We start from the raw sequence: 54,239 nt of genomic DNA, 5'->3' as shown, positions 1-54,239 counted from the left end.
TCCGATCCACAAAGCGCGCCGCGTGCTCGATCTGTCCCGCCGCCGTGACTCGCTGTGCCGCAAGGCCGACCGCTGGGACGTTCTGGACCGCGGCTCGTTTCGCGCCGTGCGCGGCAGTTCGCTGATTGGACCGATGCCGCCGCAGTGGCCCATCGACCGGACGCTGACCGCCTTTTCGAGCCATCTGGGGAGCTATGGACAAGGCGGGGTCGGCCTCGCGGGCTGGCAATGCAACGGGGGATCATGGATGGTGCTGCCGCTGACCTACTCCGACGGATGGATCTGGCTCACGCGCGAGGAGATACGGCCAGCGCCGGACCATCGGTCACTTGCGATCGCTGTCGATCAGCGAATCCTCGGTGTGCATCCCGATCAGCTCGCGGACTTCCCGCCCTGGGAGCATCGCTATGCCGGTCAACATCAGATCCTCGACATGCCTGACTTCGGAGCCGAAAGGCCCACAATCCTGCGGTTCGACGCGAGCGAGACCGGCTTCATCCTCGAGGCCGCCAACGGTCCGACCCGCTGGCGCTTCGCCATGGGCGACGACCTACCGCGCCCTGTCTGGGGCGGTTCGCGGAAACCGCGGCTGCTGTGCGAGGGCGAATCCGTCGCCGAGGCCTTCTGCCTCGCCCATGATTGCTATCTTGAAGTCTGACCGGGGTCACGCACGTAGCACTCGCCCACGCGCTACCGCGATCGTTGCTGTGACCGCATGCCATCGGTCGCGGCCCGCTGACCTACCGCTTCCGACATGGAGGATCACATGATCGTAATTTCAGGCCTGCGATGGAAGGTCCTGGCAGCCAGCGCCCCAGCCTGCTGCGACCCGGCAGATGTATGCCGCGAGGCCGTCGAACACTGCAACGCCTTGAGGGTCGGCATCGACGTCAGCTTCCGCGACAACATCATCGAAGCCCGGCCCGGCAGCGATCCCGCGCAGCTCGCCGACATCTTCGAGCGCCGCGCGGCCGAGCTGGCCAAGCCGGTCGGCTCTCCCTCGTCCGACCACGTTCAGTCCCAAGGGGAACGACCATGACCACCATCGTCCTGAGCAACGGCCATTTGCGCACAGAGACCGCCGACGCGGCGATCGACGCGCTGATCGAGATCCTGCGCGATCATCCGCTCAACCGTCTGTTCGAAAAATATGGCGACTTTGTCGAACGCGACGCCCGCAATCTGCGCGGCGAATGGCTGGAAGGCGTCGAGAATGCCGTCAGCTTCTTCGGCAACTTCTTCGATCGCTCTCATATCTTCAGCATCGTCTCGAACGATCCGGATCATGTCGACCGGCTCTGCACGGCGATCGCGGCCAACAGGCAGCGCGCCGACTATCTGCGTCAGCCGCCGCCTTATGATTCCGACAAGCTGGTCATCGAGCGCAAGCGTTTCAGCGTCACCCAAGGCGAAGTGCTGCTGACCTATAACGGCCAGCGGATCGAGCAATATGGCGACACGATCCGGCTCAATGGTCGCGGCGACTATGACGGCCATGACGACCATTACTGGCACGGCATCGCAAAGCGCGACCTCGCCCGTCGCCATGTCGAGGCCTTCGACCGCAGCAGGACCGCGAGCGAGCGGCCTGCTTCCTTGTAGCTGTCATCGCCCAGCCAGTACCGGCGGCCCGGGGCGGCCTGACCGCTTTAAGGCGATCAGCGGCATCCCCTCACAGATCCATTTTCGCCCCGAGGCCGCGGAAGCGGGCCTCGGATGTGGCGCTTGCGCGCCTGCTCGGCCGAACGGCCGAGGAGGGGAGTGGGGAAGGAGGAAGTTGGCTCGGACACAGTGTTCGAGACCGGCTTTCAGGAGACTTTCCCATGAATATCGGTTCGATCAAGCAGAATGACGCCGGCATTTTCGTCGGCAAGATCGCGACGCTGACGATTGCCATGACGATCGCGCTGCGCGAGGTGCACTCGGCCAATCCGAAGGCGCCGAAGTACGAGGTGCTGGCGCTGTCGGCATCGCGGGCGTGGGTGCAGGTGGGTGCGCTGTTCGAGCTTTTCTCTAACGGCACGGGCGAGGCGTTCCTCAACGGCAAGATCGAGGATCCGAGCCTGGCCGCGCCGCTCTACGTGTCGGCGTTCCGTCAGGAGGACGGCAGCTACAACGTCGTGTGGTCGCGCCCGACGCGCCGCCGCGACCTCGCCTCGGAGATGGCGCCCAAGGCCGACGAGGGCCTGCCGCCGCTGCCCGGCGCCGACGAGACCGCCGGCCCCGCCACACAGGGCACCGAAGCCGGCCTCGGACAGTCCTCCGCAAGCCATGCCTTCGGCTGCGAGCCGCAGCAGGAACAGCAGCAGGAAGGCGGACGCCGGCAGCGTCGTCAGCGCGCGCCGGAGCAGGCGGAGGAGCCCGAAACCGTCTGAACCTCCCCGTGCCCGGTCCCACACCTCCAGGCCGGGCACACCCTCCCGCTGGGCTCGCTTCGCTTCTCGCGAAGCGGGCCCTGTTTTCATTTACCCGGCAGCCCGCACGTCTGCATTCCGGCTTCAGTCTCCCTCTTGCGGAACCCGTCGTCGTGCCATGGCCAGCAGCGCAGCGACGACGCATCCCGCGACGATCCCGAAGGTCAGGTCCTTGACCAGGGTCAGCCCAAAGGTCGCCAGGAGCACCAAGGCCGTGGGCCAGCTGCGGATCAGGCGCAGAAACTCCGCCTTCTCGGCCATGTTCCAGCACACCACCAGAAGGACGCCGGCGAGCGCGGAGAGCGGAACGTACCGTGCGAGCGGTGCCGCGACGAGCATGAAGAGCAGGACGAACAGCGCGTGCATCATGCCCGACAGCGGACTGATCGCGCCGGCCCGAATGTTGGTTGCTGTGCGTGCGATCGTGCCGGTGACGCTGATCCCTCCGAACAAGGCGGACACGATATTGGCAAGCCCCTGCGCAACAAGCTCCATGTTGGAGCGATGCTTGCGCCCGGACATGCTGTCGGCGACCTTCGCTGACAGCAGACTTTCGACGCCGCCGAGCAGCGTAAACGACAGGGCCGACGGCAGCAGCTGGAGAACCAGCGCCCACGACAGCTGCGGCGCCTGCGGCGTCGGAAGCCCACGCGGGATCTCTCCGAAACGGCTGCCGATCGTCTCTGCCGGAAGCTGCAGCCAGGCGGCAGCTATCGAGGCCAGGACGACCGCGATCAGCATACCGGGCCAGTTCGGCCGGAACCGGCGCACCACGAAAATCAGCGCGGCGCATCCCAGGCCGAGCACCGCGGCCGCGGGCGTCACCGTCGAAGCCGCGTTGCCCAGCCCCACCAGCTTGGGGATGAGGGGGCCAGGTTCCGCTCCGTCGAGATGAAGACCGAAGAGGTCCCGGATTTCTCCGGAGAAGATCGTCACCGCAATGCCGCAGGTGAAGCCCACCGTCACCGGATGGGGAATATGGCGGATCAATGAGCCCAGCCGCGAAAGTCCAATCAGCGTCAGCAGGGCCCCGGACAGCATCACGGTGACGAGGAGGCCGTTCAGACCGAATTTCGTCGTGGTCGCCGCGACCAGAACAATGAAAGCCCCGGCGGGACCCCCAATCTGATAGCGGCTACCGCCCAAGGCCGAAACGAGGAATCCGCCGATGATCGCGGTATAGAGCCCTCGCTCGGGCGACACCCCCGAAGCCACGGCGATCGCCATCGACAGCGGCAGAGCGACGATCGCGACCGTCACGGCGGCCAGCACGTCCTTGCGAAACGACGAGAAGGAGTAGCCCTCGCTCAGGACCGTGAGCAGCTTCGGCCGGAAGAGATGCGATGTCGCCGTTCCGTCAGGCATCGCTATGACGCCGACGCATTGTCCGGCGTGCGCCGCACGGGCTCGCGCAGGGTCGGGCTGGTGGGATCGCGCAGCCGGACGCCACGCCCGCCACTCGTGCTAACGCTGTTTTCCCGGATGAGTTCGATGCCCTCGCGTTCGAGCGCGTCGACCACCTTGGTCAAGGTGTCGACGACGCCCCGGACATAGCCATCGCTCGCCGCTTCCATCCGCTGGATCGTGGGAAGCGATACGCCGGCGCGCTCGGCGAGCGTGCGCTGGTCGATTCCGAGAAGCGCGCGCGCCGCGCGAAGCTGGGCCGGAGTGAGCATCGGCATGATGTAAAATACATCAGAAATGACGTCAAGGATCGCTTAAAAGCGTTGTAGAGTATCTATCATGCTATCCTAAACTTGCTTTCAGCGCCATCAAACTGCTAACGCTCAGGCACCCAAACCACCTTTTTAACCGCGCGCGCTCGACGCGACGCCCAGGTATTCGGAGAGTTTCGATGTCGGACGCCCTTATCGCTGAAACGCTGGCCGCCCCGACTCGCCATCGTCGCCTCGCCGCCTGGGTGGACGAGATCGCCGCCCTTACCAAACCGGACCGGGTCCACTGGTGCGATGGCTCCGAGGCCGAGTGGGACGCGCTTACCGCGCAGCTCGTCGCCGCCGGAACCCTGCGCCGCCTCGATCCCGCGAAGCGTCCCAACTCCTTCTGGGCCGCATCCGATCCACGCGACGTCGCGCGCGTCGAAAGCCGCACCTTCATCTGCGCCGAGGACGAGGCCGACGCCGGCCCTACCAACAATTGGCGCGCACCGCATGAGATGCGCGATACGCTCCACGGCCTATTCGACGGCTGCATGCGCGGACGCACCATGTATGTCGTGCCCTTCTCCATGGGGCCGATCGGCTCGCCCATCAGCGCGCTCGGCGTGGAGATCACCGACAGTACCTATGTGGTGCTCTCGATGCGCGTGATGACGAGGATGGGCGCACCGGCGCTGGCAGCCCTGGGCGATGACGGCGAATTCGTTCCCGCGGTCCACTCGGTCGGCGCTCCGCTGGCGCCCGGCCAGGCCGACGTCGCCTGGCCCTGCAACGAGACCAAATATATCGTCCATTTCCCTGAAACGCGCGAGATCTGGTCCTATGGATCGGGCTATGGCGGCAACGCCCTGCTAGGCAAGAAATGCTATGCGCTGCGCATCGCCTCGGTCATGGCCCGCGACGACGGCTGGCTTGCTGAGCATATGCTGATCCTCAAGCTGACCTCGCCCGAAGGCGGCGTGCATTATGTCGCCGCCGCTTTTCCCTCGGCCTGCGGCAAGACCAACCTCGCCATGCTGCAGCCAACCATTCCAGGCTGGAAGGCCGAAACGATCGGCGACGACATCGCCTGGATGCGCTTTGGCGACGATGGCCGGCTCTATGCCATCAATCCCGAGGCCGGATTCTTCGGCGTCGCACCCGGGACGAGCGCAACGACCAACGCCAATGCCCTGGCCAGCCTCAACGCCAACACGATCTTCACCAACACCGCGCTCACCGCCGACGGTGATGTCTGGTGGGAGGGCCTGACGAAGGAGCCGCCCGACGGGCTTACGGACTGGCGCGGCCAGGCCTGGTCTCCCGATCTCGGGACGCCGGCCGCCCATCCCAACGCGCGCTTCGCCTGTCCCGCCGGCCAGTGCCCGGCCATCGCACCCGAATGGGAGGATCCCAAGGGCGTCCCGATCTCGGCGATCCTGTTCGGCGGCCGGCGCGCGACGACCGCTCCGCTCGTCACCGAGGCCTTCGACTGGCAGCACGGTGTGTTCCTGGCCTCGAATGTCGCCTCCGAAGGTACGGCTGCGGCCGAGACCAAGATCGGGGATGTCCGCCGCGACCCCTTCGCGATGCTGCCCTTCTGCGGCTACAATATGGGCGACTACTTCGCGCATTGGCTCAAGCTGGGAGCAGAAGCAGCGGATCCAGCCAAGCTGCCACGCATCTTCTACGTCAACTGGTTCCGCAAGGATGCCCATGGCCGCTTTCTCTGGCCCGGCTTCGGCGACAACGCCCGCGTCCTCAAATGGATCGCGGACCGGCTCGACGGGTGCGTCGAGGCGGAAGACAAGGCCATCGGCCGCCTTCCCAATAGGCACGACCTCGATCTGCAGGGGCTCGATCTGTCGGATGACGCGGTCACCGCCTTGCTCGCCGTCGATGACGATGAATGGCGCGCCGAGGCCGAGCGCATCCGCCGTGACTATGCGCGCTTCGGCGACCGCCTGCCCGCCGCCTTGACCGCCGAACTCGGCGCGCTCGAAGCCCGTCTGGCGTGAAGGGCGCCATCGATCGTGACCGACGCAAACGACGACTATGTCTATGACGAAGCCTCTGGCGACTGGATCACCGCTGCCGAGGCAGCCGTGAATGCCCGGACCGCCGAGACGATCGAGGTCCGCGATGCCGTTGGCAACGTCCTCGCCGATGGCGACAGCATCATCACGATCAAGGACCTCAAAGTGAAGGGGGCGGGGCAGACCCTGCGCAAGGGTACCGTGATCAAGGCGATAAGGCTGACCGGCGACGCTCAGGAAATCGACTGCCGCTACGAAGGCATCAAGGGCTTGGTCCTGCGCGCGGAATTCGTCCGCAAGCACTGACATGGCTGGCGAGGCTTCGCCGACCGCTCCAAGGACGAAGCAGGCCGGTGCCCCGCGGCCCGATGGTCATGGAGCCTGACCGAGTTGCGTGGACGGCGTCAGAACCTGCGCCCATCGCCGTCCACGCGGCCGGTGATCATGCCCGACCACTTGGCGCCGCGCCCTTCTCGTGTCTGGCGCTAGCCGAGCGCCGCCCGGCATGACCTGACGGCGTAACGCCGCCGTGGAAGGCGCGCCGATGTCAAGCTGCGACGCAGGCCGTCCCCGACCATTTGGGCACCGATGAATGTCTGACGCGCGCTGCAGTCGTGCTGCCGGCGTGTCTCGCCGTGGCGGGTCCGTGTGAAGACCGTCCATGCCGCGCGCCTTGCCGATATCACCGCGGGGCCATCCGCTTGTCTGGATGAACGCTACGCCCGTGCGGGATCCCCGCAACCCGCCATTTTCCGACCGTGTTGAGGCCTGACGGCCTCTGCCCGCACCACTCGAAAAATGGGGGTTTCCCCGCGCTGAAGCGCAGGTGCGGTGCCCCCTCGATCACGGGCCTTCGCGATTGTTCATCCCAGCGGGATCGGCCCGCTGGCGTGAAACGCGAAAGGCATCAGGCCATGAACAAGGTTTTTCTCTCGGGCCGCATCACCTCGGACATCACCCGCTTCGGCACGGACAGCAAGGGCGGCGTCAGCTTCAGCCTCGTCACCTCGAAGCCGGTGATCAAGGACGGCCAGGTCCAGAAGGACGACAACGGCTACACCGAAACCTACGACGAGTTCCATCAGGTCAAGGCCTTCAACGGCCTCGGCAAGTCGGTCGCCAACAACAAGAAGAAGGGCGACAAGCTCCTGGTGGTCGGCGAGATCCGCTACAGCCGCAACGAGCGCGACGGGCGCACCTACTACAACACCGACATCGTCGCCGAGGAAATCGAGTTCCTCTGACCGTCTCCCGGGCGGTCGCTCGCGGCCGCCCTCCACCTTCCTTCAGATGGAGAGCAAGATGTTCACTCTCACCAGCTTCGACGACATCGCCGGAATCGCCCAGGGCGTCGAGATCACCAACCCCAACATGGTCGAGCGCATCCGCCGCGCGGCAGACAGCCTTAACCGCCACGAGATCGCCGCGCACCTCGGCCAGGCGATCACCGAGGCGACCGACGCCGCGCATGTCCGCGACTTCGAGGAAGTGCAGTTCGGCGAGGCGAGCGCCGATGCGATCGTCGATTGCGAATATTACGAAGATCTCGCCGCAGCCTGGTCGCTGATCGCCAGCGAGCATCAGCTGACCATTCCCCATTCCATCTTCGCGCACGACGGGTCGGTCCACTGACCCGTCACACGCCTTTCGAACGGAGTACCGTCATGATCAAACCTGCCCCTTCGAACACCGCCGCCGCCCATTGCTACGGCATCGTCCTTCACCATCGGCTCGCCTGGTGGCTGGTCGAATTTCCCGAACTCGACGCGGCGCCGACCGCCGCGCGCAAGCTTTCGGGCAAGCTCACGCCGGGCATGGCCGACTGGCTCCGCTCCGAGACCGGCGATGCCGGTCTCGCGGCCGACGTCGCTGCGCTCCATCCCCAGAGCCGGTGCTGGTCCGGCGAATTCTCCTACCTCCCCGCGGCCGGCGCCGCCGACCAGATCGACATCGATGCCCATCCCTGGGGCAGCGAAGCCGGTGAACTCGAGACCCGGCTCGCGCGCACGATGATCGATGCGACACTGCATCCGGTTCCCGCGGGCTTCATCTCAGTCTTCACGGGCCTACCGCCGGAGAACCAGCCCGTGCTCGCGATCAGGTTGAGCGGCTACACCTGTTCGACCTTCGAACTGCTCACCGCCCGGCATATGCCGACCTATCGGCCGCGGTCGCCCTGGCGCGACATCTCGGCCGATGCGGTCAGCGATAGCGGCAGCGACATCATCGGCTGGCAGCCGGCGGCCGACTGGATCAGGCCTATCTGATCCGTGCGGCGAAGCCGGCGAGTGTCGTTGGCTTCGCCCTGCCTTTCGCTCGAGCCTGACTATCATCTGCCCGCGCGAGCGCACAGCCGGGCGCCACCACCGCTGGTGGCGTTTTCCACTTGCCGTGCCCACCTCCCGGTGAAATCCGGACGCCGGCGGCTCCTGTCGTGACCCGGCTCTCATGCGTGCCGCAGGTTGTGCCGCGCCTTGTGCCGCGTGAGGTTCATCGCCCTGCCGCGAGCCGCGTTCACTGCGCCCGGGCCCTATCGCTCAGCCCCGTTCGGACATGCGGGCGCGAGCGTGTCAGCCGGCGATCGAACTGCCTCGCAGCCAGCTCCTCAATCCAGGTGATCGATACCGTGACGCCCCAGGACGTCAGGCACCGGGGAGGTTTGCGGTGACCATCCAGTGCCGGGCGGGCCGGCGAGGTTTTGCCCGGACAAGAAGAAGAGAAGAGGGTTTCGGCGCATCCCGCCCAACGCTTCGCGCCGGGCGGGACCGGGGCTCTATTCGCTAAGCCGCCGCCCGCGCGTACCGCACGTGCCCCGGCCAAGCTCACGGAGCCAGGCCTTCGGCCCGTCTCCGCCCATTCGGGTGACGAACCCGCTTGCGGGATTCCCCCGGTGAGGTTTGAAATCCCTATTCCTCTCTTGTGTCTGCCTAGTTTGGCATGCGGGGTTGGCAGTCCGTCGAGGATGAGCGGTCCCCCCAATTTTTTCGTGCGGCCGCTGCCGCGCCCACCCGAAAAAAATCGGTTCCCCCGCTCCCCGCTGGTGCGGCGTCAACCGGGGTCCGGCCGCGGCCGGCTTCCCGGTTAACGTCCCCGACCTCCCTGACCGCCGCATGTCCTGAACAAGGCCTCATCGCGTGGATGAGACATCCAAAAGCCACGGAGGCCAACATGTCCAAGTCCTTCTCGAACTTCGCCGATTTCGCCAGCTTCATCGCCAGCGAGACGGGAACCGACCAGCGTAGCCCGCTCTACGAAGCCGCCTTCATCGAGCATGACGAGCGCGCCAAGCTTTCGCCTGTCGACGAGAGCGAGCAACTGGAAATGCCCGATCCGGAACAGAGCCGAGCCGCCGTCGAAATGGTGATGGCGACGCTCTTCGATGTGTTCCGCGACACCCGCCTCGAACCCTTCGCGAGCGATCTCGCCTGGGGCTTCGTCAACAGCTTCCATGTGGTGGCGAAGCGCATCAGCGACCGCGAGGACGATGCGGCCAAGGAGCTTGGCGAACTCGCGCGCAGCTTCGATCCCAGCGAAATCTACGCATCGCAGATCGAGGAGGCGCAGCTGCTCTGCCAGACGCTGCAGGGGTGCCGGGATGCCATGGAATGCATGCGCGACCACGCCGCCGACGTCTACCGGGTCGAGACCGGACGGCCCTATTCGCCGACGCGCGGCAGCCGGGTCTCGAAGGGCGTCACCGCCTCGATGATCGACGCCCGAGACTATCTCGCCGCCCGGATGCGGGAACGCCGTGAGCAGTTCGCTCCGGAAGGTCCGGTCGTTGCCTTCTCGGGCGGTCAGGTCTGGGAGGATCATGACATGCTCTGGAAGGGTCTGGACTCGATCCTGGCCCGCATCCCGGAGATGATCCTCGCCACGACAGCACAGACCAAGGGCTGCGATGCCATCGCGCAGGCATGGGCAGCAGCACGCGGCGTGAAGGTCATCATGTTCCGCCTCGACCGCCGGCTGGGGGCCAAGGCCGCCTTCGTCCGCAACGATCGGCTGCTCGCCCTCAAGCCGGTCGAAGCTGTCGTCTGCGAAGGCTCCGGCATCCAGATGAACCTCGCCCAGAAGCTGCGGCAGGCAGGCGTTCCCCTCCACATCGTGAAGCTCGAACCGTCAGCCAAGCCGCAGCCCGCCCAGCCCACCGGCAGAACCGCAAAGTCGCGGGACGAATTCGATCCCTGGACCCAGGACGACTATTACGCCGCCATGGTGAACGGCGGTGGTCGCCGTCGTCGGTGACGCGTCCGGGAGAGGCTCCGGCAATCGCCGGGGCCTCTCCTGCTTTTTCGCTGCGAGGATGCGGTGCGCGGGGGCATCGAACCCCCGCGCACCGCCGGGCGCTGGCGCGCGCCGCACGGACAATACCCGAAAGGGCCAAGGAAAGAGGGGAGAGGCGAGGCGCTTTCAGCCGAGGAGACCAAGCCCGTGTCCATCCTGTTCCGCATCACCGAGCCGGCCGACGATACAGCCTCGCCCAGCGCCATCATCACAGCCCGCAAGCTTGCGGCTTTCCGCCGGTTCCTCCGTTCCGAAGGAGATCGTATCGGCATCGCGCTGCTCGAACCCGACGAATATCTTGGCGACAGCTTCGAGGCGCGCGTCTGTCCACTCGCGCTCGCCGCGATCACGGGCATTTTCGACCACGAGGCCACTGTCATCGCAGTCGTCGAGGAGGCCCAGTTCAGAGGCAAGCGCATCGCGATCCATCACTGCCCGAGCAGCGCCGAGATCATCCTGCGCGTCGCCCTCACGTCCGATCAGGGCGTCGAACTCGATCTCGCCTACGGCAATGCCTACGCGCTGCTCGAAGCGCTCGCGATCGAGCCTGACAGCGTCGGTGACATCCCCATCGATCTCCTACGCGCCCGGCTGTCCGATCCGGCCACGCCGAGCCGCGCGGCGCTGCGCGGTGTCGGTCATTACCTGCCCCGACTAGAGCGTCTCGTCGCGAGCGCGCAGGAGCGCGAGGCTGCCCGCTTCGCATGGGCCTGACATGCGTTAGTCCCGGCAATTCTTCTCCGGCGGGATCCTGTCGGTCCTTCGACGCATGAGGCTGTCGATCGCCGCCTGTAAATGACAGGTCGCCATCTGCTCGCCAGCTTGCTCGAGCGCCGCCATCGCCTCACGCATCAGCACGACTGCGAGGGCCCGGCGGACGTTTGAATCGATTCCCTGCGGATCATATATGTCGATTGATTCCGGCGTGCGCGGTGCGGCTTTCGCGCGGCGGGGAACAATCTCTCGTCCCGAATTGGTCATCCCCAGGCTCCCCGCAATGCGCAAAGGTCGAACCCTTGCTCAAAACTCCCGCGCACGAGGCGCGGGAGCCGGGGCTGGTAACACGTCGAGACATGCGCCTACGCTTTTAGCACCAAGGCACCTGGACATATGCGCAGGCACCCCGGCGTGAGATCACACCGAGCTGCCTTTCTCGACGGGATTACCAGTCCCGGCGCCACGGCCTTCGCGGCGCAAACAGCCACCTATCACAGACATGGGAAGACACCAAGGTGGGTCGTCTGAACAGCGAGCCACAGTGCCTTGCCGGCAGGCACGGACACGTGCCTAAGATGGGAGACGGGACCCAAGCTCTCTCACATCTCGGCATCAGACGAGGCTTCATCGCCAAAGCATGACGCTGGGTGTCGATCGGCCGTCAAGGATCAGCGGTCCCCCCAATTTTGCCGGCCGGCGCGCTGCGCTTCCCGGCGACAAAATCGGCTCCCCCCGCTGCCCGCTCACGCGGCGGCCATGCCGTCCCTGACCGCCTCAACACCGCGTCCAGATGAGCCCATCCTCATCGATGCGAGATGGGGAGCGCACCATCATCAACGGAGGCTTCGATGGACAATCTTCACCACTCCCTGCGCACGCTGTTCAGCACCCCATTCTGTCCAAACTGCACGACCCTCTTCGACGCCGAGCAATATGATCATGTCGACGAACGCGCGCGCTGCTCGCACTGCGGAACCGTCTATCGGATCCCCGACGACCATGTGCCGGACAATCCGGATGACGACATCGACGACGTCCGGCCGGATACCGCCCATATTGTCCAACCGCACGAGCCGGGCTACTGGCCAGCGCAAGCGACTGGCTTCCGGCTCATTCGCCTGCTCGAAAGATATCTCGCACTTACCCAGACCTGCGGGCGCTTAGTCAGCGTTGCCCAAACCTCCACCGAACGGGATTTCTTCAGGGCCGAGCATGACCGGCTCTACCGCCTAACTTGCCGCATCGCACGCCAGGTCGCCCGATCGAACGGCTACGCGATCCTTCGAGCACTCTCGGACGATAGCCCGGCCTATCGCGTGGTGATCCAGAACCAGCCTATCGCTCTATCCGGGGGTTCGTGCATCAAGGAGACGCCGCAGTTTCTGACCCTCGAACAGTTGCGTGCCGACGCGGAACGGCTCGCCGAAGCGGAGATGCGGGCCACCGCCGGCGCGACGTACGAACTCTACGCCCGCCAGTTCTCCACGGCCTGTGCACGCGCCATCAACAAGCTTGATCCGGACCTGCGCCGCTACGCCGTCAAGATCGCCAATGACCACGGCTACATCGCGGGCGAGGACGAGCGATATGCCGACTTCGGACCCGGCCTATGCTCCCTGACCGGCATCGACGAACACTATTGCCATTGCGGCCGTCACCCCTGACGGCAGCCGGGACCGGGCCACGCGCTCGGTCCCGTTCTTTCGACGAGATGGCTCGATGCCCCGGCTCGCTCGCGTGCCATGCGGACCCTTCGGTCCGCACGTCGCTACGCCTCGGCCGAGGTCTCCCGACGAGAGGGAACATCTCTCACAGTCTTCCCATTCTGTCAGACGTCCGAGGCCGCCTCAAGGACGGCGGGGCCCCACGATTTTCTTCGGCGGATCGAGGGGAGGCGCTCGTCCTTCGGCGTGGTGGCCGCCGAAGAAAATCGTGACCCCCACCGCCGCTTCGCGGCCCGCTTCGCGGGTCCTTGACCCGGCCTCGGCCGCCTGACGCGCCGCTCCTGTCATTCAAGACAGACAGGAGCGAATCCATGCAGATGATCTCGACCAGCGCCGCCGCCGACAACGCCGCCTTCTTCGCAGCCATCGCGAACGCCGAACGCCGCGCGCTTCACAGCTACTTCGACCAGCACGTCGTGGCGGACGACGAGGCGGGCTACATCACCATCGACGAGGGCGATTACGGCGCGCTGCCGATGACGATCATCGACCGGATCGTCCACAGCGTGCCGGGCGGACTGCTCGACGAATATTGAGGCAAGACGGGGAGGGGCGCGCACGCGCCTCTCCCTTTTTTTGTGTGGCGATGTTACGGGCATGGGGGGCATCGAACCCCCCATGCCCGTGCCGCGACAAGGGTCGCGGCGGGGGCTGTTCAGGCCGTGAGGCGCTTTTCCACTTCGTCGATGCCGAGCGACCGGATACGGGCAACGAGCCCACCCAATCGCTTGCCGTCGAGCTTCAGCAGGCCGGTCTTCTCAAGAGCCTGGATCGCGGCCTCGCGTTCCTTCTCTTCCAGCCGTTGCCGTCGCTCCTCGAGCTTGCGGCCTTCCTCTTCTATCGCTGCTCTTTCCTGTTCCAATGTGCGTGCCATGAAGGGCCTCTCGGTTCACGCTGATCGGGCTATGAACAGGCCCACTATAAGCGCTCACCGGCCATGCCGGAAGCACGGAATGCGCGCCCGCCAAGCGGTTGGTCAACTGCCGCAACCATGGCTTTCCTTCCGTCCACCGGACGGCCTGGCGTCCCGCCGGAGGCGCTTCCCCATGCCATTTGATCGCGTCACAAGACGCCCCGGGGAGTGGATCAGCCCTGGTGCAGAGAAGCACACCGAACGCACCTCGGTGCATTGGGTTCTGGAACAATTCCAGCGACTTATGGCGGTCTTGGTGCGTGTGCGGCTGTGGGACAGGATTTCGCTGCCCACAAAACACACGAAAATCGGCCATTTCAGCGTGTTACACGAGAACACGCTCCGCGCCGCGCATGCGATTTTCTTGCTCCACCGACACGATTGCGCTATAAGTCGGATCGGTTTCTGAGACCCCACCAGCCTCCCTGCTAGGAGGCTCGGTTTGACCATTCCCTACAAGCATTGCTCGGTCCGGCTCGACCGGAGCAAATATGATCGCCTCGTAGCGCTCGCCGCGGAGCGCGGATGCACGCCGTCCGACCTGCTGCGCGCGGCCGTCGATGCCTTCCTGGGATCCGGCCAGCTCTTGACCTCAAGCCACCGTCGGATCGCCCGCATCAGCGAGTTCCAGCATCTCGCGCTCGACATCATCATCCGCGAACAATTCCCCGAATATCGCGACCGCATCATCGCGGAAACCGACAAACGTCTGGAGCAATATCATGGCGCGTGAGGACATCCGCACGGACGGGCGTCCCGTCCCGCTCACCCATCATTCGGCGCGCGGCCGCGTGCAGCGCAATGCCGGCAATTTCACCCGCGGCAGCCAGCTACTCACCCATGAGATGCTGATGTGGTTCTCGGGCGCCAAGCTGCCCTTCATCCTCTGGTTCTTCGCCTTTCTCGCCGCCTGGTTCATCATCATGTCGCTCAAGCTCGACGAGCATGGTTTCCAGCTCGTCTGCATGAAGGTCTATGCGACCCTCTGGAACTGGATCGACCTCAATCCGAACAAGCGCGTCAACGTCACGCTGCCGAACGGCGACCTCATGCGCACCGTGATGAAAGCGGTGCCCTATATTCCCGAGGTCATCACAGCCTGGGCCGTCGCGATGCGGGGCCTCATCGGCGCTTTCCTGATCTCGGTCTTCATCACCATTCCGGCCGCCATCTGGTTCGTCGACATCTCGCATCGGCGCGGCCGTTCGATCCTTCAGGAACGGCATGAACGCGGCGCCATGCTGGTTGATCGCAGCGTGCTTCTGGTGGAGATCAACGAGCATAACCGGGTGAAGTTCGAAGAGGAGGCGGCCGACCTCTTCCCCGGCCTGTCCTCGCGGCAGGTTCTCGCGCTCCCGTTCCGAGCGCGCAAGGAAGCCGGCATCCATCATCCCTACACGCTCGCGGGCATCCCCTTTCCGCACCGCACCGAACAATCCCATGCGATGCTCATCGGCACCACCGGATCAGGCAAGACGACCGAGCTCAGAAGCCTCGTCACCCAGATGCGCGAGCGCCAGGACACGGCCGTCATCTTCGATCTCACCGGCGCCTATGTCGAAGCCTTCTACGATCCCACACGCGACACGATCCTCAATCCCATGGACGCGCGCTGCCCGGCCTGGTCGATCTTCAACGATTGCCGCACCCACAGCGAATTCACGGCCGCCGCGGCGGCGCTAATCCCTTCGGATGGCGGTTCGTCCGAACCCTTCTGGGCGCTCGCAGCGCGCACCCTCTTCATCGAGATGTGCATTCGCCTGATGGAGCGGGGGCAGACCAGCAATCTGGCGCTGTCCGAGAACCTGATGACGGCCGACCTGAAGCGCGTCCACCGCTTCCTCGCCAACACCATCGCCGACCCGCTCACTGCCCCCGAAGCGGCCCGCATGGCGGAATCGATCCGCGCCGTCTTCAACACCAATGCGCAGGTCCTTCGCTTCCTTCCCGACGAGGGCGAATCCTTCTCGATCCGCGACTGGATCACGCGGGACAAGAAGCCCGGATCGATCCTGTTCGTGACGTCGAACTATGTCGATCTGCCGATGAACCGGGCGCTGCTCACGCTGTGGATGGATCTCGCGATCAACCGGCTGATGACGCTGCCGCGCACCCGCAGCTTGCGCACCTGGTTCATGTTCGACGAGCTTGGCGCACTGCATCGCCTTCCGGCGATCGAGAATGGTCTCCAGACGGCGCGCGCGTTTGGCGGCGCGATGATCCTGGGCATCCACAGCTTCGAGAAGCTGGTCGAAGTCTATGGCGAGCAAGGGGCACGCAATCTCGCCTCGCTCGCCCGCTCCAAGCTCATCCTCGCGACGGCCGATCTCGACACGGCCGAGCAGTGCGCGCGCTACATCGGCAACCGCGAGGTTCGCCAGATGGATGAGGCCTATAGCTACGGCTACAATAACACCCGCGACGCTTCGACCCTGACCCCGCGCAAGCAGGTCGAACCACTCGTCATCGCCGATGACATCACCAACCTGCCCTCGATGCACGGCTTCGTGAAATTCCCCGACGGCTTCCCCGCCGCGCGCATCCTGCTCGAGTGGAAGGACTATCCCCAGGTCGCCCAGGGCTTCGTCCAACGGCCCGATGTCGGGCCGGTACGCTCAAGGCGCGGAGAGGAGGTGTTCGAGGAAGACGGGGCAGGGGAGGCGGGCGGGCGCGACGGCTCGTTGCAGGTCGTGGAGGAAGTGGCCGAGATCACCAATCTCGCCCGCGATCTCGCCGCACGGATCCTGTCGGCCGAGGTCGAGGAGGAGGACGATGCCGCCCGCCGCGCGGCGCAGCGGGCGGACGACCGGGACGAACAGGCGACGCCTGGCACGCATAGCGCGGACAGGGCGCAGGCGGCGCGCGCCAGCGGCGAGGAACAGCCGGTTTCCGCGCGCGACCGGGACGATCGTCGTGATGGCCACCGGCACGGGGAGACGAGCCCACAGGTCGAGGACCAGACCCTGATCGAGCTGCGCCACGACTTCTCCACCGGCCGCGAGGATGACGGCATGGACATGGGCATCTGATGCTCTCGGTCGCCGGCGTCCGCTCCGCTTCCGGTGCCGCGAACTATTTCGCGAAGGACGACTATTACACGGTCGAGGGCTCGTCCGAGATCAGCGCCTGGGGAGGGGAGGGCGCCGAGGCGATCGGCCTGTCCGGAGAAGTCTCGAAGGACGCCTTCGAGGGCGTGCTGAACGGTATCCTCCCAAGCGGCGAAGCGGTCGCCCAGGTCGAGAACCGGCGCGCCGGCTACGACCTCACCTTCTCCATGCCGAAGTCGGCTTCGGTCATGGCCTATGTCGCCGGCGACAAGCGCGTGCTTGACGCCAATATGGCCGCGGTCAAGGCGACCATGGCCTGGGTCGAGAAGAACCTCGCGGAAGGGCGTCGCGACATCGAGGGGCGCAAGGTCCCGGTCCAGACGGGCAATCTCGTCTACGCGCTCTTCCAGCACGACACGAGCCGGGCGCTCGATCCGCAGGCCCACATCCACGCCGTCATCGCCAACCTCACCCGCATGCCCGATGGCAAATGGCAGGCACTCCACGCCGACAAACTCTGGAGCCACAACAGCATCATCGGCTCGATCTACCATGCTTTCCTGCGCGCCGGGCTCGAGCGGATCGGCTATCAGGTGGACCTCAAGGGCAAGCATGGCACCTTTGAGATTGCCGGCGTTCCCAAGGCGGTCATCGGCGAATTCAGCCAGCGCCGCGAGGAGATCCTCGATCACGCAACGCGGCTCGGCATCAAGTCGCCGGAGGGCCTGCGCGAAATCACCAAACGCTCGCGCGATCCCAAGCTCGACGTCGAGGACCGCGCCGCGCTGAAGCAGGGCTGGATCGACCAGGCCGCTGCCCACGGCTTCGACGGCAAGGACCTGCGGGCAGCAGCCGAGGCGCGCGCCGGGATGGCGTCTTCGGAAAATGCTCTCGAGCGCGGCTACCGCGCCATTGTCGATGCCGTAACTGGTGCCCGCCAGACGCTGGGTGCGCTGCTCCGCCCCCAGGACCCTTTAGTGGACAATGCGCTCGCCCGCGCGGTCAAGTCGCCAGCGGAAGCGCGCGCGCAGCTCGCGGTCGCGTCCGCCGTCCGGATCCTCTCCGAACGTGAGGCCGCATGGCCCGTCAATCTGCTCGGCAAGACCGCGCTCGATCTCGGTCTCAAGGGCGTCACCGTCGACCTGATCGAGAGGCGGATCGACCGGCTCGTGCAGAACCGTCAGCTCATCCCGGGCGTCGCGACAGCCGCGGACCGGACTGGCCGCATGGTGACCACGCAGGAGGCGCTGCGGACCGAAGAGAAGATTCTTGCCGCCGTCGAGGAGGGGAAAGGGAAGTCCGAGCCAATTGTGGCGGCCGCCGATGCGCCGCAGCGATTGCAGGATGCCGCCGAACGGCCGCTCAATCCTGGGCAGCTCGCCGCCGCGACGATGATCCTGTCATCCGCCGATCGTACCGTCTCGGTGCAGGGCGCCGCCGGCACGGGCAAGTCCACCATGCTCCAGGCGGTCGCGCGGGTCGCCGAGGAGGAGGGCGCCCGGATCACCGGACTTGCCTTCCAGAACAAGATGGTCGCGGACCTCGCCGAAGGGGCGGGCATCAAGGCCCAGACGATCGCTTCCTTCGTGCTCGCCAACGAGCGGTTCGTGACCGAGCGTGACACGCTGGGATATGAGGCTGCGCGCGAGAAGCTCGCCGGTACCATGCTTCTCGTCGACGAAACCTCGATGGTGTCGTCGAACGAAATGCTCAAGCTCCACCAGATCACAGCAGCCTTGGGCGTCGACAAGCTCGTTCTGGTCGGTGACCGGCAGCAGCTCTCTTCGATCGACGCGGGCAAGGCCTTCGCCATGATCCAGGCGGGCGGCGGCACGATGGCGCGGATGGATCAGAATATCCGCCAACGCACCGACCAACTGCGCACCGTCGCGGCGCTCGCCAATATCGGCAAGGCCGGCGCGGCGCTGAAAGTGCTGGGGGACCGTGTCGTCGAGGCGGGGGAGCCGGCCGCCGCTGCGGCCGACATGTGGCTCGAGCTCTCCCCTGGCGAACGGGAGGCGACCGCTGTCTTCGCTTCGGGCCGCGACGCGCGCGCCGTCATCAACCAGCGCATCCAAGATGGCCTGATCGCGGAAGGGAGCGTCAAGGGCCAGGCGATCCATCTCACTGTCTTTGAGCGGGTCAACACCACGCGCGAGGAGCTGCGCTATGCCTCGACCTACCGTCAGGGCCAGACGCTCGAGGTCGGCCGCGGCGGCGCGCAGGACGTCGGGATCAAGGCGGGACGCTACGACGTCCTCAAGGTCCACGCCAACGGGAAGGTCGAACTGTCGGACGGTCGGCGCAGGATACGCTTCGATCCCCAGAAGCTGTCGCCGACCGAGCAGCGCGATCGCCTGCAGCTTTCTGAAAAGAAGGACCTTCAGCTGCGCGAAGGGGACCGCATCCGCTGGACGGCCAACGACAAGCAGCGCGGCCTGCACAATGCCGCGCTTGCGCGCGTTGTGGGCGTCGATGCCGATGGCGTGAAGGTTGAGACTGCGGACAAGGTGCTCCTCACGCTCAGCCTCGGTGACCCGATGCTATCTCGGCTCGACCTTGCTTATAGCCTTAATATGCACATGGCCCAGGGGATCACCACCGACAAGGCGATCACCGTCATGTCGTCGCATGAGCGCAACCTCTCGAACCAGCGCCTCTTCAACGTCGGGGTCACGCGCGTGCGCGACGAGCTGACAATGGTCGTGGACGACAAGGAGAAGCTCGCGCGGCAGCTCGACATGAATCCCGGCAACAAGACCTCCTCGCTCGAGACGCTCGGCCGCCTCGATATCGACGGCAGGAAGGGGCCGGGCGCGCAACCCCGCGAGAAGTTCGATCCCGGTCCGATCGACGGCGTCAACCTGTCCGATCTTGCTCCCGTTCCAAGCGATCTGCCGCCTCTGCCCGATGGCGCGGCATCTGCGCCGGCCGCGAAGGCCCCACAAGCGCCGCCCGATCTGAAACCCGATCGCGGCGATCCGCTGCCACCGCTGCCCGAGCGCAGCCTCGGGCTCGACTTGTGAATGGAGAAGTCGCCGGCGTGGTGCCTGCGGCGAAGAGAAGGAGACGAACGATGGGTTGGGAATTCGATGAGGCTGGCAAGTTCGGGAGCGAACGGGCAGCCGAAGACTATGCGAAGCGCAACAACATCGATCCGCGTGATGTCCAGCTGACCCGCAAGGGTGAGGAGGTCGAACTCAACATCCGCCGGTCGGCCCTCGATGGCCGTAAGCTGCGCGACAATGGCGAAGGTCGCCGGGACGGCTGGGGCTGAACGGAGGGCTACAATGAGCACATTTGAATTTCTCGCCTCGCTTCTGCTGGTGGGCGTCATCGTCGCGCTTGGCTGGTCGAAAATGTCCCGAGGCTTCACTCCACAGAAACCGCTCGACCCAGTGGCGCGGCCATTCATGACGCAGCGCGAGCAAGCCATGCTGGCCGCGCTCGAGCACATCCTGCCCATGTACCGCCTCCATGCCCAGGTCTCGATGGGAGCCCTCCTCAAGGTTCCATCGGTGCCGGGCCGGCGGCCGACCCCAGCGGACTGGAATCGCTTCCAGCGAAAGATCATCGACTTTGTGGTCGAGGATCCCACGACGGGAAGGGTGGTCGCCTTGATCGAGATCGACGATCGTTCGCACGATCCCGGCAAGGATCGGGAGCGTGACGCGATGACCGCCCGGGCCGGCTATCACACATTGCGGATCCCCGCTGGTGCAAGCCCCACGGTACAGACGGTGCTCGGTTTCGTGGGTGACCTTCGCGACGGTGCGGCGAGCGCCGCATATCAGGGATAACCGGCATGGGGCTCAAAGATCGCGACTATATGCGCGAGCGCTATCGCGCGCGCGCGAAGGGAACCCGATGGAACGATCGGGCCGGGCGCGTCGAGGGCGCCTGGTTCGATCCCGTCAACCGCGGTTTCGATTATCAGCGCGGCCGGTTGAGGGGATCGCGCGGTAATGCCGGCGGGATGCTGCGCTGGATGTCGCTCGCGTTGAGCCTGTTTCTCATCGCTATCCCGGTGTGGCATTCGCTGAAGCGGGAAGGCTGGCTGGCGGATAGTGAACCCGGATTACCCTTCCCCGAAACGGGCAGCGTGACGGTCAACCCCGCATTGGATCCGGCCGGGGCGACATCGCGGATGGCAGTCACGACCTCCGATGCGAACGCCGTCGTTCAGCTCTTCGACCCTCAAAGCGGGCGGCATGTGATCTCGGTCTATGTCCGCAAGAACGATCGGGCGATAATCGCGGTTCCACCTGGAACCTATCGGATGAAAGTGGCGGAAGGGCAGCGTTGGCACGGCCCGGTGGACTTTTTCGGTTCGTCAACGACCTATGACGCCGTCGTGCCGCTGATGGTGTTCACCAGACAACGGGGCAATGGCATCGACCTGCACAGGCGTCCGAACGGCACATTGCCGACACGGCCCAACTGGCGCGGTCCAGCGCCCCTGTAACGAACGATCATGCGGAAGCGCGGCCGAAGACCCGGTCCTATCGAGCGGCGGGCGCCGATACCTCTTCGGTTTTCAGCGCATGGGCAATTTCGAAGATATGAAGAATGATCGGGTCCTTCTCAGCAGATCGGATCGCTGCCTGCAACAGAATAGGAGGCGGTGACTGATCGAAAACGCGAACGATCTCGCCACTAGATATCTTCTCTCCCACCATGTTGAGAGGAAACAAGCTTACGCCGCCGCTGGACACGATGATATCGATCAGAGAATGCAGGTCGTTGCAGGTGTTTATCTTCCCGTCATGATATCCCAGTCCACCCAAGGCATCATGCATGATCGCATGCATGGGGGAGCTTCGTGCCAATGACCAGAACAGCAGGTCTTTTGGGGGCACGAGTCGCTGCTCCAGCATGTTCGCGAGGCTGGGAGACGCGAGCCATATCAACTCGACCTCGCCGATCCGCCGCGTCTTGATGCCGGGCATTTCAACGGGACCGATCGCGAAAACCAGATCGGCCGCGCCACTTAGAAGTCCATCGATCAGTTTCGATGTCAGGTCGATTTCGATCTCCAGTGAAAGCCCTGGCATCTCCTGACGGATCGCATTCACGAAAGCGGACAGGCAACTGGCGGCCGCAATTTCACCCGATCCGATACGGACGATGCCGGCCACGCTGCTGAGGTCCACCGGATTGAGCAGGGCCTGTTGAAGCGACGGCCACACCTGCTCGCATCGGCGCACCAGTTCACGGCCCTGGACAGACAGGATCATGTTACGCCCTTGTCGCGCGAACAACGGAATTCCCAGGTGATTCTCAAGTTCGCGTATTCGCGCGGAAATGCCCGGTTGCGTGGTGTTGAGGCGATTCGCTGCCGCGCTGAACGAGCCAAGGCGGTTGATCCAAAGCAGGGTTTCCAGATGGTAGAGCGCGATCCGATTCATCACCATTGGTTATACATACATCGAATGAACTATGATTTGAACTGATGTGACATTTATCTCATGGCCAGACCCCGAAAGCGCAGCAGGCAGGGGAAGGGAAGGGTTCGTGGCCAAAGAGCAGCATGTGAAGGCAGAGAGCCGAGCCGGGCCGGCAAGGCGGGCTTCGGTTTCATCTGGATCCGCCTCCAATCGCGAACGTCCGGCCGAGCCCGTCCGCTATCAGGCGACCAATGCGGAGATGCTGGAACTCTACCGCCAGATGCTGCTGATCCGCCGTTTCGAGGAAAAGGCCGGCCAGCTTTACGGCTTCGGCATGATCGGCGGCTTCTGCCATCTTTATATCGGGCAGGAGGCCGTCGCCGTCGGCCTGCAATCGGCTATGAGGGTGGGCAAGGACAGCGTCATCACCGGCTATCGCGACCACGGCCACATGCTGGCCTACGGGATCGATCCCAAGGTCATCATGGCAGAGCTGACCGGCCGCGCTGCGGGCATTTCACGCGGCAAGGGCGGGTCGATGCACATGTTCTCGGTCGATCATGGCTTCTATGGCGGCCACGGCATCGTCGGCGCGCAGGTGGGGCTGGGCACGGGCCTAGCCTTCAAGCATAAATATGCGGATGATGGCGGCGTCTGCCTCACCTATTTCGGCGACGGCGCGGCCAATCAGGGACAGGTCTACGAAAGCTTCAACATGGCGGAGCTGTGGAAGCTGCCGGTGATTTTCGTGATCGAGAACAACCAGTACGCCATGGGAACCAGCGTCAACCGCGCGTCGGCCGAGGACCAACTCTATCGGCGCGGCGAGAGCTTCCGCATCCCCGGCATCCAGGTGGACGGCATGGACGTGCTCGCTGTCCGTGGCGCTGCTGAGGAAGCCCGGCAGTGGGTGCTGTCCGGCAAGGGGCCGATCCTCCTGGAATTGAAGACCTACCGCTATCGGGGCCATTCCATGTCCGATCCGGCCAAGTACCGCTCGCGCGAGGAAGTGCAGGCGGTCCGCGACAAGTCCGATGCCATCGAGCATCTCAAGCAGGAGTTGGAGGCGGCCGGCGTCACCGAGGATGAGTTGAAGGCGCTGGAGAAGGAGATCCGCCAGATCGTTCAGGAAGCCGCCGACTTCGCCGAGCAGGCCCCGGAGCCCGAGCTTGCCGAACTCTATACCGATGTGCTGGTGGGGCAATATTGATGGCGATTGAACTGAAGATGCCGGCGCTTTCTCCCACCATGGAGGAGGGTACGCTCGCAAAGTGGCTCGTCAAGGAAGGCGATGCGGTGAAATCCGGCGACATCCTCGCGGAGATCGAGACCGACAAGGCGACGATGGAATTCGAGGCAGTGGACGAGGGCATCATCGCCAAGATCGTCATTCCTGAAGGCACCGACGGCGTGAAAGTGGGCGCGGTGATCGCGCTGATCGCTGGCGAGGGTGAAAGCGCCGTGACGGTCCAAGCCGCCGCCCCCGCTCCCAAGGTCGAGGCACCCGCGCCCAAGGCGGCGGAGCCGGCCCCGCAGCCGGTTGCGGCGCCTGCGCCCCGCGCGGCGGTTGCCGATCCCGATATTCCCGCCGGCACCGAGATCGTGAAGACCACGGTGCGCGAGGCGTTGCGCGACGCCATGGCCGAGGAGATGCGCGCCGACGACCGCGTCTTCGTGATGGGCGAGGAAGTGGCGCAATATCAGGGCGCCTACAAGGTGACGCAGGGCCTGCTGGAAGAGTTCGGCGATCGCCGCGTCATCGACACCCCGATCACCGAGTATGGTTTTGCCGGCATAGGCACAGGCGCGGCGATGGGCGGCTTGAAGCCGATCGTCGAGTTTATGACCTTCAACTTCGCCATGCAGGCGATCGACCACATCATCAACTCGGCGGCCAAGACCAACTATATGTCCGGCGGCCAGATGCGCTGCCCGGTGGTGTTCCGCGGCCCCAACGGCGCCGCCAGCCGCGTCGGCGCCCAGCACAGCCAGAATTACGGGCCCTGGTATGCTGCCGTTCCTGGCCTGATCGTGATCGCGCCTTACTCGGCCGCCGACGCCAAGGGGCTGCTGAAGGCCGCGATCCGCTCGCCCGATCCGGTCGTGTTCCTGGAAAACGAGTTGCTCTACGGCCAGAGCTTCGACGTGCCGAAGCTGGACGATCATGTCCTGCCGATTGGCAAGGCCCGCATCGCCCGCGCGGGGCGTGACGTGACCCTGGTGAGCTACTCCATTGGTGTCGGTGTCGCGCTGGAAGCCGCCGACAAGCTGGCAGATGAAGGTGTTGACGCGGAGGTGATCGACCTGCGCACGCTCCGCCCGCTCGATAAGGAAACCGTGCTGAAGTCGCTCGCCAAGACCAACAGGATGGTGGTGGTGGAGGAAGGCTGGCCGGTCTGCTCCATCTCCTCGGAGATCATCGCCATCGCCATGCAGGAAGGCTTCGACGACCTCGACGCCCCGGTGCTCCGCGTCACCAACAAGGACGTGCCGCTGCCGTATGCCGCGAATCTGGAAAAGGCCGCGCTCATCAAGGCGGATGACGTGGTCGCGGCGGTCAAGCGCGTCCGTTATCGCTGACGCCTGCGGAGTTTCGAAAATGCCGATTGAACTCAAGATGCCCGCGTTGTCTCCCACGATGGAGGAGGGTTCGCTCGCCAAATGGCTGGTGAAGGAGGGCGATGTGGTGAAGTCTGGCGACCTGCTGGCCGAAATCGAAACCGACAAGGCGACGATGGAATTCGAGGCGGTGGACGAAGGCATTATCGCGAAAATCCTCATCCCCGAAGGTACAGAAGGCGTGAAGGTCGGGACCGTCGTCGCCATGCTTGCCGCCGAAGGCGAGGATATCACCGCTATCGGGGAAGGGGCTGTTCCCGCGCTTCTGCCGGCCCCCGAGATTGCCGACAAGGTCGCTACATCCATTCCCGCCGCTGTTCCTGTCGCGTCGTCAGCCGCACCCGCAATTGGTGCCAGCCGTATCAAGGCCAGCCCGCTTGCCCGTCGTCTGGCGGAGGCAAGCGCCATCGATCTTTCTACGATAAGAGGCTCCGGGCCTAATGGCCGCATCGTCAAGGTTGACATTGATGGCGCGACGCCTGCCTCGATGCCGGCCGTCGCTCCGGGGGTCCCCGCGGCGTTTGCCGCCGCAGTACCGTCGATCGAACCGGATGCGGTGGATGGCTCCCGCTCACGGCATCTAAGTGCCAAGATGGGTTTGCTGTCATGCAACCCGAGAAGGAGCCACCCGCCATGGAGATTAGCACGATCGGCCTCGATTTGGCCAAGAACGTTTTTCAGGTTCACGGTATCAGCGCGACCGGTGAGGTCGTCATTCGCAAGGCGCTGCGACGATCGCAGATGCTACCGTTCTTCGAGAAGCTGCCGCCGTGCCTGGTAGGCGCCGAGGCCTGCGGGACATCGCATCACTGGGCGCGCGAACTGACCAAGCTGGGTCATGAGGTTCGGCTGATGCCGGCGGCTTACGTGAAGCCTTACGTAAAGCGCGGAAAGAACGACGCCGCCGATGCTGAGGCAATCTGCGAAGCGGTTACACGTCAGACGATGCGGTTCGTGCCCATCAAGTCGCGCGAGCAGCAGGCGGCGTTGTCGCTGCACCGCGTGCGCCAGCTGTTGATCAAACAGCGCACGCAGCTGGTGAACATGATGCGCAGCGTGCTCGCAGAACTGGGCGTCGCCATCCCGGTCGGGATCGTGAAGGCAATGCAGATGGCGCGGGAAATCGTCGACGGCGAGTCAAAGATCGATCTGCCGACCGAGGCGACCAACGTCGTTGCCATGCTGGCAGGGCAACTGCTCCAGCTTCACGCCCAGTTACGCAAGCTCGACCTGCGTCTCGCCGCTCTGCAGCGGAGCGACGAGCGGGCCCGGCGTCTGGCGACGATCCCTGGTATCGGGCCGATCGGCGCGACCGCACTCGCCGCGTCGGTGACCGATCCAAGCCAGTTCTCGTCAGGGCGCCAATTCGCCGCCTGGCTAGGGCTGACCCCGCGACAGAGTTCGAGTGGCGGCAAGGAACGCTTGGGGCGCATTACCAAGATGGGCGACCGATATCTGCGGCAGCTCCTGGTTGTCGGCGCAACCGCGCTCGTCCGATACGCCAAGCAGAAACCCAGCACGGTCGATCCGCGCTTCGTCGCATTGCTCGCCAGAAAGCCCGCGCGTGTCGCCTCGGTCGCCATCGCCAACAAGATGGCGCGGATCGCATGGGCGGTCATGGCGCGCGGCGGCGTCTTCGAACGCGGGCATGCGCCGATGCTGGCGGCAGCATAGATCAAGAGTTTAGCTGAGGAGATCAGCTTCACGAGGTTGTGAGAGCGAAGGATGTGATGGCAAAACCGGTCGGACCGGGAACAAGGACAACCCAAGGAATGTCATAGGCGTAATAGCCTGCAAACCCGATCGGACCTTGTTCGCGGACCCCATCAGGGCCAGCAGTCTGCACCGACTGCATCAACAGGCCGGACAGACGACTGCACCCGACGGAACGTCAGATCATCACTTTATGCTTGCAACGCGGGAGCCATCCACAGACGACATTCCACACGAAGTCGTCAAGCTGTCAAACATGCGGAAAGTCATTGCCCGACGGCTCACCGAATCGAAGCAGCAGGTTCCGCACATCTACCTCACGGCCGATATCCACCTCGATCCATTGCTGAAGCTTCGGGCCGATCTCAACGACGGGCTTGCCGAACGCGGTGTCAAGCTCTCGGTCAACGATCTGCTGGTCAAGGCCTTGGCGGCCGCCCTTATCGAAGTGCCCAGCTGCAATGTGCAGTTTGCCGGCGACAATCTGCTGCGGTTCAGCCGCGTCGATATTTCGGTGGCGGTATCGATCCCCGGCGGCCTGATCACGCCGATCATCGCGGGCGCGAACGCCAAGGGCGTTGCCGCAATCTCCAGCGAGATGAAGGATAGGGCGGAGCGCGCGCGCAACGGTAAATTGCAGCCGCATGAATATCAGGGCGGCACCGCCAGCCTGTCGAACATGGGCATGTTCGGCATCAAGCAGTTCGAGGCTGTCATTAACCCGCCCCAGGCCATGATCATGGCGATCGGCGCGGGCGAAAAGCGGCCTTATGTAGTGAACAATGCGCTGACCGTTGCCACGGTGATGTCGGTAACCGGCAGCTTCGATCACCGCGCGATCGATGGGGCGGACGGTGCGCAACTGATGGCCGCTTTCAAGCGCATCGTTGAGAAGCCGCTGACACTGTTGGCCTGAATCTCAAGGAATTTCCGAACATGGCTGATAGTTACGACGTGATTGTCCTTGGCTCAGGCCCCGGCGGCTATGTCGCCGCGATCCGCGCCGCTCAGCTCAAGTTGAACACGGCGATTGTCGAGCGCGAGAATCTAGGCGGTGTCTGCCTCAACTGGGGTTGCATACCCACCAAGGCGTTGCTGCGCTCGGCGGAGGTTTTTCGCTACATGCGGCATGCCAAGGATTATGGCCTGGTCGCGGAGAAGATAACCGCCGATCTGGATGCAGTGGTGAAGCGCTCACGCGGCGTTGCCAGGCAGCTTAATCAGGGTGTCTCGCACCTGATGAAGAAGAACGGGATCGCCGTTTATATGGGTGAGGGGAAGCTCACCGGCAAAGGGAGGCTTTCTGTCACAGCGCCGGATGGTAAGACCAGTGAGTTGACCGCGAAGAATATTATCATCGCCACGGGCGCGCGTGCTCGCGATCTGCCGTTCCCGAAAGCCGATGGAAAGCGCGTCTGGACCTATCGCCACGCGATGAACCCGCCGGAAATGCCGAACAAGCTGCTTGTTATCGGCTCGGGCGCGATCGGCATCGAGTTCGCCAGCTTTTACAACGACATGGGCGCGGAAGTGACAGTCGTCGAGATGCTGGACAGGATCGTTCCGGTCGAGGATGCAGATGTCTCGACCTTCCTGGAAAAAGCGTTGGTGAAGCAGGGCATGAAGATCTTGACGGGTGCAGGTGTCCAAAAGCTCGATATCGGTGCCACCGGCGTAACAGTCGCGATCAAAGCCCGGGATGGCAAACTTGTTTCGGACGAATACAGCCATGTCATCGTGGCAATCGGGATCGTCCCAAACACCGAAACCGTTGGGCTTGAGGCACTGGGTGTGAAAACGGAGCGTGGCCACATTGTTACCGATGGCGCATGCCGCACCAATGTCGAGGGAATCTGGGCGATCGGAGACGCCACGGCGCCGCCTTGGCTAGCGCACAAGGCCAGCCATGAAGGTGTTATCGCGGCAGAAACCATAGCGGGTCAGCATCCGCACGCAATGGACCCCAGGAACATTCCCGGCTGCACCTATTGCCACCCGCAGATCGCTAGTGTCGGCCTCACCGAAACAAATGCGAGGGAAGCAGGTCACGAAGTGAGGATTGGCACCTTTCCCTTCATCGGCAATGGCAAGGCTATCGCGCTCGGCGAGCCAGAAGGCTTCGTCAAGACGGTATTTGATGCCCAAACTGGCGAGCTGCTGGGCGCACACATGGTCGGCCCGGAGGTGACCGAAATGATCCACGGCTTCACCATCGGTCGTACACTGGAAACAACCGAGGCGGAGCTGATGGAAACGGTTTTTCCGCATCCGACCATTTCCGAAACGATGCATGAAAGCGTGCTTGCTGCCTTCGGGCGCGCAGTCCATATTTAGGCTATCTTCCATATTTGGGAGAGATCATGCCTCCTTCTGCTGCCGAACCACGAGCGGCGAGGCGTCAAGGTCAGCTACGTACTCTTGAAAGAACCCGTGCGGCGACATTGCTTCGCACCGCGAGCTTTCTACCGTAACGTAGCGCGGTTGTCGGTGAACTCCATCGCAGCGCCTGCGCAATGCCGGCTCCGTCCTCTCCGGCGGCGAAGAGGTCCTGGGTCAGGCCAACGCGCAGCGAATGTGTGGACAGCGCCTGAACCGCATCGGCCAGCTTGCTGGCGCTCAGGTTGACCAGCCCCATTTCGTAGGCGGCACTCGCCACGCGCCTGTAGATCCCATTGACCCCCTGCCGACTGAGGGCCTCCTTGCCGATGGTGTAGGTCGTTCGGGCCAGTGCCGTTTCCGGATCGGAGCCGCGCGCGCGCCGGCGATAGACACCAACCCTGCGAAACAGCAGCCCGTCCTCGATCGCGCTTTCGGCCTGCCACAAGGCGACCCTGCGCATCGTCTCGGCCGACAGCCACGCCCACGCGCCTTCCTGCTCCTGGTCGGTTTTGGAGAAGGGGATGAACAAGGTCGCCGAGCCGTCGTCCTGCGCATCGATATGCGTGGCTTCAACCCTAGTGAGCTCGCTGACCCGGAGCCCTGCGTCATAGCCGAGCGAAAGCAACGCCGCGTCCCGTAACCCCTGAAGATCGCCGCCACACGCTTCGAGTAGCGCAGCCAGGGTGAAGCCTTTGGCGGCGTGGTGATCCAGCGCCTTGCCTAACCGCAGAGGCGCAGCCTGACGCTGAAGTGCGCCTCTCTGCCGGCGGATGGCCTTCAGCGCGGCGCGAACCATCGGGGCGTCGGTCGGCGCGGCGGGCGAGGCCAAGCCCAGCATGCGGTGGACCGAGGCGATGCTGGCGATGCGCCGCGCCAGCGTCGCGGGCTTCCTGCCTTTGGCGTCCAGCGCGTTTACATAGCGCACCATATCTTCGGGATCGGCTGGCAATGGCCTGCGGCCTTCTTCACCGCACCAGTCGCGCCAGCAGTCGAGATCGGCGGCTATCGCCGCCTTCGTCGCGTCGGCCATCGCCGCCAGGGTCGTCTCGAGACCGAGCTGACTGATCGGCGGTAGATCGGTCGGAATGATTTCCCCGATCGTGCGCAGCAGCCGCACATCGACGGATTCGGCGTCTGTCTTGCGCGATCGTGTCGGCAGAGCAGTGTCGTTCGTCCTGACGACGATGATTTCCATGGGGGAGGATTTGGTGGAACTCTCGGTCATCGTTCGCTATATGTCTTCCCGGAGGATATGATGCAGCTCAACTCGGCAAAAGCTCTGGCCCTTGGCCGGGAGGTCCGCGAAACCTTCGGCAGCTGGAAGAAGGCACGCGAGGCGGCCGTCCAGCGCGATGGCGTCTATGTCATCGATCGGGCGAAGATTCGTGCTGAAAAGGCCAAGAAGCTCGCCAAGACGGCCTGATCTCGAATGACATTCGGCTACGCGCTGCTTGGCGCTCTGGTTCTTCTGCTTCCCGGGTTTGCGGGTTATTTCGGTCTTCGTATTGGCGAGGCGAGTGATTTTGTGTCGCCGCGGCCCGACCGGCCCAATTCCAATCTCACCATTTTCCTGATTGTGCTGCTGGCGCTCGCTGCGCACACCGCCGGGGCGGGAATTTTTGCCTTCAACGAAGCGATAGCGGCGTGGAAGCCGCTGATCTCGCTTCCCTATGATCCCAATCCCTACAAGGCACTTCTGTCCGGCCAGGTCCCATCGGGGCTTTCCGCGCTCGCAATCGAACTGGAACTGCTGTTCTGCCTGGCGCTTTCCTTTGGGACCGGCTGGGTCTGCGAGAGAATGGCGCGCGCCAAGCCGATTACGACCCGAACCGCGCCCTTGCGCTTCGGATGGCTCCTGCCGATCGTCGAGAAGGTCGAGGCCGGTGGCCATGTCGCGGTCGGTTATGTGCGCACGACGAGCGGCCACAACGGTGCCTGGGTCGCCTATGAAGGCAGCATCCGGCGCCTGACGCTCGACGATGACGACGGAATCCGCATGGTGGTGCTCGAGCAGTGCGATCGCTTCATTGTCCGGATGACGGACGACAAGATCGAGCGGGTCGACATGGACAGCGCGCCGATCGCCATGATGCATCTTGCCGCCGACCAGATCGCCGATTTCGCAATCGAACTGTTCGAGGTTCCCGAGATCGGCGCTGACTGAGGCGAGCGGCGGCGTTCTGCTCAAAACATGCGGCACAAGGCGCGACACATCTGTGCCGCATGGTTTTTCCCCGTTCGTCATCATCCGCAAAATTTGCCCTTCCCTGCCGTTCCAGCAGCCCTGTACTTACCATAATCTCCCATTATGGTAAGTGAGAAAATCACGCGGGGAGGGCGGTTTACGCGGAGAATCGGCCTTGCACATCCCGCCTGGCCGGATAGCGGATTGGCGCCGTTCTTGTTTTGATAACGCCGAAGCGCTATATGCGCTGAACGATCCACGAGATCATGGTACAGGTTAGAAATGGCAAAGGCGGTAAGCTTGGTGTTGGCGACGGTGAACGCTCCTTATGGGGCGAACCTTTCCGCGCATCAACTCGCTGCGCTGATCGCCGACCCAAAGAGCGCGAGCGATTTCAACGCGCCCGTGTTTTCCTTCTTCTCGGAAGTAAGCCCGGCTCTGCAGCTGCAGTTCGTCGAGGAAATGGGTGTCGACGCCGACAAGGTCTGCGCGGTCGCCGACCAGTTCTCCCACCTCTCGGGCTACGCGCTCCCGCTGGCGGCGTAACGCATGGTCGAGCGCGGCCCAAGCCAGTGGCCGGTCCTGTTCGATCTTGCGATGGAAATCTTCGCCCAATTCGAGGAGAACGTCGGCTTCGTGCCCTCGTGGAGCTTCGGCGGCGGGACGGCGCTCATGCTCCAGATCGATCATCGTGAAAGCCACGACATCGATATCTTCCTTGATGATCCGCAAATCCTGCCTTTTCTCAATCCAGAGATCCAGGATTTCGCAATGACCCGTCGGCCGGACGAATATAAGAGCGACGGGACGCAGGCGCTCAAACTCGCCTTTGACGAACTGGGTGAGATCGACTTCATTTGTTCGTCCGCCATCCTCGATGTTTCCAGTGAGCGCCACGATGTGAGGGGGCGGACGGTCGACCTTGAAACTCCGGCCGAGATTGCAGCGAAGAAAGTTTACTTCCGGGGCTGGAACTTGCAGCCACGCGACATGTTCGATCTTGCTGCCATCGCCGAGCACCATGGTGACGACTATGTCGTGTCAGCATTGCGTGAATGCGGCCATGAGCGATGCCGCAAGGCGCTGGAAGTCGTCGAGAAGGTCAACCCGAAGGCTGTCGAGACGGTGATTGGCCAGCTGCTGTACAGGGAAAAGAACAGCCATCTGGTCGCAGAGGCGCAGGCGATTACGCACCGAATTTTAGGGGCTTCACTTTCCGATTAAGACGGTCGCAGCACGGGCGCGAGGAGCCGTTCGGCACGAGCCGAACCGTATTCCTTCACCGCACGCGCGAGCTGCGCGCTATTCATCTCCCCTGCCTTGGCAAGCGCACGCGGCAGGATGGCCACCTTGTCCTCGGGCAGCCTGTCGATGTTATGGAGGAGGTCGACAAGCAGGACTTCCTTGGACAGCCGCCTGGGCACCGACGGCCGCATCCGGAAATCGTACATCCGGCCATCCAGTTTGAACCGGCCATGGCGTTTGCGATTATAGACCACGGGCTCGTTGTGGAGCTGGGTCGTGCACACGCCAAGCCCATTGAATGCGCTTGGAGAGACCAGCAGGAACCGATCGTCGCCGAGAAATGTGAAGCTGCGATCCTACCGCGCCGCAGCCGCTCGAGGCTGAGCGTGTGCGCCTCGTACATAAGGCTGCCGCCGGTTTTCGCTGGTCACGATGCTCGGCTGAAGCGCGGCGCGGACCGCATCCGTGACCGTATAGACCGCATGACGCTGCGCACCGCGGTTCTCATGGTCCACGAAAAAGCCCTGGTAATGCCGTCTGATCAGTCCTGCCTTCACCAACTCCGACACCGCCCGGCTGATCGCCGTCATGCCGGTTTCGCGGATGCGCTCGCTGAGTTCCGCGTCGACGCGGCGCGCGGCCTCCACCGGATCGCCCGGCAATTCTCCTTTGGCTGCGAGCGCAGCCCGGACCTTATCGGCGGTGGCCCGGCGCTGGTGGTGACGCGCGCCGCTCGGCGCAATCGCCGCGGCCAGCCATTCGCGGATGGGCACCAGAACCTCGCCTTCTCGAACCAGAGGCCCCGCCTCCCCGTTCGTCCGGGCGGCCCTGGCGATGAGATCGAGCACCATGAAGGTGTAGCGCGGCCGACCCGAGTGCTCCGCGATGATGCGCACGATATCCGGCAGGCCAACTACTGGTGCTGGCGCCGGGGTTGGGATCGATGGCGCGAAGAGATCGAACTGAAGCATGGAACGAATCAAGCACAAAGCACGACTCTTGTGAATCCCCCAATCGCTCACAGAAACGACCGAAAGACGTTTTGCCATCCGTGTCACTTTACCCGACCGGTACCTGAAGGGTAAAGTGACGCAGCCGTCATTGATCGATGCATCTGCCCCGTGGCCACAATCATTGACATTTTGTGGCCACGCCCTATAACCATCGTCATTGGCAGCGAAGGTTGGTTGGTATGGACGTGCAGCTTCTAGCCGGAATCGAGAGGATCTGCTCCCTTCCAGAGCATCAGCTAGAGGTTGAACTCGGCAAACTGCTCGAAGGTCGGGCTCCGATGGCCACTATCACCATTCGCGCCGCGCGTGACAGCTTCACCAAGCTGCTTGCGCGTGCGCGTGACGGATCGGTTCAGCTTGTCGGCAAAGACAAGGGAGAGCAGACCGTGATCCTCTCGGTTGCGGCTTTGGCGAATGTCATTAAGGCAGCCGCTGGCGGTATTTCCGCCGGAGAATTTCTTGCCGCCACGCAGTTCCAGCCGTCACGCGGAAAGCTCGTCCATGTCGAGAGCGACGACGACAGCAGCCAGGAATTCACTGTCCGATCCGGAGAAGCTTCCTGGCAGCAGGCCAGCGCCTAAGCGGCCATGTATCTTCTTTCGACCCAATGCCTGCTTGACCGGATCACGGGTCAGGCGCCGGCCTCGATCGATGCGCTGCCTGCCCGAGAGATCCACCTGAGCGCGGTTTCCCTCGGGCAGGCGCTGCTGGCCATCGAGCAAAGCCCGGCGGGTGAACGCCAAGGCCACCGCGATGCGCTGCGCGGCTATGTCGGCATGGTGCGCAGCTTCGATAATATCGTGCCGTTCGACGAAAAGGCCGCCATGCTGTGGCCTGGTCTGCGGGCTCAGAAGCTGATCGCCACCAACCCGGCCGGTGCCGTGATCCCGGTCAGCGAGGCGACGACGATGGTCGTTGCCTCGGCTCTCGCTACCAATCTTGTCTTCGTCGACTATCCGCAGCCCTACCATAGCGGCGTCAGCGGGCTGACGGTGGTGAACCCTTGATATGACCGAGAGCGACGTCGGGATCAGGGAAGGTGCGCGCGCGCAGCCGGCCAAACGGTTCCGCATTCTGGCGCTGACCGGAGGTGGGTATCGTGGCCTCTTTACCGTTCGGATCCTCGAACAGATCGAGCGGACGATCGGAAAGCCGATCAAAGACCATTTCGATATCATCGCCGGCACTTCGATCGGCGGCATCGTGGCCATCGGCCTGGCCCAAGGCATTCGCCCAGCCGTGATCGGCGCCGCGTTTGAGAAGCACGGCCAGGCGATCTTCCCGAAGCGGGGTTTACTCGGTCGCTGGGGGCTGGCGCGCTCGCGCTATGACGCGGCTGGCCTCGCGCAGACGATCGACGCCGTTCTTGGCGAAGCGGGAAAGACGCCCCTGTCCGGCCTGAAGACACCCCTGATCGTGACCGCGGTCGATTTCGGCGCCTGGGCGCCGGCAATATACGAAACCACTGGCATGTCACCGAAGCTCGAAGGAACCTCGCTACGGGACATTGCCCTCGCCACCTCCGCGGCGCCAACCTATTTCCCCGACCATGTGATCGACGGGCATTCCTATGTCGACGGCGGACTGATCGCGAACGCTCCGGATAGTATCGCCCTGATGCGGGCGCTTGGGCGCTATGGGCGCACGCCCCAGGAAATCGACCTCATCAGCGTCGGGACCGCAGGAGAGCTGCGATGGGATGTGCCGCGTGCGCCCAGGCGCCGCGGCGGTGTGATGCTGATCGCAAAAGACGAGCTCGTGTCGAGGACGATGAAGGCGCAGGAGAGCCTGTCGCTCGACCTCGTGCAGTCCGTCCTGGGCTCGAGCTACGTCCGCATCGATAGGGTGCCTTCGCTCCAGCAGCAGAAGGAACTTGCGCTCGATCGGGCAACCGACAAAGCGGCCGAGATCCTGGGACAGCTCGCGCGCGACGCCTATGCGGGAGCCTCGGCGAGCAGCACGTTCAAAGCGATGCTTCGATAGGGGACGGGTGGCGGACTGACCAAGCCTTACGTTCCAGAAAATGCTGCCTGTCCGTCAAGCATCTGCCCAACATGACCTCAACACGGATCTACTCTGACGATGGCGAAGAAAACGACCAAAAGAACGCCGAAGGTCTTCCTGGATGCGAACATCGTCATCAGTGCCGGCAAACCACCAGGCGGGCCTGAAATCGCCCGTGTCGTCGATCTTGTCGATGCCGGTCTGATAACGGTGTTGACCACCGATCTCACCATCACCGAGGTTGCCAAAAAGTACATCCAGAGTGATTTCGACGCGATCAAGGAGATCAGCCAGCCGCATTTCCGGAAGATTGTCGAGGGAGCGACCGGCGTTGCGCTTCCCGCGCTCAAGCGGCCGGAGCTTCGCGCAAAGCTGAAATCGATCTACGATGAGTCGACTACGCAGATGTTCGATGCGCTGGAGGCCAAGACGCTCCAGATCGACGAGGTGAAGCCGTCGGCAGTGTTCAGCGCCTATGCGGCAGGGGAAGGTTTCTTCTCAGGCGACGGCAAGAAGGACCAGTTCCCCGACGCCTTTGCCTTCGAGTGCCTCAAGAAGGAGGCGTCGAGAAATAGCCCGGTGATCATCGTTTCGAACGATGGCGACTTTGATGGCCCGGTCGGGTCTGCGAAGCATATTTCGCTGGTGAAGTCGTTGCCCGAACTGTTCGCGGCGCTTGGCCTCGAGATGGCCGCGCCGCAACTCGATCCCTTCCTGGAGACGCAGGAGGAACAGATCGTCGACCTCGTCAGTCAGGAACTTACGAATTGGGGACTGCACAGTAGCGACGTCATGGATGCGGAGATCGACGAGATCACCGTCAATTCGGTCGAAGTGAAAAAACTCACCGCCTTCAAACCAAGTGAGGCAGGTAAATCAATCCTTGTGGTCGGCACGATCGAGGTCGCAGCATTGGTGTCTTTCACTCATCCCAACTGGGATGAAGCGATGTATGATTCCGAGGACAAGGTGCTTATCCCGTTCGAGGATGAGAGCGGGGAGACCGAGATCGAGCTTACCATCGACGTCGCCATGTCGATCGCGGTCGACGAGGCAGGCAATCCCGAGGAGATTGAAGCCTTGCGGTTTCGCAACAGCGATTTTCAGTATGTGACGCTCTATCCACCCGACATGTACAAATAGGGTCCGTGGATGAGACGATTCGAGGTCGAGAAGCAGTTCTGCGACATGGTCAGCCGGATCACATCGTTCAGGTCGAGTCGGCGACTCTGTTTCGGGTAGAAAAAAGCCGCCCACAAGGAGGCGGCTTGATAGTTGGGAGAGGATGCCTGAAAGGCCCGTCTCTTGTGCATTGCATCATAGAATATTGCAACTGCGAAATTCGCAACTATGGACACGCCTGATACCGGCGTTTGCCACTAGGTGCCGGCAAAAACTATCGCTCATGGCCTGTCCGGCCAATAAGCCGGAATCCTTCAATAAGGTCGAGCATTGAGATAGCGCCGCACGCTCCTCGCCACTATTAGAGGAATCCCGAAAAATTGCAGAAGGAACAGCATGATGAACAATAGCGACCTTGCCGATCATCTCGCCGGTGCGACCGGGGCCACCAAGGCTGATGCCCGCAAGGCGGTCGATCTCGTCTTCGCCGCAATAGCTGACGCCGCCGCCAAAGGCGAAGAGGTGAGCCTCAACGGCTTCGGCAAGTTCAAGGTCAAGGACGTTCTCGCCCGCGAAGGCCGGAACCCGGCCACCGGCGAAACCATCAAGATCGCAGCGTCGAAAAAACTCTCCTTCAGCGTGGCGAAGGCCGTCAAGGACCGGCTCAACAGCTAAAGCGGGCTTGACGCCTCGATACCAAGAGATCGAGGCGTCCCCCTTCCCCGCAAGAGGCTTCCCGCAAGACCGCCACTCGCGGCTTTAATGATCGAACGACGCGATAATCTCCGGGAAGAACATTGCAACGGCCTGTATCGGCGAACGGCGTGACCTGCCTGGACCTGCTGACACGACAGATCGCCATCCATGTTCCAGCATTGCAGGATTGGTCGTTCGTAGCGGTCGATGTCGAGCTGGCGGTACATGACATTGCCCCTCGCGAGCAAGGTACGCAAATTCTCGCGGCTATCGTAGGGATTGTCCCGCACGCAGAGCAAGTGCTGAATTCGGGCACGTCGATACCGTAAAGCCGGGAGTGACCAAACGCCTCGCACCGGATTATAGTCGCCGTCGTAGATGTAGGGGCGGATGCACGGCACGGGCTTGGTCTGCGCGGTCGAGAAATGACCACATCCTGAGTCCTGAAGTAGTTTGCCGGTGCTCTAGCACCGACATTTGGTAACGAGTCTTTGCAATGACTGTTGACAAAACACGTCCTCTATCTGTTGGCGCCATCGCGCAACGTAGCGGAGTCGCGGTTTCGACGATCCATTTCTACGAGGCGAAAGGCCTCATCAAGGGCGAGCGCACAGCCGGCAATCAAAGGCGGTATCCTCGATCCGTATTGAGACGGATCGCCATTATCAGAACCGCCCAATATGTCGGGCTTTCGCTCTCCGAACTAAAGGATTTTCTTGACCGGATTCCAGAGGGGCCGGTTACGTCAACGGATTGGCGTCGGCTCAGTGCCGAGTGGAGTACGCTATTGAACGAGCGGATAGCTAGTCTCATGAGGCTGCGTGACCGCCTCGAAACCTGCATTGGATGCGGCTGTATGTCCCTCACCGACTGCCCCTTGCGAAACCCCGAAGACAGGTTGGGCGCAGTTGGGTCAGGCCCTCAGCTCCTCTTGGTGAATTTCGCTCGTGAACCTCGTGATGATGAAGATAGCCCCGTTCATTTTCGCACCAAACGTCGCTCCTTGGCGGCGGTCAAATCCACTCTTGACGTTAACCAAGACACAAAAGGGAACGATGACTCATAGCTTGGTGCCCTTCCCCGGTCGTTCGGGGCGGTGCTTCAAAAATCATCCTTCCGGCATCACTCTTCGCATGAATGCATCGAACAGGGGCACGGTGAACGCTGTATCTCCATGCGCGGGACTATAGAGCATTCCTTTCGCGATCAGGCTGTTTCGCGTCGGCGCCACGCTTGAAACCTTCACGTGCAAGGCATCGGCAACATCTCCCGACCTGTGCGGTCCAGTGCCCAAAGTGGCCATGGCGCGCAGATAGCGCTTCTCGGCAGGGGTCAGACGATCGAACCGAACGCGGAAAAAGCTGGCGTCAAGTTCCGCGAGCGCGCTACGCGTTGCCGCCGCAACATCGTCTTGGGTGATCGGCGACGCCTCAGCTGCATCCCAGCTATGCTTTCCCCACTCCTGGAGGAAATAAGGGTAACCTTGGGTCTGCTCGCAGATCGCGTCCAACGCCGCATCATCGACAGCTTCGCCTTCCCGCTCGATTGGAAGCCGAATGGCATCGCGCGCGGCGTGATCATCGAGCGGTCCGACGGAGACGAACTCGAAAAGTCGCTCCGCATAGGACTTGGCCCGGCCCATCTGCCCAACGAGTTGCGGCAAGCCAGCGGCGATCATTGTAATGGGAAGCTGCTTCTGGCTGGCCCGGTGGAGCGCACTGATCAATGCGGCCAATTGCTCTTCAGGCACATATTGGAGCTCGTCGATGACGAGTACCACAGCTGACCCCTTCTCTCGCGCCGCCTCGCCGATTGCAACCAACAGATCGGCGAGATCAGCTTCAAGGTCGCCGCTGTCGGCCAGGCCCGGCTCGACGTCGAAATCGAGTCCCACTTCGAGATCGTCATATTTGACCTTGAGCTTTGCGAACCCGGCCAGCGCGCGAAGCGCGCGCTTAACGCCGTCCGAAGCTTGCTTCATGCGATCGAGCCTCAGCAGCGTCGCCCGAAGGGCAGGCACGAGGATGCCGGGGAGCGAACGGTTCTCGGGAGCCTCGATGGCGACGATAGCCATGCCCTCCCCCTCGGCTGCGTCACGCATCGTCGTGAGCAGAACGGTCTTGCCTACACCGCGCAGTCCATAGAGGACGCTCGGGCGTGCCGCGCGCCCCGCGCGGATTCGGTCGAGCGCGACCGCGTTGCGTTCAAGCAACGCATCTCGCCCCGCCAACTCTGGAGGGCGAGTGCCGGCGCCAGGCGCGAAGGGGTTACGACGAGCATCCATAGCGAGGTTATGGTGGTTTATCGTTTTTTTGTAAACTTGATAATCTCGCTATAAGTCGCGTCTCAAGGGTTGCGGAAAAGCGCCCCAACCGCTATTCTCCGTCACAGGAGAAAGCATGCGCTTCCCAAAATTCGACCTCGACACATATAATCGAACGAAGGATTTGTCCGGCGGTCCCATCTACGCGATTGTCGAGGAAGAGATTCCTGAGATCGAAATGATCACCGACGAAAACGGGAACCCCACTCGTGGCGGTCTAATAGGCTACGCCCTCGCCTACGTTTGCATGGCCGGCCTCGTGGGAGCGATGTTCTACATCCTCTAAGCTCTATTCGCGAAGCTTGGGGTCTTGGAAGAATCCGCGATCGTGGTCGCGGTTCACCTCCTGCTCAAGATCAGCGGCCCCTTGAACCCGCTGCCCTCGCATCGTCTGCGCCGCAGCGCGGTCGCCCCCCAGCTCTGCCTTGCCGGCCTCGATGATCGCAGCGGCGCCGACATCCCCGCCGCCGCCAGGACCGGCGGGCAGCCGCCCAGGACCATGCGGCCGGTAGGAGGCCCTGACATCCGCCTCGTTCCCCACGCTCGGCCGATTGACATCGACCAGGTCCGGATCGTGGAGGCGCCCCGCAATCTCCGCCCGGATGCCATCCTGCTTGTCATGCATCCAGCGCGTGATCATCTCCTGGCGCACAAGCCGCTGCTGGTCTGTGAGATCGGTTGCCCAAAGCTCGGGCGCGTCAAGCCCCGGATTTTCGACCTGTTGGCGGCGATACCATTGCGCAAGATCCTGGCTCAGATTCTCGCTGAGCTGCATGCCATGCGTCTCGGCATAGCTGGCGTCGCGTGACAGCTGCTGGGAAAGCTCCTCAAGGCGCCGGGCCGTCTCAGAGTACGACTTTGCCAGCGCCAGAGAATCCTCCGTACTCGCCGACGCCGATGATGTGGCGGATGCCCGGCTGAAGCTACCGCTGCGCGAATAGGTCCCATCGGACATCGAGGCGCCGCTTCCGCTCGAATGTTCGTCACGCACGCCACTCGAGGATGTGTTGGCGCTGTCGCTGCCGCGGGTTTCGTCAGTCGCATGCCTTAGCGCATCTGTCTGAGACCCTGATTTCGATACGCTGCCGCCAATGCCGGGAAGGCGGCCCAAAATTCCTCCGCGACCGCCCGACCCTCCAGCCGTCTGCCGTCCCGTTCCTGCGGACACCACCCCGGAGATCTGGTCGCTCGTCTGCGCCTGACGATCATGGCCCTGAGATATTCGCTGACCTTGAGAGATCGTATCCCGTTCCTCCAGACCCTGCGTGCTGCTCCCGGTCCGCCGGTCGAATTGATCGACGGACGTGTTCGCCTGCCGGCCGCTGCTCGAATCCCAGCCGGACGACCGCTCGGTCGAGGTGCCGAATGCACTGCGGTTGGCATGCGTAGCGGTCAGGACCTCGGCCGCGGCATTCTCATAAGCCTGCGACTGTCGGTGCGCCTCGCTCGCCATCTCCCGCCATTCCGCGACCGACCCGGTCGTCATGGTAGGGGTGAAGCCGAGGCGCGAAATGGCCCCCGACGTGTCGAAGACGTCCTGACCATTGCCAAAGCCGTTGATCATCGCGCCATTATCCTGGCGCCAGCCCATGCTCGGGGCGCCGCTCATATAGCTCGGCGCCGTGGTCCACTGATCGGCCTGCCGCATATTCGAAGTCGAGTTCGCCCAGCTCACATTGCCATAGGAGTAGTTTCCGGTGGTCTGCTCGAGCGCGGCGGCCTCCGCCGCGTTCTGCGCCGGCGCCAGCATCGACATGGACTGGCCAGCAATCGACATCGCGCCGCGAGCAAGACCGGCCGCGAGGAAAGGCACGCTCATCAGCATGAAGCCGGCGATCGTCGCCGTCTCGCCGTTGACCGCGCCGATGCCGGCATAACTTCCAAGCGTCACGCCTCCCCCGGCCACGCCGTTCGCCGCGGATTCCGCCCTTGTCATGCAGATCATGTGGAGGATGACATAGAGCGGGCCCCAGGCAGCCAGGTAGAAGAAGCCCATGGCATAGCCCTTGAGCGTGCCAACCCCCGTCTGGGGCATGAGGAACAGCGGGAAGATGACTGGGAACATCGCGAAGAAGACGACGGTCAGGACGATGTTGAGGATCGGCACCCAGGCCATCGCCTGCTGGGCAATCGAATTATAGGTGTTGCGCGCCTGGATGTCGGCGCGCGTCTGGGCGAAGGTGTCTATCGCGGCCGCGCCTGCCCCACCAGCCATGCTGTTGCGTGCTTGCATGAAGGCGTTGATCGCTGTGTTCTGCCGCATCGTTTCGGTGAAATTGCTCCCCGATCCGGTGAACGCCGTGTTCGCGATCGGCACGTCATGCTTGAGCTTGTCGGCGGCCAGGGCGTTGCTGAGCCTGGGATAGACCTCCTTACCCCAGATCGGAGCATTGGCCTCGATCATCGGCGCCCATTGCGCGTCGAGCGCCTGGTAGGCCTGGCGGCAGGTGATGATGAAGTTCTGAACGGTGCCGTCGCCCTGGCGCTCCAGCCATTCCTGCGAGCGCGCTTCCGAGCCCGGCCCGATCGCGGCCCACAGGTCGGGCGCCTTGGCGAGGTTCGTGAGCGACTTCTGATAGAGCATCACGTCGCCGAACACGCAGTTCTTGAAATGGTTTTCGAGGTTGGTCGAGAACTCCGCGTCGCGAACAACGAAATTGCGGGTCGCGTCGAACAGGCGCGCGCCATAGACCATGCCATTGCTCGAATAATTGAGCTCGCTGGGCATGACGAACACCGTCTCGGCCGTCCGCGTCAGCCAATCCCCGACCTGCGTCGTAAAGCTCGCCAGCACACCCAGGCCCATCGGCACATTGTCGATAGTCGATGGCGCGAGGCTCGGGTTGATCCGGTCGGTCACCTTGATGCTCACCGTGGGCACCATCAGGCAAAGATAGATCGCCGTCGCCTGGAGGAACCAGTTCATCCACGCCTTGTAGTTAAGCGTGAAGGCGACAACGAGCAGCGAGTAGATGAGGCCCATCACCATCACGACCCGCAGGAGCGAGCGGTAGCCCCCTCCCCCTGACCAGGCAGCGACGGCGTTGAACACGTTTACGAGATACTCGCCGCCCCCGACCGTGAAGACCTCCAGCATCGACGCGCTCCCGCTTCAGTTCAGCCGCACTAATTCAGACCTTGGGCGTTCAGCCCGCGCGAGAAGTTGAGCGCGGACGCCATCCCCGGCGTCATCGAGTTCTGCAGGGTAGACTCCAGCATGATGCTGCGGTTGATGATCTGCATCGTCACCTGCAGTTTGTTGTTGAGACGGACATCCCGCTGGCTGAACTTGGCGCGCGTGGCCGCGATCTGTTGCTTCCACTGCGTCGCGGTCTCCTGGTCGAAGGTCTGGTAGTGAACCTTCGCCTGCTCGACCCGGTCCAGCATATTGTCGAGCATGGCAGAGAGCAGGTCGACGGCCACAATCTCGGACAGCGTCTGGATCTCGCCGTCGGTCAGCGCATAGTGGGCATAGGCCTGCACGGCGAGGATCTTGTAGATCGGCACGGTCGCGAGGTTGAGGAGCTGCTTTTCGGCGGCGTTGAGCGGCGTGTCCGACCGGATCTTGTCGCTCATCGACTTGATCATCGTGGCGATCCGCGGGCGCAGCGCCGACGATGCCGGGACCGACAGGGTCTGTTCGCCGACATCGTAGCAATTCTCGTCGTTGCACTTCAGCATCTTGACCGGCGGCGCGTCCGCCGTGCCGTCGAGCAGCGCAGTGACGACGGCGTCTTCCGCCGGACCGAACATCACCACCTTGCCGCCAACGCTCGGGTCCGTCGACGGCGTCGTCACGACCGTACCAACGAGCGTCATGATATATTCGGAGAAGGACTGGTCGAACGCCCCGAACTTGGCGGACTTCTTCAGCGCCTCCCAGGTATAGTTGTGCGGTTCGCCGACCAGCTGGTCCTTCATCGACGCATCGGTGTTCCCGGCGATTGTCGAATCCCGCCGATTGCCGTTGTTGCAGCCCTGACGCGAGGCGGCCCAGTCGGAAAAGACGCCCTGGCTGTTGCCGACCGCCTCGCAAATGGTCGCCCGGGTCGAATCCATCTGGGGCCAGATTCCGCCGACCAGCGCCTGAGCGGTCTCGCAGCTGGAGATGTTCATCTGGTTGAGGAGCTGCGCCTTCTGGCTGAACTCGTCCATGACCTTACCGATCTCGGGCGAGACGGAATCGATGGCCAGCTTGAAGGCGAACCCAAGCGCGTTGTTGGCCGTCGCCTTCAGCATCGCCACGATCTCGGACGCATTGATGAAGGAGAAGCTTCCAGAAAACAGGTCGATGCCGCCGCAGCCCGCACGGGCGCTCGGAAGCTGAAGATTGAACGGCTGCACGCTCTTCTGCGGGAAACGCGTCCAGACATTGCCGAGAGAGTAATAGCCGGCCGACTGACCCTGATAGGCCGAGGGGCCGGTCACGTTGGCAGCGCCGCCCGCGTCGGAGAAGAAGTTGTTCATCTCGGACGCGACGTCGGCGCGCGCGACCCCGACGATGGAAAAATTGAGCGCGGCCATCATGGCCATCGAGCCGGCGGCCGAGCGGAAGAAGCGGCGGGCGCGCCCTTTGCGATGATCCTGTCCCATCAGTAATCGCTCCCCACTTTCGTGTTCGTGAGCGTGAAGATGCGATCCATGATCTCATCGGCGCTCAGGATGCCGTATCCAACCGGAATGGTCCGTTTGGTCACCGTGTCGAAGAGGACCAGCGCCGGTGTCTCATTGCCCGGCACGCCCATGCGCGCCCGCTGCCCGGAATCGACGACATGTTCCGGAAAATCGCGGCTCGGCCCCCCGTCCATCGATACGGCCATGACCGCCATCCGGTGGCTGTCGGTCACCGAGCGAAGGATCGGGGCGAACAGCTCACAGGCGCCGCAGCTCTGCGCGAAGAAGTAGAACAGCCCGTAGCGCTGCCCCAGGTTGGTCAGGACCGCGTCGCGATCGGCCTTTCGATTGTCGAGCCAGGCACGCTTGCCGACCGTCGAGACGGGCCTTTGCAACGTGTAGTCGATGTCGGGGTTCTGCCAGAGCGCGCGCTGCCACACGTCGGAGAAAGTCGAGGCGCGGTCGAGCTGCTCGCGCTGGAAGCGGACGTAGGCGATGACGTTCTCTTCGGTCGGCTCCAGGATCGCCTTGGCCTTCAATTCGTCGAGCTGCTTCGTGATCGCCGCCATCCGGTCGACCGCGCTCGGCGGCGGCGACGGTTGCGCCTCGCGCGGCAAGGGTCTGGGCTTGTCGCAATAGAACCATTGTCCGAGCTTCCGCTCGCCGCAGTAGAAAGCATCCGGCCGGTTCTGCTCGATCGTGTCGCGTGACGGCGGCGCATCCTGCGCCAACAGGGGAGCAGCAGTCCCAATCGACAGGGCGAGCAGCATCGAGAGTTTAGCGACGGGGGACATCACGCTTCGTCCTTTCATCGGCTGAGGCGGTTTGCGCGGAAGGGAGTGCGAGCGGTGGGTTGGGTGTCAGACTGTCCCAGGCTGCGGGGTGGACGCAGCAATCGGCCACGGTCGCGGGAGAGCCACCGCAACGATGGTGGGGCGTTGGGGCCGACGGTTGCAGCGCCAGGGATGCCAGGACGAGGGGCAGCTCGAGAACAGGGATAGGCATGGTCACTTTCCTTGGGTTTGCGCTGCGGCCCCTGCGGCAAGGAGATCGGATCGGCCCATCTCACTTGCCGTGGAGGTCGTAGTAGTTCTGAATTTTCTGCTGGATTTCGGTCATGGTCTGGACTTCGTCCGGCAGCTTGGCCGCATCCATGAAGTCCGCATAAACCTCGGTGAAATCCATTACCGACAGGTCGAGCCGCGAGAACTCGTCGATCGTGAAGCCAATGCACTGTTCCTTTTTCGGCGCCCCCCACGGCTTGCCGAGCTGCACACGGCCCTGCTCCTGGAGGATGCGGGAGAGCTTGCTCTCGAAGCAGCAATAAGCGGTGCGCCGCGTGCTGCAGATGCCGAGGAAACTCGACGAGCAATAGGTGCCGAGATTATGGCACAGGCCCATCCGGTCCTTGATGTCGAGCCTCATCTCGTCCTGTGAACATGCGAAAAGGACCAGGAAGGGGGTCGCGAGCGCGGCGATCGCCGCGGGACCGCCCGCCAGCGCAGCCGCGCCAGCGCCGACCGTCAACAAACCCGACGTCTTGCCCGCACAGCAGTTGATAAGGCCGAACACCGGCTTGTGGCAGGTCTCGCGCGTGCCGCTGAAGACCCGGAGATCGGCTTCGTTGAACTCCTTGCCCGCCTGGTCGATCGCATGCAGCGCAACGAGCGCGTCCTTGAACTCGGTCGACGCTTCGCGAACGATCGGCTCGCAGTCGCCGTTGATGCAATAGACGTCGTCGCCGCAGATATATTGCGGCGCATCGCTCGTGCCTCCGGAAGGCGTCGGGCACCTGTAGACGCGGTTCTCGACTTTGCAGGGCCCGCCATCAGGCTCCTCGTCAAGGCATTCTGTGCGCAGATAGGTGCAGCTCCCGTTCGCCTCGAGATCACCGCAGTCATTGGCTGTTGAGATCCGGTGGCATTGATAGGTCCGCTGCCAGGCCCAGCAGGGCTGGGTGACAGGAACGCCGTCGACGATCCGGGTGACCGGGTCGCTCGACGTGCACACTTCGGTCTCGAGCGTGCAGTTCGGGTCGCCGGCATTGGCGGCGCATAGCCCCTCGTTGCGCGTGATGACCGGCACGGCCGGTTCTTCCTGCTTCGTGAGCCAGTAATTGCCGGTCGAGAGCACATAGCCCGGATGATACTCGCCCGGCGTGATCCCCTGGGCCTCGGCGGTGCATTTGACCTCGACGGCGGTGTGGCCAAGGCTTTTGCAGGTCGGCGCCGCAGTATATCCATAGGCGCTCATATTGTCGCAATAGTCGATCGGGCGGCTTTCCCAGCAGATGCCGGTGGCGATCTCGTCGTCAAAAGCCGCGCGGGCGGGATAGGGCCCGCCATCTGTCGGCAGGAAGCTCAACCGACCCGTGTAATAGGTGTAGATCGTCCGCTTCTCGGTGTGAACGTCAAGGCTGACGTTGCAGGTCCGGGCTTCCGTGGTGACCTTGCTGCCGGCGTTGCAACTCGCCTCATAATAGCCCGCGCTCCCCGGCGCGGCGGGCAGCGGCACGCATGTGCCCTTGGTGCCGCCCATTTCCTCGCCAGCGAGATAGGTCGAGGGATCGTTTTCGACCGATGTCGCGCGCGCCGTGGTCGCGAGGATCTCGGAATTGCTGAACGTGGCCCGGCTGTGATCGGCATCGGTGGTGATGCGATATTGCTCGTTGGACGACTTGGCCGCCTGGGCGTCGGACTCAAGCTTACCGGGATCGTCGAAATAGGATCCTTCGGGCAAGCTCGTGCCGGAATAGCCGGGGACCGCGGCGGCTTGCGCATCGCTGGACGGCACCAGCGTGGAATCGTTGCGCTTCTCCGTACCCAGCGCCTTCCCCTCCTGGCGCGCCTCGTCGAGCGTCATCTGGGCAAGCGCGGGCGAACTCGCCATAACGACGCCGAAGAGCGCAGCCAGGACGAGATACGCCCTCATGGATGGGCCTTGCGCATGTTGGCGAGGCCAACCGCTGCGACCCGTGCGCCCGGGCCATTACCGTCCGCGAACTGCTCGAGCGCATATTCGACCGAGACGTTGCCGACGAGCCGATCATAGGGCGGCAGCTTGGTCTGGCAGGAGAAGCCGGCGCAAAGATCGAAGTCCGACGAGACACTGACGTATGTCGGCACTGCCTGGACATCGAAAGCGCGGAACAGCCGCGGATCGATGCCGACATTGGCGAAATCGTCCTGCCGGTCGATGATCTTGCCAAGGCTCGTGGCGAACTCCTTCATCGAATTGTTGGGGAAGCCGCGGAACACGACCACCCCGCCGGCCCTGGCCGTGTCGCCGATCAGCTTCTGCAGCGACTGCGGTGGCATCGACAGGCTCGCGAAGACGATGAACTGGGGCGCCTCGCCCTTCCCTGCCGTCGCGTTCGACGCGGCACCGGCCACGATCTCGTCGAAATCGACGGGGCCTGCCGGTCCCTTGGGCAGATCGCTCTTGGCGACCCGCTGCATGTTCTCCATGCCAGCGTCGCGAACGGTCTGCGCGTCCTCGCGGAAGGCGTCGCCCCTATCCTTCACATGGTTGACGAAAGCCTCGGCATCCGCCTGTAGGTCCGCCGAACGCTGCTTGATCGCCTGGACGTCGATCCCGTCGACGGTCTGCGCGAGCAAGGCCGTCACGCTCGCCAAGCCAAGGATCGCTGCGAAGCCCCAGAGGTATTTGCGCATTGGACGGCCCCCTACAGCACGCAGCAATTGCGTTTGCGCCAGACGAGGTAGCCCATGTCCTCGCCGGCGGCGGGATAGGCGCGACCTGCGTCAGGCGGCATGGTGGATGCCCCGATCGTGGAGCAGGCGAAGCGGCCGCTCACGGTGGGGATCGGATTGACCATCTGGAAGCGGTATTGCTGCTTGCGCATGATCGGCATGAGGTACTTCTTGCAGAGCCCGGCCGAGCCCATCGTCCCCCAGGCAAGAGCTTCGCGGTGCATCTTGTAGGCGAAGCGCGACAGTGCGAGCCGCGAGGACTGAACATGGCCGATCGAGGACGGCACGTTGCCGTTGAGCGGATACATGCTGCCCTGGCACCCCGCACACCAGAACAGCGGATCGAGCGGCAGGTGGACGGTCCCGGCGATGCAGTCGCCGGCGCAGGCGACCTGGGCGATCGGGTTAGCGAAGACGACGGCTTCCGGATTGATCAGCGCCGTCAGACTATCGTCCTGCCAGAGCGGATCGACCTCGGTCATATAGGCGATGTCGAAGCTCGCCTGCTCGAAGCAGACGAAGTCGGTCAGGATCTCCATCCAGTAGAGCAGCGGATAGACGTACCAGTGCACGTGCCATTTGGCCGTGCTCTGCGAGCGGCCGCCCACCATCGAGGGGCCGGCCAGATAGCCCTGGCCGATGTCGAACCCCGGCGCGATGCGCACACCCCCGAGATTAGGAAAGCACCAGGGCTTCATTGTGACGTCCGCGAGCCGCACCGGCTCCCAGAAGCCGACCGAGATGCCGATCCTGGGAAGCGGGCTGCCACAAAAGCAGATCGGGGAAGCGGGATTGCTCGTATCCGGCCGGCCGCTCGGCCAGATCTTGAGGCCGCCGACCGAGAGTGGGAACAGGCAAGACCAACACACGTCGGTGATCGGATTGACGAACTTCCCGTGACAGGTCGGCCCTGCCGCCTGTGCGCTCGGCGCCAGAAAGAAGGCTGCCAGCGCCATGACGAGAAGCCGCAGAGCTGATCGAAAGCCGCGCATCACTGATCCTCCCCGGCAGGTTCGAGAAAGGCGGTGTCCGCGCGATGCTTGCGCGCGAGGTAAAGCGCCGTGGTCAACAGCGTGGCCGCCAGCAGCGACGCGATCGCACAGGGCGCCGCCTGACCGCTGATCCGCATCAACGGCTGCAAGCCCGCGACACTGGCGGCCAGTAGCAGGCAAAGAACCTGCCAGATCCGGCGCAGCCGCCGAAGATCGCGAGTCTCGGGTGCCGCCATCGGCGTTCGGAGCATGTCGAGCCACAGCGGCATCAGCCCGGGCTCCCGGACTTCAACACCACCTCGGAGACGCGCATCACCTTGCCAGCCTGGGTGACCACGGCTGGCGTATGCTCGATGCCGAAGCGGGAAGTGAGCTTGCCTTGCTGATCGAAGTAGAAACGCCGCTTCTTCGCGGTCATCTGCTCGACCGGCGATCCACGCACGAAGATTATCTTCGCCTTGAGGTCCGTGTAGCGCGTCGTGGCCCAAGCGAGCTGCTCGCTATCGTCACCGTCGATGAAGACAAGGTCCTGACGGATCGAGACGAAGTCGAGCGGGTTGATCCGCTGTCCCGCTGGGGCGATCAGGTTGCCCTTCTGGTCGCGGATGTCGCGTTCCATCGTGACCGACGGATCGAAGTCCCAGCTCCGGGCGGTCCGGGCCGGGGTGACCCCCGTGACGGGATCGGGTCGACGAACTTTCGCCTCGACGCGCTTGGCGAACATCTCGTTGGTCCGGGCGAGCTCGCCGCTTGCCTCTGCGCGGCGCAGGCGGTTTTCAATGGTGGAGAGCAGATCGGGCTCGATGACCGGGAACGCCTGCGCGGCCTGGCCATAGTCCTTGGCCTCCGACCGCATCGGCCCAACGACGATCAACCCGCCGACCGTTGCGGCGATGGCCAGCCCGCCTGAGATGAGCACCCTCATAGGATCGGCTCCCCGGTTCCTATGACCTGGCGCGCGCATACGAAGCCGATTTCGGCATAGCGGCTGTCGAAGCCATCCTTGTGCGGCGTAGCCGCGAAATAGCATCCCTGCGGCACCGGGCCGGTTGCGCCCGGCGTCAGGCGTTCACCAAAGCGTGTGAGCGGTTTCATCTGCGCGACGAGGTGGCCGTTCACCGCAACCTGGCGGCCAACGTGGCTGATCGTGTCGCCCGGCATGCCGTAGACGATCTTGCCGAACATCCGCGGCTTCGCGCCGAAGTGGCGACGCAGGAGCGTGCTTGGCGGCGGGTCGAAGAAAACATAGTCTCCGCGCGCCGGCAGCTTGTGGCGCTGGATGAGGAAGGCCCAGTTCGGAAGCGAACCCGTCGTGTTGATCAGCAGCAGATGATCGTCGCGCCATGCGCTGATCGCGCTGAGCAGAACGCTGCCCGCGATGAACAGGCCGAACAACAGCCATAGCCGCGTGCGTGGCCGCCAGCTTGGGCGCGCCTCACTGGCCGCCGATGCCATCGGAGCCTCCGAAGGTCGAAACTTGCGCAGCTGGCGGAGCATATTGCGGAACCGGCTGCTGCTGCCCTGAAGACACCATTCCTGGCGCCGCCATGCCCTGTGCGGCCATCATGGGATCGATCGGAGGAGCAGCCCCGGGCATCTGGCCCGGCATCTGAGCCGGGGCTGCAAGTTGGGGTCTCGCGGCCGCCATCGCCTGGGCATTCATCTGCTGCAGCTCCTCGGCCGAAGCTTGGCGCGGCCGCGGGACGCCCGAGGCGTAGACCGATTGTCTGAGGCTGTCGGTTATATCGGGCACGTTCTTCGTGAGCACGGCTTCGCCGACGAGCACGATCTGGCCGCCAGCACTGCGCCGCTGCAGTTCCTTGTCGAGCGACGCCATGAAGCCCCGCATCTCGGCCTCGACCTGCGCCGGAGGCGATGTCGAGCGCGCCTGCGCCTGCACATATTCCCCGACGATCGAGGAGAGCCGCGCCGAGACGATATGATCCTGCTTGGGCGTCACCAGTGTCTTGGTGACCCACATGCCCCAGACCACAGTGGCCAGAAGGATCAGCCCGGCGAGGATCTGCATACGGCTGAAGCCAGCGAAGAATGTTCGTCTGGGCTTCGCTGGCGCTGCTGGCGATACCGGTGGCGCGGGAAGGTCGAGTTCGGGTTGCTCAGCCATGGCGGGGGTCTCCCTGCGATCGGGCCGAAGGCAGGATCCTGCCTCTCCGCAGGACCATGAGCCCCACGGAAAGGATGAGATGTGCGACGGCGAAGATGGTCTTGAACGATGCGACCCGATCCGGGGTCGCGATGACGTAGCGGGTGCTGAGGTTGTTGAGCTGGTTCATCAGGCCATCGAGCGAGAAGCCGCCAAGGGCGAGAAAAAACAGCGCGAACAGGCCCCAGGTCATGAGCAGCGTTGATGCGAGGAAGCCGCCGAAATACAGGGTGAAATGAAGCATCGCGCGCGCGTCGATCGACGGCGGCGCGGATGGCTGTACCCTCGGCTCTGTGCTGCTGGCCATGGCTCACTCCGCCGCTTGCGCGAGCTCGGGATCCTCGTGAGAGGCCCATTTTTCCGGGTTGTCCGGGAAGGCGATCCGCTCGATCGCCTCATCCATGGTGAGGCCCTGCGTGACGAGATCCTCAATGGCGGCGTAGACGGCCGGACTGGAGGAATAGACCGTGGACGAGAAGGGATCGAGCACCAGGCGGCCGACCGCCAACGTCTCTGGCCCCTTGATCAGAATGTCGGAATATTCGCGGCCGTTGATCTTCAGCGAGCGCAGCAGCGCGTCGGTATAGTCGTCCATCTCGAAACGATCATGCTTCTTGAAGTCGGCGATGGTCTCCGGCTTCTGCTGGAGAATGACGAACCAGTCGCTGTTCTCAAGGGCGGCGATCGAACCCGCAGACTTGTAATAGTCGTTGAGCGACTGGGTCGCGGTGATGAGCGACGCATAATATTTACGGCAGGTACGCGCAAAGGCCTCGATGAACTCGGCCATCGCCCCGCCGCGCATCATCTGCCACGCTTCATCCAGGAATAGCGCCTTGGGGATCGAACGGTCGACCTTACGCATCATTTGCTGTGACATGAACATGATCGCGGCCAGCACTACGCTGCGCAGTTCCTCACGTGACGAAAGATCGGAGAGTTCGAAAACGGTGAGCTGGGCCGACAACTCGAAGGACACTTCGCCCTGGAAGAAGCGGCCATAAGTGCCGGCGGAGGAGAATGGCCGCATAGCTATGCCAAGATCGGTGGCCTGCTGGTTGCCGGTCGCATCCAGGGCGGTGATGATATCATCGATCGAACCAGCCCGCCCCTTCTCCGCCCAGACCGTGTTGACTGCGCCGTCGATCAGGCCGCGCTCGGTATCGTTGAGCCGATCCATGTGGCGCGACATCTGGTTCACGATGGCCTTGAGCATTGCCATGCAGTCGAGGAGATAGTCCTCATCGGTCGCCGCGAGTTCCTCGTCGATCATGCTGAACGGGTTGAGACAAAAGCCCGAAGCCATCGTGAACTCGACGAAAGCGCCGCCCTGGAGCTTGGCGGAATGCTCGAACGAGCGTCCGTCGTCGATGACGACAACGCGGGCGCCGGCGCCACAGAATGACGCGCACAGCTCCTGCAGCGTCACCGATTTGCCGGAGCCCGACTTGCCGAAGACAGCGACATTGTGGTTGCCGGCCGCATTCTCGAACGGGCTCCAGAAGAAGGGCTGACCACGTCTGCCGATCAGCATCAGATGGGGCACCTGGCTCCCGAGGAACTCGCCCTGAATGGGGGCGAGATTAGCGGCGGTCGTGGTCAGCAATGTGCGCATCCGCTTCATGCGCTCGAGATCGCGCGCGAGACCGTTGGCCATCGTCATCGGCATCGCGCAGAGCAGACCCATGATCTGCAGGTAGCGATCGTCGAGAAGATCCCAGCCCGCTGCCCGGTACACGGATTTGAGTACCCGTTCGTTCGCGTCCCCCCGGCCCTTCGGGGAGAAGGCGGTGACACTGAAGAAGACGCGCACGAGCTTGCGGCCCTGGCGCAGCTCGTCGTTCACATAGCGCCATTCCTGGCTCTGATCGCGCAGCTGCGGCAGGAAGCGCGACGATTTTGAATCGGCCAGGCTCGTTGTGCGCATGAACTTGAAGCTGGCCTTGTTGCTCGCGGCCATCGGATCGGGGAATTCGACACAGAGATTGGTCGCGACCGGGCACGGCATGCGCAGCTTGTCGGTAAACATGTCGCCGATCAGCCGGGCGACGTCCCATGGCGCCCAGCGTGCCGGCAGGTTGCGCACCGAGAACGAGCGGACGTCGAAGACGTCCGGCAGAATTTCACCGATCTCCGGCGCTTCGTCGATGGTCTTGCCGGTGGGCCGGAATCGCTCGGTGCGAAGCAGCATCCGGTCAGACTCGATATGCAATTCGACGTCCCGGCGGATTGCCTGGTCCGCGATCGGATCGAGCGGATTATAGCTGACCACGTCCTCGCCGGCAGCAGTAGTCGGCGAGGTAATGTCGTCGATCCAGGCAATGAGTGCCTGCGGATCCATCGTCCTGGCCGACACATTGATCGAGGCAAGCGCCGAGATGATGCCGTCCATGACGGCGACGATCTCCTCTGCCGTCACGCTCGAGCTCTCGGGCGTCGAATAGGAGATCGCCACGCGGTGATTGCGAAGCGAAAAGGGCGCGTCGGCCGAAAGCGACTTCCAGACCCCGTCGGTCAGGAAGTCGACCCGGTGCTTGGCCATGCGCTCATAGACGCCGCGCGCGGAATAGCGCGGGAGATACCATTTGGAGAGGCGCTCGCCGATCCGCGGACTCATCCATTGGTGGAACTGCAGACAGCCGGGGGCAGGAATCGCCTCCGAGAGAAACTGGGTCAGGATCTCGCCCGTGCGTTCGTCCGCGCCGACGAGCGGCGCTGCTTCGATCACGAAGCCGCGCGATGCGCTGTTGTAGAATATCCCGGTCTTGGGATCATAGCTGCGATAGGGCAGCCAATGCGCCAGCATCGGCACGCCAAACTCCGGCCGCTCGGCGTCGGGCCGCTTGGCGTCGCCCAGGATCCCGGACAGCAGGCTCTCGAAGAAGCTCCCCGCCATCTCACTTGTCCTCCGGCACGGCAGCAGGGAAGTTCGCGGCCTTCACCGTCGCGCCGATCGCCGCCGGCGCGGCTGCCGCTCCGGTCTGCGCAACGCCGGCATCCCGGGCATCCTTAGCCGCGCCATTGGCGACCTCCTGATAGTGGGGATCGGCCTTCACGCGCGCGACCGCCGCCGCGCCGGTCGCGCTCATAGGCTGCGGAGCGGGTGCCGAGGCCGCCTTGGCTTCGGGACTGCCGCTCGCCGGTGCATCAGAGGGGGGATGAGGCACCGTCGAAGCGGCAGCCGGCGGAGTATGGCTCAAAGCCGCCGCCGTTCCCGAACCGGATGTCGCTGGCGCCCTGGGAGCGAGACGCGCCCTGACATCCGCTTTGATCG

At 63.6% G+C, this 54,239-nt stretch carries 57 protein-coding genes and 2 pseudogenes (2 of these 59 running past the window's edge); 37 read left to right on the top strand and 22 right to left on the bottom strand.

What is annotated here, in order from left to right; genetic code table 11:
* From ACZ2HM_RS23565 to ACZ2HM_RS23550, 4 genes are all read left to right on the top strand, one after another.
* Positions 1-658, top strand: partial view of a hypothetical protein gene (locus ACZ2HM_RS23565; RefSeq protein WP_011950447.1) — the 3' portion only. The gene continues 281 nt to the left of window position 1, outside the view; the window shows 658 of its 939 coding nt (coding positions 282-939); the start codon falls outside the window, past its left edge; its stop codon occupies positions 656-658.
* A 108-nt stretch (positions 659-766) separates the two neighbouring features.
* The gene (locus ACZ2HM_RS23560) at positions 767-1,039 is read left to right on the top strand and encodes a hypothetical protein (protein WP_011950446.1); all 273 of its coding nucleotides are present in this window, start codon (positions 767-769) and stop codon (positions 1,037-1,039) included.
* Positions 1,036-1,602 (top strand): hypothetical protein, encoded by a 567-nt coding sequence (locus ACZ2HM_RS23555; protein ID WP_011950445.1) that lies wholly within the window; start codon positions 1,036-1,038, stop codon positions 1,600-1,602. Before ACZ2HM_RS23560 ends, ACZ2HM_RS23555 begins: the two co-directional genes overlap by 4 nt.
* Before the next feature lie 221 nt (positions 1,603-1,823).
* Positions 1,824-2,375: a DUF736 domain-containing protein gene (locus tag ACZ2HM_RS23550; RefSeq protein ID WP_011950444.1), complete on the top strand. Its 552-nt coding sequence runs from the start codon at positions 1,824-1,826 to the stop codon at positions 2,373-2,375.
* 123 nt (positions 2,376-2,498) lie between these two features.
* Here ACZ2HM_RS23550 and ACZ2HM_RS23545 read toward each other — a convergent pair whose 3' ends face one another.
* Together ACZ2HM_RS23545 and ACZ2HM_RS23540 are read right to left on the bottom strand one after the other, a co-directional pair.
* The gene (locus ACZ2HM_RS23545; protein WP_011950443.1) at positions 2,499-3,779 is read right to left on the bottom strand and encodes a SulP family inorganic anion transporter; all 1,281 of its coding nucleotides are present in this window, start codon (positions 3,777-3,779) and stop codon (positions 2,499-2,501) included.
* Between the two features lie 2 nt (positions 3,780-3,781).
* Positions 3,782-4,090, bottom strand: a complete 309-nt coding sequence (locus ACZ2HM_RS23540; protein ID WP_049771328.1) for a helix-turn-helix domain-containing protein — start codon at positions 4,088-4,090, stop codon at positions 3,782-3,784.
* Positions 4,091-4,269: 179 nt separating this feature from the next.
* Here ACZ2HM_RS23540 and ACZ2HM_RS23535 point away from each other — a divergent pair, with 179 nt between their 5' ends.
* From ACZ2HM_RS23535 to ACZ2HM_RS23505, 7 genes are all read left to right on the top strand, one after another.
* The gene (locus ACZ2HM_RS23535; RefSeq protein WP_011950441.1) at positions 4,270-6,090 is read left to right on the top strand and encodes a phosphoenolpyruvate carboxykinase (GTP); all 1,821 of its coding nucleotides are present in this window, start codon (positions 4,270-4,272) and stop codon (positions 6,088-6,090) included.
* A gap of 15 nt (positions 6,091-6,105) precedes the next feature.
* Complete coding sequence (locus ACZ2HM_RS23530; RefSeq protein WP_011950440.1) at positions 6,106-6,414, top strand: alkylphosphonate utilization protein; 309 nt, start codon at positions 6,106-6,108, stop codon at positions 6,412-6,414.
* A 608-nt stretch (positions 6,415-7,022) separates the two neighbouring features.
* Positions 7,023-7,352 (top strand): single-stranded DNA-binding protein, encoded by a 330-nt coding sequence (locus ACZ2HM_RS23525; RefSeq protein ID WP_011950439.1) that lies wholly within the window; start codon positions 7,023-7,025, stop codon positions 7,350-7,352.
* A gap of 58 nt (positions 7,353-7,410) precedes the next feature.
* Positions 7,411-7,740: a hypothetical protein gene (locus ACZ2HM_RS23520; protein WP_011950438.1), complete on the top strand. Its 330-nt coding sequence runs from the start codon at positions 7,411-7,413 to the stop codon at positions 7,738-7,740.
* 32 nt (positions 7,741-7,772) lie between these two features.
* Positions 7,773-8,375, top strand: a complete 603-nt coding sequence (locus ACZ2HM_RS23515; RefSeq protein WP_011950437.1) for a hypothetical protein — start codon at positions 7,773-7,775, stop codon at positions 8,373-8,375.
* A gap of 901 nt (positions 8,376-9,276) precedes the next feature.
* Positions 9,277-10,356: a DUF2493 domain-containing protein gene (locus ACZ2HM_RS23510; protein WP_011950436.1), complete on the top strand. Its 1,080-nt coding sequence runs from the start codon at positions 9,277-9,279 to the stop codon at positions 10,354-10,356.
* Between the two features lie 186 nt (positions 10,357-10,542).
* Entirely contained in the window at positions 10,543-11,109 is a 567-nt protein-coding gene (locus ACZ2HM_RS23505) for a hypothetical protein (RefSeq protein ID WP_017184750.1), read from the top strand.
* A 6-nt stretch (positions 11,110-11,115) separates the two neighbouring features.
* Here the strand turns inward: ACZ2HM_RS23505 and ACZ2HM_RS23500 are convergent, their stop codons facing one another.
* Entirely contained in the window at positions 11,116-11,376 is a 261-nt protein-coding gene (locus tag ACZ2HM_RS23500; protein WP_017184751.1) for a hypothetical protein, read from the bottom strand.
* A 584-nt stretch (positions 11,377-11,960) separates the two neighbouring features.
* Here ACZ2HM_RS23500 and ACZ2HM_RS23495 point away from each other — a divergent pair.
* Both ACZ2HM_RS23495 and ACZ2HM_RS23490 read left to right on the top strand, forming a co-directional pair.
* A complete protein-coding gene (locus ACZ2HM_RS23495; RefSeq protein WP_011950433.1) occupies positions 11,961-12,776 on the top strand; it encodes a hypothetical protein in 816 nt (271 codons plus the stop codon).
* Between the two features lie 371 nt (positions 12,777-13,147).
* Positions 13,148-13,372, top strand: coding sequence for a hypothetical protein (locus tag ACZ2HM_RS23490; protein ID WP_011950432.1), 225 nt, complete (start codon positions 13,148-13,150; stop codon positions 13,370-13,372).
* A gap of 119 nt (positions 13,373-13,491) precedes the next feature.
* Here the strand turns inward: ACZ2HM_RS23490 and ACZ2HM_RS23485 are convergent, their stop codons facing one another.
* Positions 13,492-13,710: a hypothetical protein gene (locus ACZ2HM_RS23485; RefSeq protein WP_026002696.1), complete on the bottom strand. Its 219-nt coding sequence runs from the start codon at positions 13,708-13,710 to the stop codon at positions 13,492-13,494.
* Between the two features lie 481 nt (positions 13,711-14,191).
* Here ACZ2HM_RS23485 and ACZ2HM_RS23480 point away from each other — a divergent pair, with 481 nt between their 5' ends.
* The 6 genes from ACZ2HM_RS23480 to ACZ2HM_RS23455 are packed head-to-tail and all read left to right on the top strand — an operon-like array spanning position 14,192 to position 21,261.
* Positions 14,192-14,482: a hypothetical protein gene (locus ACZ2HM_RS23480; RefSeq protein WP_011950431.1), complete on the top strand. Its 291-nt coding sequence runs from the start codon at positions 14,192-14,194 to the stop codon at positions 14,480-14,482.
* Positions 14,472-16,778 (top strand): type IV secretion system DNA-binding domain-containing protein, encoded by a 2,307-nt coding sequence (locus tag ACZ2HM_RS23475; protein ID WP_011950430.1) that lies wholly within the window; start codon positions 14,472-14,474, stop codon positions 16,776-16,778. The genes ACZ2HM_RS23480 and ACZ2HM_RS23475 overlap by 11 nt, the downstream gene beginning before the upstream one ends.
* Entirely contained in the window at positions 16,778-19,822 is a 3,045-nt protein-coding gene (gene mobF, locus ACZ2HM_RS23470) for a MobF family relaxase (protein WP_011950429.1), read from the top strand. Before ACZ2HM_RS23475 ends, mobF begins: the two co-directional genes overlap by 1 nt.
* A 50-nt stretch (positions 19,823-19,872) precedes the next feature.
* On the top strand, positions 19,873-20,073 hold the full coding sequence (locus ACZ2HM_RS23465; RefSeq protein ID WP_011950428.1) for a hypothetical protein: 201 nt from the start codon (positions 19,873-19,875) through the stop codon (positions 20,071-20,073).
* Between the two features lie 13 nt (positions 20,074-20,086).
* Positions 20,087-20,596, top strand: a complete 510-nt coding sequence (locus tag ACZ2HM_RS23460) for a DUF2726 domain-containing protein (protein WP_011950427.1) — start codon at positions 20,087-20,089, stop codon at positions 20,594-20,596.
* 5 nt (positions 20,597-20,601) lie between these two features.
* Positions 20,602-21,261: a hypothetical protein gene (locus tag ACZ2HM_RS23455; protein WP_011950426.1), complete on the top strand. Its 660-nt coding sequence runs from the start codon at positions 20,602-20,604 to the stop codon at positions 21,259-21,261.
* A gap of 37 nt (positions 21,262-21,298) precedes the next feature.
* On the opposite strand, the gene ACZ2HM_RS23450 is transcribed toward ACZ2HM_RS23455, so the two are convergent.
* Complete coding sequence (locus tag ACZ2HM_RS23450) at positions 21,299-22,210, bottom strand: LysR family transcriptional regulator (RefSeq protein ID WP_011950425.1); 912 nt, start codon at positions 22,208-22,210, stop codon at positions 21,299-21,301.
* Between the two features lie 100 nt (positions 22,211-22,310).
* Here ACZ2HM_RS23450 and pdhA point away from each other — a divergent pair, with 100 nt between their 5' ends.
* The 6 genes and pseudogenes from pdhA (at position 22,311) to lpdA (ending at position 28,849) form a co-directional block, all read left to right on the top strand.
* Positions 22,311-23,393 (top strand): pyruvate dehydrogenase (acetyl-transferring) E1 component subunit alpha, encoded by a 1,083-nt coding sequence (gene pdhA, locus ACZ2HM_RS23445; protein WP_011950424.1) that lies wholly within the window; start codon positions 22,311-22,313, stop codon positions 23,391-23,393.
* Positions 23,393-24,763 carry a pyruvate dehydrogenase complex E1 component subunit beta gene (locus ACZ2HM_RS23440; protein ID WP_011950423.1) on the top strand — a complete coding sequence of 457 codons (1,371 nt, stop codon included), beginning with the start codon at positions 23,393-23,395 and terminating at the stop codon, positions 24,761-24,763. The genes pdhA and ACZ2HM_RS23440 overlap by 1 nt, the downstream gene beginning before the upstream one ends.
* A gap of 19 nt (positions 24,764-24,782) precedes the next feature.
* Positions 24,783-25,355, top strand: a pseudogene (locus tag ACZ2HM_RS23435) (biotin/lipoyl-containing protein); the annotation flags it as partial.
* Between the two features lie 80 nt (positions 25,356-25,435).
* Positions 25,436-26,476 (top strand): IS110 family RNA-guided transposase, encoded by a 1,041-nt coding sequence (locus tag ACZ2HM_RS23430; protein WP_470425647.1) that lies wholly within the window; start codon positions 25,436-25,438, stop codon positions 26,474-26,476.
* Positions 26,477-26,741: 265 nt separating this feature from the next.
* A pseudogene (locus ACZ2HM_RS23425) lies at positions 26,742-27,431 on the top strand (2-oxo acid dehydrogenase subunit E2); the annotation flags it as partial.
* Between the two features lie 20 nt (positions 27,432-27,451).
* A complete protein-coding gene (lpdA, locus tag ACZ2HM_RS23420; RefSeq protein ID WP_011950421.1) occupies positions 27,452-28,849 on the top strand; it encodes a dihydrolipoyl dehydrogenase in 1,398 nt (465 codons plus the stop codon).
* 70 nt (positions 28,850-28,919) lie between these two features.
* On the opposite strand, the gene ACZ2HM_RS23415 is transcribed toward lpdA, so the two are convergent.
* Positions 28,920-30,119: a tyrosine-type recombinase/integrase gene (locus ACZ2HM_RS23415; RefSeq protein WP_011950420.1), complete on the bottom strand. Its 1,200-nt coding sequence runs from the start codon at positions 30,117-30,119 to the stop codon at positions 28,920-28,922.
* Between the two features lie 27 nt (positions 30,120-30,146).
* On the opposite strand from ACZ2HM_RS23415, the gene ACZ2HM_RS23410 reads away from it, so the two are divergent.
* The 4 genes from ACZ2HM_RS23410 to ACZ2HM_RS23395 all read left to right on the top strand — a co-directional run bounded on the left by ACZ2HM_RS23410 (position 30,147) and on the right by ACZ2HM_RS23395 (position 32,303).
* Positions 30,147-30,317 (top strand): hypothetical protein, encoded by a 171-nt coding sequence (locus ACZ2HM_RS23410; protein ID WP_017184755.1) that lies wholly within the window; start codon positions 30,147-30,149, stop codon positions 30,315-30,317.
* A gap of 6 nt (positions 30,318-30,323) precedes the next feature.
* Positions 30,324-31,058, top strand: a complete 735-nt coding sequence (locus ACZ2HM_RS23405) for a hypothetical protein (RefSeq protein ID WP_011950419.1) — start codon at positions 30,324-30,326, stop codon at positions 31,056-31,058.
* Positions 31,059-31,382: 324 nt separating this feature from the next.
* Complete coding sequence (locus ACZ2HM_RS23400; RefSeq protein WP_242496070.1) at positions 31,383-31,625, top strand: hypothetical protein; 243 nt, start codon at positions 31,383-31,385, stop codon at positions 31,623-31,625.
* Positions 31,626-31,628: 3 nt separating this feature from the next.
* A complete protein-coding gene (locus ACZ2HM_RS23395) occupies positions 31,629-32,303 on the top strand; it encodes a nucleotidyl transferase AbiEii/AbiGii toxin family protein (protein ID WP_011950417.1) in 675 nt (224 codons plus the stop codon).
* On the opposite strand, the gene ACZ2HM_RS23390 is transcribed toward ACZ2HM_RS23395, so the two are convergent.
* Together ACZ2HM_RS23390 and ACZ2HM_RS23385 are read right to left on the bottom strand one after the other, a co-directional pair.
* Positions 32,300-32,608 (bottom strand): hypothetical protein, encoded by a 309-nt coding sequence (locus tag ACZ2HM_RS23390; protein ID WP_011950416.1) that lies wholly within the window; start codon positions 32,606-32,608, stop codon positions 32,300-32,302. The two genes, ACZ2HM_RS23395 and ACZ2HM_RS23390, sit on opposite strands and share 4 nt — an antisense overlap.
* A gap of 72 nt (positions 32,609-32,680) precedes the next feature.
* The gene (locus ACZ2HM_RS23385) at positions 32,681-33,295 is read right to left on the bottom strand and encodes a hypothetical protein (protein ID WP_017184756.1); all 615 of its coding nucleotides are present in this window, start codon (positions 33,293-33,295) and stop codon (positions 32,681-32,683) included.
* A 221-nt stretch (positions 33,296-33,516) separates the two neighbouring features.
* Between ACZ2HM_RS23385 and ACZ2HM_RS23380 the strand changes: the two genes are divergently transcribed.
* The 7 genes from ACZ2HM_RS23380 to soxR all read left to right on the top strand — a co-directional run bounded on the left by ACZ2HM_RS23380 (position 33,517) and on the right by soxR (position 38,225).
* Positions 33,517-33,918, top strand: coding sequence for a hypothetical protein (locus ACZ2HM_RS23380; protein WP_017184757.1), 402 nt, complete (start codon positions 33,517-33,519; stop codon positions 33,916-33,918).
* Positions 33,919-33,924: 6 nt separating this feature from the next.
* On the top strand, positions 33,925-34,344 hold the full coding sequence (locus tag ACZ2HM_RS23375) for a PIN domain-containing protein (RefSeq protein ID WP_011950414.1): 420 nt from the start codon (positions 33,925-33,927) through the stop codon (positions 34,342-34,344).
* A gap of 1 nt (position 34,345) precedes the next feature.
* Entirely contained in the window at positions 34,346-35,320 is a 975-nt protein-coding gene (locus tag ACZ2HM_RS23370) for a CBASS cGAMP-activated phospholipase (protein WP_011950413.1), read from the top strand.
* A 99-nt stretch (positions 35,321-35,419) separates the two neighbouring features.
* On the top strand, positions 35,420-36,484 hold the full coding sequence (locus ACZ2HM_RS23365) for a PIN domain-containing protein (protein ID WP_011950412.1): 1,065 nt from the start codon (positions 35,420-35,422) through the stop codon (positions 36,482-36,484).
* Between the two features lie 378 nt (positions 36,485-36,862).
* Positions 36,863-37,138, top strand: a complete 276-nt coding sequence (locus tag ACZ2HM_RS23360; RefSeq protein ID WP_017184758.1) for an HU family DNA-binding protein — start codon at positions 36,863-36,865, stop codon at positions 37,136-37,138.
* 149 nt (positions 37,139-37,287) lie between these two features.
* Entirely contained in the window at positions 37,288-37,488 is a 201-nt protein-coding gene (locus ACZ2HM_RS23355) for a hypothetical protein (RefSeq protein WP_017184759.1), read from the top strand.
* A 167-nt stretch (positions 37,489-37,655) separates the two neighbouring features.
* The gene (gene soxR / locus ACZ2HM_RS23350; protein ID WP_081095122.1) at positions 37,656-38,225 is read left to right on the top strand and encodes a redox-sensitive transcriptional activator SoxR; all 570 of its coding nucleotides are present in this window, start codon (positions 37,656-37,658) and stop codon (positions 38,223-38,225) included.
* Between the two features lie 42 nt (positions 38,226-38,267).
* Here the strand turns inward: soxR and ACZ2HM_RS23345 are convergent, their stop codons facing one another.
* Positions 38,268-39,443 (bottom strand): AAA family ATPase, encoded by a 1,176-nt coding sequence (locus ACZ2HM_RS23345; protein ID WP_026002697.1) that lies wholly within the window; start codon positions 39,441-39,443, stop codon positions 38,268-38,270.
* A gap of 115 nt (positions 39,444-39,558) precedes the next feature.
* On the opposite strand from ACZ2HM_RS23345, the gene ACZ2HM_RS23340 reads away from it, so the two are divergent.
* Entirely contained in the window at positions 39,559-39,768 is a 210-nt protein-coding gene (locus tag ACZ2HM_RS23340) for a hypothetical protein (RefSeq protein ID WP_017184762.1), read from the top strand.
* A gap of 3 nt (positions 39,769-39,771) precedes the next feature.
* Here the strand turns inward: ACZ2HM_RS23340 and ACZ2HM_RS23335 are convergent, their stop codons facing one another.
* From ACZ2HM_RS23335 to ACZ2HM_RS23275, 13 genes are all read right to left on the bottom strand, one after another.
* Positions 39,772-42,579: a conjugal transfer protein TraG N-terminal domain-containing protein gene (locus ACZ2HM_RS23335; protein WP_017184763.1), complete on the bottom strand. Its 2,808-nt coding sequence runs from the start codon at positions 42,577-42,579 to the stop codon at positions 39,772-39,774.
* A gap of 29 nt (positions 42,580-42,608) precedes the next feature.
* Entirely contained in the window at positions 42,609-44,009 is a 1,401-nt protein-coding gene (locus tag ACZ2HM_RS23330) for a conjugal transfer protein TraH (RefSeq protein ID WP_037515325.1), read from the bottom strand.
* A 65-nt stretch (positions 44,010-44,074) separates the two neighbouring features.
* A complete protein-coding gene (locus tag ACZ2HM_RS23325; RefSeq protein ID WP_026002698.1) occupies positions 44,075-44,890 on the bottom strand; it encodes a conjugal transfer protein TraF in 816 nt (271 codons plus the stop codon).
* A 271-nt stretch (positions 44,891-45,161) separates the two neighbouring features.
* Positions 45,162-47,027, bottom strand: a complete 1,866-nt coding sequence (locus tag ACZ2HM_RS23320) for a conjugal transfer protein TraN (RefSeq protein ID WP_017184766.1) — start codon at positions 47,025-47,027, stop codon at positions 45,162-45,164.
* Positions 47,024-47,770 carry a type-F conjugative transfer system pilin assembly protein TrbC gene (gene trbC, locus ACZ2HM_RS23315; protein WP_017184767.1) on the bottom strand — a complete coding sequence of 249 codons (747 nt, stop codon included), beginning with the start codon at positions 47,768-47,770 and terminating at the stop codon, positions 47,024-47,026. The genes ACZ2HM_RS23320 and trbC overlap by 4 nt, the downstream gene beginning before the upstream one ends.
* An 11-nt stretch (positions 47,771-47,781) precedes the next feature.
* Complete coding sequence (gene traU / locus ACZ2HM_RS23310; protein ID WP_026002699.1) at positions 47,782-48,801, bottom strand: conjugal transfer pilus assembly protein TraU; 1,020 nt, start codon at positions 48,799-48,801, stop codon at positions 47,782-47,784.
* On the bottom strand, positions 48,801-49,070 hold the full coding sequence (locus ACZ2HM_RS23305; protein ID WP_017184770.1) for a hypothetical protein: 270 nt from the start codon (positions 49,068-49,070) through the stop codon (positions 48,801-48,803). The genes traU and ACZ2HM_RS23305 overlap by 1 nt, the downstream gene beginning before the upstream one ends.
* On the bottom strand, positions 49,070-49,726 hold the full coding sequence (traW, locus tag ACZ2HM_RS23300; RefSeq protein ID WP_017184771.1) for a type-F conjugative transfer system protein TraW: 657 nt from the start codon (positions 49,724-49,726) through the stop codon (positions 49,070-49,072). The genes ACZ2HM_RS23305 and traW overlap by 1 nt, the downstream gene beginning before the upstream one ends.
* Positions 49,723-50,256, bottom strand: a complete 534-nt coding sequence (locus ACZ2HM_RS23295; RefSeq protein ID WP_017184772.1) for a S26 family signal peptidase — start codon at positions 50,254-50,256, stop codon at positions 49,723-49,725. The genes traW and ACZ2HM_RS23295 overlap by 4 nt, the downstream gene beginning before the upstream one ends.
* Entirely contained in the window at positions 50,237-50,926 is a 690-nt protein-coding gene (locus ACZ2HM_RS23290; protein WP_026002700.1) for a type-F conjugative transfer system protein TrbI, read from the bottom strand. Before ACZ2HM_RS23290 ends, ACZ2HM_RS23295 begins: the two co-directional genes overlap by 20 nt.
* Positions 50,919-51,272 (bottom strand): hypothetical protein, encoded by a 354-nt coding sequence (locus tag ACZ2HM_RS23285; RefSeq protein WP_017184774.1) that lies wholly within the window; start codon positions 51,270-51,272, stop codon positions 50,919-50,921. Before ACZ2HM_RS23285 ends, ACZ2HM_RS23290 begins: the two co-directional genes overlap by 8 nt.
* Positions 51,273-51,275: 3 nt before the next feature.
* Positions 51,276-53,861: a type IV secretion system protein TraC gene (gene traC, locus ACZ2HM_RS23280; RefSeq protein ID WP_017184775.1), complete on the bottom strand. Its 2,586-nt coding sequence runs from the start codon at positions 53,859-53,861 to the stop codon at positions 51,276-51,278.
* A 1-nt stretch (position 53,862) separates the two neighbouring features.
* On the bottom strand, positions 53,863-54,239 hold the final stretch of the coding sequence (locus ACZ2HM_RS23275) for a TraV family lipoprotein (protein WP_017184776.1). 634 nt of this gene lie beyond the right edge of the window; only the last 377 of its 1,011 coding nucleotides appear in the window; its start codon lies beyond the right edge, outside the window — the gene reads right to left on this strand; it ends in the stop codon at positions 53,863-53,865.

The sequence above is a fragment of the Sphingobium sp. KKT206 genome, from assembly GCF_055640555.1.
This window is presented reverse-complemented; position numbering and strand designations above follow the sequence as displayed.

Bases quoted from the DNA above. Each gene is read 5' to 3' on its own strand.
- ACZ2HM_RS23450 (WP_011950425.1), bottom strand. From the start codon at position 22,210: ATGGTGATGAATCGGATCGCGCTCTACCATCTGGAAACCCTGCTTTGG.
- ACZ2HM_RS23375 (WP_011950414.1), top strand. From the start codon at position 33,925: ATGTATCTTCTTTCGACCCAATGCCTGCTTGACCGGATCACGGGTCAG.
- ACZ2HM_RS23380 (WP_017184757.1), top strand. From the start codon at position 33,517: ATGGACGTGCAGCTTCTAGCCGGAATCGAGAGGATCTGCTCCCTTCCA.
- ACZ2HM_RS23290 (WP_026002700.1), bottom strand. From the start codon at position 50,926: ATGGCTGAGCAACCCGAACTCGACCTTCCCGCGCCACCGGTATCGCCA.
- ACZ2HM_RS23410 (WP_017184755.1), top strand. From the start codon at position 30,147: ATGATGCAGCTCAACTCGGCAAAAGCTCTGGCCCTTGGCCGGGAGGTC.
- ACZ2HM_RS23405 (WP_011950419.1), top strand. From the start codon at position 30,324: ATGACATTCGGCTACGCGCTGCTTGGCGCTCTGGTTCTTCTGCTTCCC.
- ACZ2HM_RS23285 (WP_017184774.1), bottom strand. From the start codon at position 51,272: ATGGCCAGCAGCACAGAGCCGAGGGTACAGCCATCCGCGCCGCCGTCG.
- traW (WP_017184771.1), bottom strand. From the start codon at position 49,726: ATGAGGGTGCTCATCTCAGGCGGGCTGGCCATCGCCGCAACGGTCGGC.
- ACZ2HM_RS23490 (WP_011950432.1), top strand. From the start codon at position 13,148: ATGCAGATGATCTCGACCAGCGCCGCCGCCGACAACGCCGCCTTCTTC.
- ACZ2HM_RS23525 (WP_011950439.1), top strand. From the start codon at position 7,023: ATGAACAAGGTTTTTCTCTCGGGCCGCATCACCTCGGACATCACCCGC.
- ACZ2HM_RS23520 (WP_011950438.1), top strand. From the start codon at position 7,411: ATGTTCACTCTCACCAGCTTCGACGACATCGCCGGAATCGCCCAGGGC.
- ACZ2HM_RS23335 (WP_017184763.1), bottom strand. From the start codon at position 42,579: ATGCTGGAGGTCTTCACGGTCGGGGGCGGCGAGTATCTCGTAAACGTG.
- ACZ2HM_RS23545 (WP_011950443.1), bottom strand. From the start codon at position 3,779: ATGCCTGACGGAACGGCGACATCGCATCTCTTCCGGCCGAAGCTGCTC.
- ACZ2HM_RS23485 (WP_026002696.1), bottom strand. From the start codon at position 13,710: ATGGCACGCACATTGGAACAGGAAAGAGCAGCGATAGAAGAGGAAGGC.
- ACZ2HM_RS23550 (WP_011950444.1), top strand. From the start codon at position 1,824: ATGAATATCGGTTCGATCAAGCAGAATGACGCCGGCATTTTCGTCGGC.
- ACZ2HM_RS23360 (WP_017184758.1), top strand. From the start codon at position 36,863: ATGAACAATAGCGACCTTGCCGATCATCTCGCCGGTGCGACCGGGGCC.
- ACZ2HM_RS23555 (WP_011950445.1), top strand. From the start codon at position 1,036: ATGACCACCATCGTCCTGAGCAACGGCCATTTGCGCACAGAGACCGCC.
- ACZ2HM_RS23535 (WP_011950441.1), top strand. From the start codon at position 4,270: ATGTCGGACGCCCTTATCGCTGAAACGCTGGCCGCCCCGACTCGCCAT.
- ACZ2HM_RS23370 (WP_011950413.1), top strand. From the start codon at position 34,346: ATGACCGAGAGCGACGTCGGGATCAGGGAAGGTGCGCGCGCGCAGCCG.
- ACZ2HM_RS23460 (WP_011950427.1), top strand. From the start codon at position 20,087: ATGAGCACATTTGAATTTCTCGCCTCGCTTCTGCTGGTGGGCGTCATC.
- ACZ2HM_RS23365 (WP_011950412.1), top strand. From the start codon at position 35,420: ATGGCGAAGAAAACGACCAAAAGAACGCCGAAGGTCTTCCTGGATGCG.
- ACZ2HM_RS23295 (WP_017184772.1), bottom strand. From the start codon at position 50,256: ATGGCATCGGCGGCCAGTGAGGCGCGCCCAAGCTGGCGGCCACGCACG.
- ACZ2HM_RS23560 (WP_011950446.1), top strand. From the start codon at position 767: ATGATCGTAATTTCAGGCCTGCGATGGAAGGTCCTGGCAGCCAGCGCC.
- trbC (WP_017184767.1), bottom strand. From the start codon at position 47,770: ATGCGCAAATACCTCTGGGGCTTCGCAGCGATCCTTGGCTTGGCGAGC.
- ACZ2HM_RS23345 (WP_026002697.1), bottom strand. From the start codon at position 39,443: ATGGATGCTCGTCGTAACCCCTTCGCGCCTGGCGCCGGCACTCGCCCT.
- ACZ2HM_RS23495 (WP_011950433.1), top strand. From the start codon at position 11,961: ATGGACAATCTTCACCACTCCCTGCGCACGCTGTTCAGCACCCCATTC.
- ACZ2HM_RS23510 (WP_011950436.1), top strand. From the start codon at position 9,277: ATGTCCAAGTCCTTCTCGAACTTCGCCGATTTCGCCAGCTTCATCGCC.
- ACZ2HM_RS23455 (WP_011950426.1), top strand. From the start codon at position 20,602: ATGGGGCTCAAAGATCGCGACTATATGCGCGAGCGCTATCGCGCGCGC.
- mobF (WP_011950429.1), top strand. From the start codon at position 16,778: ATGCTCTCGGTCGCCGGCGTCCGCTCCGCTTCCGGTGCCGCGAACTAT.
- ACZ2HM_RS23465 (WP_011950428.1), top strand. From the start codon at position 19,873: ATGGGTTGGGAATTCGATGAGGCTGGCAAGTTCGGGAGCGAACGGGCA.
- soxR (WP_081095122.1), top strand. From the start codon at position 37,656: ATGACTGTTGACAAAACACGTCCTCTATCTGTTGGCGCCATCGCGCAA.
- ACZ2HM_RS23320 (WP_017184766.1), bottom strand. From the start codon at position 47,027: ATGAGGGCGTATCTCGTCCTGGCTGCGCTCTTCGGCGTCGTTATGGCG.
- traU (WP_026002699.1), bottom strand. From the start codon at position 48,801: ATGCGCGGCTTTCGATCAGCTCTGCGGCTTCTCGTCATGGCGCTGGCA.
- ACZ2HM_RS23440 (WP_011950423.1), top strand. From the start codon at position 23,393: ATGGCGATTGAACTGAAGATGCCGGCGCTTTCTCCCACCATGGAGGAG.
- ACZ2HM_RS23325 (WP_026002698.1), bottom strand. From the start codon at position 44,890: ATGTCCCCCGTCGCTAAACTCTCGATGCTGCTCGCCCTGTCGATTGGG.
- ACZ2HM_RS23330 (WP_037515325.1), bottom strand. From the start codon at position 44,009: ATGATGGCCGCGCTCAATTTTTCCATCGTCGGGGTCGCGCGCGCCGAC.
- ACZ2HM_RS23515 (WP_011950437.1), top strand. From the start codon at position 7,773: ATGATCAAACCTGCCCCTTCGAACACCGCCGCCGCCCATTGCTACGGC.
- ACZ2HM_RS23395 (WP_011950417.1), top strand. From the start codon at position 31,629: ATGGTCGAGCGCGGCCCAAGCCAGTGGCCGGTCCTGTTCGATCTTGCG.
- ACZ2HM_RS23340 (WP_017184762.1), top strand. From the start codon at position 39,559: ATGCGCTTCCCAAAATTCGACCTCGACACATATAATCGAACGAAGGAT.
- ACZ2HM_RS23500 (WP_017184751.1), bottom strand. From the start codon at position 11,376: ATGACCAATTCGGGACGAGAGATTGTTCCCCGCCGCGCGAAAGCCGCA.
- ACZ2HM_RS23415 (WP_011950420.1), bottom strand. From the start codon at position 30,119: ATGACCGAGAGTTCCACCAAATCCTCCCCCATGGAAATCATCGTCGTC.
- ACZ2HM_RS23475 (WP_011950430.1), top strand. From the start codon at position 14,472: ATGGCGCGTGAGGACATCCGCACGGACGGGCGTCCCGTCCCGCTCACC.
- lpdA (WP_011950421.1), top strand. From the start codon at position 27,452: ATGGCTGATAGTTACGACGTGATTGTCCTTGGCTCAGGCCCCGGCGGC.
- ACZ2HM_RS23540 (WP_049771328.1), bottom strand. From the start codon at position 4,090: ATGCTCACTCCGGCCCAGCTTCGCGCGGCGCGCGCGCTTCTCGGAATC.
- traC (WP_017184775.1), bottom strand. From the start codon at position 53,861: ATGGCGGGGAGCTTCTTCGAGAGCCTGCTGTCCGGGATCCTGGGCGAC.
- ACZ2HM_RS23305 (WP_017184770.1), bottom strand. From the start codon at position 49,070: ATGCCGCTGTGGCTCGACATGCTCCGAACGCCGATGGCGGCACCCGAG.
- ACZ2HM_RS23385 (WP_017184756.1), bottom strand. From the start codon at position 33,295: ATGCTTCAGTTCGATCTCTTCGCGCCATCGATCCCAACCCCGGCGCCA.
- ACZ2HM_RS23430 (WP_470425647.1), top strand. From the start codon at position 25,436: ATGGAGATTAGCACGATCGGCCTCGATTTGGCCAAGAACGTTTTTCAG.